The 57671-nt window shown below is 64.1% G+C and carries 49 protein-coding genes and 3 pseudogenes (1 of these 52 running past the window's edge); 14 read left to right on the forward strand and 38 right to left on the reverse strand.

Going from position 1 to position 57671, the window contains the following annotated elements; all coding sequences use genetic code 11:
• Positions 1 to 494: 494 nt before the first annotated feature.
• Together AC629_RS06500 and AC629_RS06505 are read right to left on the reverse strand one after the other, a co-directional pair.
• Positions 495 to 1226: a cytochrome c biogenesis CcdA family protein gene (locus AC629_RS06500; RefSeq protein WP_084803913.1), complete on the reverse strand. Its 732-nt coding sequence runs from the start codon at positions 1224 to 1226 to the stop codon at positions 495 to 497.
• Between the two features lie 205 nt (positions 1227 to 1431).
• A complete protein-coding gene (locus AC629_RS06505) occupies positions 1432 to 1698 on the reverse strand; it encodes a hypothetical protein (RefSeq protein ID WP_074117576.1) in 267 nt (88 codons plus the stop codon).
• A gap of 472 nt (positions 1699 to 2170) precedes the next feature.
• Between AC629_RS06505 and AC629_RS06510 the strand changes: the two genes are divergently transcribed.
• From AC629_RS06510 to AC629_RS06530, 5 genes are all read left to right on the forward strand, one after another.
• Complete coding sequence (locus AC629_RS06510) at positions 2171 to 3220, forward strand: LysR family transcriptional regulator (protein WP_084803914.1); 1050 nt, start codon at positions 2171 to 2173, stop codon at positions 3218 to 3220.
• Positions 3221 to 3246: 26 nt separating this feature from the next.
• Positions 3247 to 3618 (forward strand): helix-turn-helix domain-containing protein, encoded by a 372-nt coding sequence (locus tag AC629_RS06515; protein ID WP_027558475.1) that lies wholly within the window; start codon positions 3247 to 3249, stop codon positions 3616 to 3618.
• A 381-nt stretch (positions 3619 to 3999) separates the two neighbouring features.
• Positions 4000 to 5349, forward strand: a complete 1350-nt coding sequence (locus AC629_RS06520) for a L,D-transpeptidase family protein (RefSeq protein WP_084803915.1) — start codon at positions 4000 to 4002, stop codon at positions 5347 to 5349.
• A gap of 116 nt (positions 5350 to 5465) precedes the next feature.
• On the forward strand, positions 5466 to 6287 hold the full coding sequence (locus tag AC629_RS06525) for an enoyl-CoA hydratase (RefSeq protein ID WP_084803916.1): 822 nt from the start codon (positions 5466 to 5468) through the stop codon (positions 6285 to 6287).
• A gap of 158 nt (positions 6288 to 6445) precedes the next feature.
• Complete coding sequence (locus AC629_RS06530) at positions 6446 to 6727, forward strand: hypothetical protein (protein WP_084803917.1); 282 nt, start codon at positions 6446 to 6448, stop codon at positions 6725 to 6727.
• 43 nt (positions 6728 to 6770) lie between these two features.
• Here AC629_RS06530 and AC629_RS06535 read toward each other — a convergent pair whose 3' ends face one another.
• From AC629_RS06535 to AC629_RS06570, 8 genes are all read right to left on the reverse strand, one after another.
• On the reverse strand, positions 6771 to 7850 hold the full coding sequence (locus tag AC629_RS06535; protein WP_084803918.1) for an isocitrate/isopropylmalate dehydrogenase family protein: 1080 nt from the start codon (positions 7848 to 7850) through the stop codon (positions 6771 to 6773).
• A gap of 125 nt (positions 7851 to 7975) precedes the next feature.
• Positions 7976 to 9043 carry an alcohol dehydrogenase gene (locus AC629_RS06540; protein WP_084804000.1) on the reverse strand — a complete coding sequence of 356 codons (1068 nt, stop codon included), beginning with the start codon at positions 9041 to 9043 and terminating at the stop codon, positions 7976 to 7978.
• Between the two features lie 81 nt (positions 9044 to 9124).
• The gene (locus AC629_RS06545) at positions 9125 to 10105 is read right to left on the reverse strand and encodes an ABC transporter ATP-binding protein (protein WP_084803919.1); all 981 of its coding nucleotides are present in this window, start codon (positions 10103 to 10105) and stop codon (positions 9125 to 9127) included.
• The gene (locus tag AC629_RS06550; RefSeq protein WP_084803920.1) at positions 10102 to 11094 is read right to left on the reverse strand and encodes an ABC transporter ATP-binding protein; all 993 of its coding nucleotides are present in this window, start codon (positions 11092 to 11094) and stop codon (positions 10102 to 10104) included. Before AC629_RS06550 ends, AC629_RS06545 begins: the two co-directional genes overlap by 4 nt.
• Positions 11091 to 11963 (reverse strand): ABC transporter permease, encoded by an 873-nt coding sequence (locus AC629_RS06555; protein WP_084803921.1) that lies wholly within the window; start codon positions 11961 to 11963, stop codon positions 11091 to 11093. The genes AC629_RS06550 and AC629_RS06555 overlap by 4 nt, the downstream gene beginning before the upstream one ends.
• Positions 11950 to 12900: an ABC transporter permease gene (locus tag AC629_RS06560; RefSeq protein ID WP_084803922.1), complete on the reverse strand. Its 951-nt coding sequence runs from the start codon at positions 12898 to 12900 to the stop codon at positions 11950 to 11952. Before AC629_RS06560 ends, AC629_RS06555 begins: the two co-directional genes overlap by 14 nt.
• A gap of 7 nt (positions 12901 to 12907) precedes the next feature.
• Positions 12908 to 14452, reverse strand: coding sequence for an ABC transporter substrate-binding protein (locus AC629_RS06565; protein WP_084803923.1), 1545 nt, complete (start codon positions 14450 to 14452; stop codon positions 12908 to 12910).
• A 132-nt stretch (positions 14453 to 14584) separates the two neighbouring features.
• Complete coding sequence (locus AC629_RS06570) at positions 14585 to 15781, reverse strand: CaiB/BaiF CoA transferase family protein (RefSeq protein WP_084803924.1); 1197 nt, start codon at positions 15779 to 15781, stop codon at positions 14585 to 14587.
• A gap of 202 nt (positions 15782 to 15983) precedes the next feature.
• Between AC629_RS06570 and glgA the strand changes: the two genes are divergently transcribed.
• A complete protein-coding gene (glgA, locus tag AC629_RS06575; protein WP_084803925.1) occupies positions 15984 to 17399 on the forward strand; it encodes a glycogen synthase GlgA in 1416 nt (471 codons plus the stop codon).
• Positions 17400 to 17614: 215 nt separating this feature from the next.
• On the opposite strand, the gene AC629_RS06580 is transcribed toward glgA, so the two are convergent.
• The 12 genes and pseudogenes from AC629_RS06580 to AC629_RS06635 all read right to left on the reverse strand — a co-directional run bounded on the left by AC629_RS06580 (position 17615) and on the right by AC629_RS06635 (position 29331).
• A complete protein-coding gene (locus AC629_RS06580; RefSeq protein WP_084803926.1) occupies positions 17615 to 18565 on the reverse strand; it encodes an oxygenase MpaB family protein in 951 nt (316 codons plus the stop codon).
• An 80-nt stretch (positions 18566 to 18645) separates the two neighbouring features.
• Positions 18646 to 19788, reverse strand: a complete 1143-nt coding sequence (locus tag AC629_RS06585; protein ID WP_084803927.1) for a patatin-like phospholipase family protein — start codon at positions 19786 to 19788, stop codon at positions 18646 to 18648.
• A gap of 134 nt (positions 19789 to 19922) precedes the next feature.
• Positions 19923 to 20090 carry a cbb3-type cytochrome oxidase assembly protein CcoS gene (gene ccoS / locus AC629_RS06590; protein ID WP_084803928.1) on the reverse strand — a complete coding sequence of 56 codons (168 nt, stop codon included), beginning with the start codon at positions 20088 to 20090 and terminating at the stop codon, positions 19923 to 19925.
• Positions 20090 to 22282: a cation-translocating P-type ATPase gene (locus AC629_RS06595; RefSeq protein ID WP_084803929.1), complete on the reverse strand. Its 2193-nt coding sequence runs from the start codon at positions 22280 to 22282 to the stop codon at positions 20090 to 20092. Before AC629_RS06595 ends, ccoS begins: the two co-directional genes overlap by 1 nt.
• 11 nt (positions 22283 to 22293) lie before the next feature.
• Entirely contained in the window at positions 22294 to 22779 is a 486-nt protein-coding gene (locus AC629_RS06600) for a FixH family protein (RefSeq protein WP_084803930.1), read from the reverse strand.
• 15 nt (positions 22780 to 22794) lie between these two features.
• Positions 22795 to 24258 (reverse strand): cytochrome c oxidase accessory protein CcoG, encoded by a 1464-nt coding sequence (ccoG, locus tag AC629_RS06605; RefSeq protein ID WP_084803931.1) that lies wholly within the window; start codon positions 24256 to 24258, stop codon positions 22795 to 22797.
• A gap of 112 nt (positions 24259 to 24370) precedes the next feature.
• Positions 24371 to 25246: a cytochrome-c oxidase, cbb3-type subunit III gene (gene ccoP, locus AC629_RS06610; protein ID WP_084803932.1), complete on the reverse strand. Its 876-nt coding sequence runs from the start codon at positions 25244 to 25246 to the stop codon at positions 24371 to 24373.
• Positions 25247 to 25252: 6 nt separating this feature from the next.
• Positions 25253 to 25417 (reverse strand): CcoQ/FixQ family Cbb3-type cytochrome c oxidase assembly chaperone, encoded by a 165-nt coding sequence (locus AC629_RS06615; protein WP_027558455.1) that lies wholly within the window; start codon positions 25415 to 25417, stop codon positions 25253 to 25255.
• A gap of 13 nt (positions 25418 to 25430) precedes the next feature.
• Positions 25431 to 26165 carry a cytochrome-c oxidase, cbb3-type subunit II gene (gene ccoO / locus AC629_RS06620; RefSeq protein ID WP_084803933.1) on the reverse strand — a complete coding sequence of 245 codons (735 nt, stop codon included), beginning with the start codon at positions 26163 to 26165 and terminating at the stop codon, positions 25431 to 25433.
• 11 nt (positions 26166 to 26176) lie between these two features.
• Positions 26177 to 27825 (reverse strand): annotated as a pseudogene (ccoN, locus tag AC629_RS06625) (cytochrome-c oxidase, cbb3-type subunit I).
• A 208-nt stretch (positions 27826 to 28033) separates the two neighbouring features.
• On the reverse strand, positions 28034 to 28459 hold the full coding sequence (locus tag AC629_RS06630) for a CBS domain-containing protein (protein ID WP_084803934.1): 426 nt from the start codon (positions 28457 to 28459) through the stop codon (positions 28034 to 28036).
• 37 nt (positions 28460 to 28496) lie between these two features.
• A pseudogene (locus AC629_RS06635) lies at positions 28497 to 29331 on the reverse strand (universal stress protein).
• Between the two features lie 206 nt (positions 29332 to 29537).
• Between AC629_RS06635 and fixL the strand changes: the two are divergent.
• From fixL to AC629_RS06655, 4 genes are all read left to right on the forward strand, one after another.
• On the forward strand, positions 29538 to 31055 hold the full coding sequence (gene fixL / locus AC629_RS06640) for a sensor protein FixL (protein WP_084803935.1): 1518 nt from the start codon (positions 29538 to 29540) through the stop codon (positions 31053 to 31055).
• Positions 31056 to 31058: 3 nt separating this feature from the next.
• Positions 31059 to 31676 (forward strand): response regulator FixJ, encoded by a 618-nt coding sequence (gene fixJ, locus AC629_RS06645; RefSeq protein WP_084803936.1) that lies wholly within the window; start codon positions 31059 to 31061, stop codon positions 31674 to 31676.
• 60 nt (positions 31677 to 31736) lie between these two features.
• Positions 31737 to 32153: a response regulator gene (locus AC629_RS06650; protein WP_084803937.1), complete on the forward strand. Its 417-nt coding sequence runs from the start codon at positions 31737 to 31739 to the stop codon at positions 32151 to 32153.
• A gap of 108 nt (positions 32154 to 32261) precedes the next feature.
• Complete coding sequence (locus AC629_RS06655) at positions 32262 to 32960, forward strand: helix-turn-helix domain-containing protein (protein WP_084804001.1); 699 nt, start codon at positions 32262 to 32264, stop codon at positions 32958 to 32960.
• A 37-nt stretch (positions 32961 to 32997) separates the two neighbouring features.
• Here AC629_RS06655 and AC629_RS06660 read toward each other — a convergent pair whose 3' ends face one another.
• Genes AC629_RS06660 through AC629_RS06675 form a run of 4 tightly spaced genes read right to left on the reverse strand, consistent with a single transcriptional unit; the run spans position 32998 to position 38905 of the window.
• Positions 32998 to 34311, reverse strand: coding sequence for an MFS transporter (locus AC629_RS06660; protein WP_084803938.1), 1314 nt, complete (start codon positions 34309 to 34311; stop codon positions 32998 to 33000).
• Between the two features lie 23 nt (positions 34312 to 34334).
• On the reverse strand, positions 34335 to 34856 hold the full coding sequence (locus AC629_RS06665; protein WP_084803939.1) for a PRC-barrel domain-containing protein: 522 nt from the start codon (positions 34854 to 34856) through the stop codon (positions 34335 to 34337).
• 22 nt (positions 34857 to 34878) lie between these two features.
• Complete coding sequence (locus AC629_RS06670) at positions 34879 to 37083, reverse strand: amylo-alpha-1,6-glucosidase (RefSeq protein WP_084803940.1); 2205 nt, start codon at positions 37081 to 37083, stop codon at positions 34879 to 34881.
• A gap of 58 nt (positions 37084 to 37141) precedes the next feature.
• Complete coding sequence (locus AC629_RS06675) at positions 37142 to 38905, reverse strand: ABC transporter ATP-binding protein (protein WP_084803941.1); 1764 nt, start codon at positions 38903 to 38905, stop codon at positions 37142 to 37144.
• Between the two features lie 277 nt (positions 38906 to 39182).
• On the opposite strand from AC629_RS06675, the gene AC629_RS06680 reads away from it, so the two are divergent.
• Positions 39183 to 40253 carry a glycosyltransferase family 4 protein gene (locus AC629_RS06680; RefSeq protein ID WP_084803942.1) on the forward strand — a complete coding sequence of 357 codons (1071 nt, stop codon included), beginning with the start codon at positions 39183 to 39185 and terminating at the stop codon, positions 40251 to 40253.
• Between the two features lie 150 nt (positions 40254 to 40403).
• On the opposite strand, the gene AC629_RS06685 is transcribed toward AC629_RS06680, so the two are convergent.
• Positions 40404 to 42332 carry an alkyl/aryl-sulfatase gene (locus AC629_RS06685; RefSeq protein ID WP_084803943.1) on the reverse strand — a complete coding sequence of 643 codons (1929 nt, stop codon included), beginning with the start codon at positions 42330 to 42332 and terminating at the stop codon, positions 40404 to 40406.
• 47 nt (positions 42333 to 42379) lie between these two features.
• Positions 42380 to 44200, reverse strand: a complete 1821-nt coding sequence (locus AC629_RS06690; RefSeq protein ID WP_084803944.1) for a flavin-containing monooxygenase — start codon at positions 44198 to 44200, stop codon at positions 42380 to 42382.
• A gap of 155 nt (positions 44201 to 44355) precedes the next feature.
• On the opposite strand from AC629_RS06690, the gene AC629_RS49745 reads away from it, so the two are divergent.
• On the forward strand, positions 44356 to 44490 hold the full coding sequence (locus AC629_RS49745) for a hypothetical protein (RefSeq protein ID WP_283845776.1): 135 nt from the start codon (positions 44356 to 44358) through the stop codon (positions 44488 to 44490).
• Positions 44491 to 44736: 246 nt separating this feature from the next.
• Here the strand turns inward: AC629_RS49745 and AC629_RS50095 are convergent, their stop codons facing one another.
• The 4 genes and pseudogenes from AC629_RS50095 to AC629_RS06705 all read right to left on the reverse strand — a co-directional run bounded on the left by AC629_RS50095 (position 44737) and on the right by AC629_RS06705 (position 48853).
• Entirely contained in the window at positions 44737 to 46020 is a 1284-nt protein-coding gene (locus tag AC629_RS50095; protein WP_349531092.1) for a TRAP transporter large permease, read from the reverse strand.
• Positions 46021 to 46257: 237 nt separating this feature from the next.
• Positions 46258 to 46629 (reverse strand): annotated as a pseudogene (locus AC629_RS50100) (TRAP transporter small permease); the annotation flags it as partial.
• A gap of 238 nt (positions 46630 to 46867) precedes the next feature.
• On the reverse strand, positions 46868 to 47893 hold the full coding sequence (locus AC629_RS06700; protein ID WP_084803946.1) for a DctP family TRAP transporter solute-binding subunit: 1026 nt from the start codon (positions 47891 to 47893) through the stop codon (positions 46868 to 46870).
• Between the two features lie 189 nt (positions 47894 to 48082).
• On the reverse strand, positions 48083 to 48853 hold the full coding sequence (locus AC629_RS06705) for a methyltransferase domain-containing protein (protein ID WP_084803947.1): 771 nt from the start codon (positions 48851 to 48853) through the stop codon (positions 48083 to 48085).
• 140 nt (positions 48854 to 48993) lie between these two features.
• On the opposite strand from AC629_RS06705, the gene AC629_RS06710 reads away from it, so the two are divergent.
• Positions 48994 to 49737: an SDR family NAD(P)-dependent oxidoreductase gene (locus AC629_RS06710; RefSeq protein ID WP_084803948.1), complete on the forward strand. Its 744-nt coding sequence runs from the start codon at positions 48994 to 48996 to the stop codon at positions 49735 to 49737.
• A 485-nt stretch (positions 49738 to 50222) separates the two neighbouring features.
• Here AC629_RS06710 and AC629_RS06715 read toward each other — a convergent pair whose 3' ends face one another.
• The 6 genes from AC629_RS06715 to AC629_RS06740 are packed head-to-tail and all read right to left on the reverse strand — an operon-like array spanning position 50223 to position 56677.
• Complete coding sequence (locus AC629_RS06715) at positions 50223 to 51428, reverse strand: ABC transporter substrate-binding protein (protein ID WP_074117609.1); 1206 nt, start codon at positions 51426 to 51428, stop codon at positions 50223 to 50225.
• A gap of 27 nt (positions 51429 to 51455) precedes the next feature.
• Complete coding sequence (locus tag AC629_RS06720) at positions 51456 to 53165, reverse strand: AMP-binding protein (RefSeq protein WP_084803949.1); 1710 nt, start codon at positions 53163 to 53165, stop codon at positions 51456 to 51458.
• Positions 53149 to 53901, reverse strand: coding sequence for an ABC transporter ATP-binding protein (locus AC629_RS06725; RefSeq protein WP_084803950.1), 753 nt, complete (start codon positions 53899 to 53901; stop codon positions 53149 to 53151). Before AC629_RS06725 ends, AC629_RS06720 begins: the two co-directional genes overlap by 17 nt.
• Before the next feature lie 2 nt (positions 53902 to 53903).
• Positions 53904 to 54662, reverse strand: coding sequence for an ABC transporter ATP-binding protein (locus tag AC629_RS06730; protein WP_084803951.1), 759 nt, complete (start codon positions 54660 to 54662; stop codon positions 53904 to 53906).
• A complete protein-coding gene (locus AC629_RS06735) occupies positions 54659 to 55801 on the reverse strand; it encodes a branched-chain amino acid ABC transporter permease (protein WP_084803952.1) in 1143 nt (380 codons plus the stop codon). The genes AC629_RS06730 and AC629_RS06735 overlap by 4 nt, the downstream gene beginning before the upstream one ends.
• 3 nt (positions 55802 to 55804) lie before the next feature.
• The gene (locus tag AC629_RS06740) at positions 55805 to 56677 is read right to left on the reverse strand and encodes a branched-chain amino acid ABC transporter permease (protein WP_074117004.1); all 873 of its coding nucleotides are present in this window, start codon (positions 56675 to 56677) and stop codon (positions 55805 to 55807) included.
• An 811-nt stretch (positions 56678 to 57488) separates the two neighbouring features.
• On the opposite strand from AC629_RS06740, the gene AC629_RS06745 reads away from it, so the two are divergent.
• Positions 57489 to 57671, forward strand: partial view of a hypothetical protein gene (locus AC629_RS06745; RefSeq protein WP_084803953.1) — the 5' portion only. 105 nt of this gene lie beyond the right edge of the window; the window shows 183 of its 288 coding nt (coding positions 1-183); the start codon lies at positions 57489 to 57491; the stop codon falls past the right edge of the window.

A 57671-nucleotide genomic window follows, 5' to 3' on the forward strand; every position in this document is an offset into this window, starting at 1 on the left:
ATCTGCAGATCTTTCGATGGTCCAATGCGATCGGGCGATGCCGTAGCTCGCGCGCAGGTCGACGCACTGAACATTCCGAATTTCCAATTACAGCAATACACGTGCAACTTCGGACTATCTCACCTATAGGTTTAGCATGCGCATCACGCGGTTGCGCCGCCCGATTGGTGCAATCGTTTCCTGTGGTGAACAGTTTGTTTCCAGATATTTCTGTCGACGTCCTTCCAAGGGAACCGCGTTTGCGTTCCCGACGGCCAATGAACGGGAGCCGTACGCACAGACGTCGACGATCTGCCGCGGCTGCACGCGTCTCAATGTGCATTTGAGAAGATCAAAACAAATAGCGACGTAAATTCGCTTCTTGGCCGGCTGCTCTGGCTTCCTACGGCGCTCGTCCAAGGGGACTAACGTCCGCCTGGGGTGGCCGGCGATGATCACCGAACCAGCCGGCTTCCGCTTTACTCCCCGGAAGCCGCCATTACGAGTAGCGTGAACTACCCGATCGTCTGCAACGCCGGGAACGTCTCCAGCAGCCAGATGCTCACATTCGAGACCGCGCCGGTGAGGAAGCCGATGCCGGTGACCACCATCAGGACGCCCATGGCGCGCTCGACATTGACGAGGTGGCCCTTCATGCGCGCGAACAGTTTTGAGAACTGCTCGATCATCAGGGCTGCGATCAGGAAGGGAATGCCGAGGCCCGCGGAGTAGACCGCAAGCAGGCCCGCGCCCTTGGTCACCGTCGCTTCGGCCGCGGCGATCGAGAGGATCGCGGCGAGGATCGGGCCGATGCAGGGGGTCCAGCCGAAGGCGAAGGCGAGCCCCATCACATAGGCGCCCCAGAGGCCGACGGGCTTGGGAATCGGCAGCCGGCCTTCGCGCATCAAAAGGCCGATCCGGGTCAGTCCCAGGAAGTGCAGGCCCATGATGATGATGACAATGCCGGCGAGGATCGAGAGCTCGGCCGACCACGCGCGGATCAGCCCGCCGACAAGCGAGGCGCTGGCGCCGAGCGCCACGAACACCGTGGAGAAGCCGAGCACGAACAGCAGCGCCGACATCATGACCGCACGTTTGGAGGCCGCGGCCGGCTCCTCGCTCTCGACATGCTCGATCGTCGCGCCCGTCAGATAGATCAGGTAGGGCGGAACCAGGGGGAGGACGCAGGGGGAGAGGAAGCTGACGAGGCCGGCAATCAGCGCCGCCGGGATCGAAACATTTTGCATGATGCAGTCGAAGCCATCTCGGGCGCCGGTAGGCGCGCGGGGATTGCGCGCGGCCCGGAGCCGAACCGGCTCTGGTGTACCCGATGCCTGAGAATGCGCAACAGAGGCGCACAAAACCAAGGCTCCTCCCGATGCCGTCTGCGATCACAGATGCGGCATCGGGACGCGCACAAATCTCGCCAAAAAGCGAGGCTCGGCGGCGCGGCTACTTCACCACGCGGAGCAGCGGACGCCGGGGCTGGTCCTGCGTCTGCTTGGAGGGGGACTGCGGTTCGCTCACAGCGCGCCGCAGCATTTCGTCGCACAATGCCTTGAGATCGGCATCGTCAATCCCTTTGAGTTTCATCCGCACGTCGAGGATGACGATGGACAGCAGTTCGGCCGACTCACGGTTGTTGATCTCGTTGAGGACCTTGCGGCACCCCTCGAGCGTCTCAAGCACCGACTGCAATTGTTCGTCTGAATGCGACACCGGCGTTCTTTCCGTTAATTCGGCCTGTGAGACGTATTTGTGGTGATCCCCTCGGCCCCCATGGAGGGCTCAGGATAGCACGAGGCCATTGCGCCTCTGAACATCATTTCAGCGAATTTCTGCGTTGAAATCAGGGTTCCGGCGACAGCACGGCATCGGCTCCGTTCGAAACGGACGGGGTGAGAACGCGTGGCGCGCTGAGATTGATCCGCCCCAAAACGCAGCGCTCGCTCAAGCGCAAGGGCATCGACTGCGGACAGCGCCGACAATCCCGCAGCCATTTTCCGGCTCGCAACGGAACCCACGCGACACCCCTCACCCGGGCGATGGTCTACCCGATTCCCGACTCTGGCGGCATTTAGATACCACCAACGAGACAGCAAGGATCGCGTTCAAAACTCACCGATCCCCAACCCGCCGTGGTTGTGGTTTGCGCCAGATTCTGCCAGTTTAGCGACCCGAAGGGACTTGTATGCACTCCTTGGCGGAAAGGGGCGTTCCACTGGAGGAACGCTCAAAGACAAATATCAGCGGCCTCTCCGATTGGGATGCGGCCCGCATCTTTTTGGAAGTCGTCCGCTGCGGCAGTTTCCGCTCGGCGGCCGAACGCCTGTCCCTGTCGATCAACGCTGTCCGCCGCCGGATCGATGATTTCGAGCGCCAGACCGGCACCACACTGTTCACCCGCGACGTCCACGGCACGCATTTGACCGACGAGGGCGCGCTGGTGGTCTCCGCCGTCGAGCAGATGGAGGCCGCTGCCTTCGACGTTCTGCGCACCAGCGATTCCACGGCCAACGCCCTGTCGGGTGAGGTCCGCGTCGCCGTGACCGAGGGTCTCGGGACGTTCTGGCTCGCCCCGCGCCTGGTCGAATTCCAGCATGCCTATCCAAAGATCCTGGTCGACCTGCATTGCGCGATGCGCTCGGCCGACGTCTCCCGACACGAGGCCGACGTCGCCATCCACCTGTCGCGGCCCTCGGCGCTCGACGTCAAGCTCGTGCGGCTCGGCCGCATGCATCTGATGTTCTGGGCTTCGAAGCAATATGTCGAGAAACATGGCGCGCCGCGGTCCGCGGCCGAATTGATCAAGCACCGCCTCGTGCTGCAATTCGCCGACCAGATCGCCGCCAAGGAAACCTTTGAGAGCTTTTTCCCGGGCGTTCCGGAACGTGACCTTCTGGTCATGAAGACCAACGTCTCAAGCGCCAATTACTGGGCTGTCGCGAACGGCGCCGGGATAGGCGTCTTCCCGAGCTACGCGATTGCGCTTGGCGGGAAGCTAATTCCACTGGAGGTCGAGTTGAACCGACCGCTGGATATCTGGTTGTCCTACCATCCCGGTAGCGGCCGGATTCCACGCGTGCGGCACATGATTGACTGGCTCATCGACGCTTTCAATCCGGCTCGCTTCCCGTGGTTTAAGGAAGAGTTCGTGCATCCGCATGAATTCAAGGACTCGTATATGGGCGAACCCCTGACCCAGCTCTTCGGGGGATTTTCAACCGAAGAACAACGGTGAGAAGTATGAAAGCAGCGGCGAAGAGAATGAAGCAGCGCAGTGCCGGCAAGCCCGACATTGAGCTTGGCAAACGCATCCGTTTGCGGCGTGTCGAGATGAAGATCTCGCAGGCCGAGCTGGGCGAGAAGCTCGGCGTCAGCTTCCAGCAGGTCCAGAAATACGAGAAGGGCGTCAATCGCGTCGGCGCGGCTCGGCTTCAGCAGATCGCCTCCGCCCTCGATGTGCCCGTAACCTTCTTCTATGACGGCGACAACAAGGCGCGCGAAGTCGAGAGCCTGCTCTTTCTCGACTCAGCCTTCAGTCTCCGCCTGCTGCGCGCCTACAGCAAGATCAAGGATCAGACGGTGCAGCGTCAGCTCGTCTCGCTGATGGAATCGATCGCAGCGAACGAAGGCTGAGCCGATCGGCGCTCTGGCCTGTGCGGCCGACGTTCAGTCCACCGCGTCACGGGGGCGCGGCCGGATTGAACGAGAGCTACTGGATCAGATCTGGGCCCGCGCGCTTTCCGCGCGTGTCCTTCGGTTGTTGGGGCGGCTTGGCCGCCCTTTTTTTGGCCATTTGCCCGCGATTTTCGCGAACCCATCCGGCCCTTGTCGCGACCCAATCGAAAGCCTCCGCGCCGGACGCGCGGAGTTTTTGATTCGCCGTGCTTAATGGGACCTCAACCCTGATGTCTTAAATTCCCGCCGATTTGACCGATCGGCGTATCCGGCACGGCGGCCGGGAATTGCCAATGCGGGCGCCCGTCCGGGCCTCGTCCTCATGGGAAAACGGGTCACATGTCCAGGCGTCACGCGATGATCGTTGCCATTGGCCTGTTCGCCAGCGCCTCTGCGCTCGCGCAGAGCGAGACCACGGGCCAGGCCGGCCCCAAGCCGGCGACCGCTGCCGGTACAGTGCCGGCCGCCGCCAATCCGGCACACGCGGCTGCGCCGAAAGCTGCCACGTCGTCGCCGACTTCGACGGCGGAGAGCCGCTCGGCCGCGGCGCTCGCGATGACGCACGAGCCGACCTTTGACGAGGGCTCGGCCCAGCGCATCAAGGACGCCGCGCTCAGCTATTCGGACCTTGCGGTACGCGGCGGTTGGCCGACGATCCCCGCGGATGCCAAATTTGCGCTCGGCGTCCAGGGTGCCAATGACGATCTGCTGCGCAAACGGCTGATCGTCTCCGGCGATCTCGCCGCCGACAAGGCGAGCGGCGCCTTCGACCAGGATCTCGCGGACGCGGTGAAGCGCTTCCAGGCCCGCCACGGGCTGGCGCCGACCGGAATGATGACGCCGCGCACGCTCGCCGCGATGAACGTGCCGGTGCAGAAGCGTATCCGGCAACTGGAGGCTTCGCTGGAGCGGCTCGAGAATATGAATTTCGGCTTTGGCCAGCGCTATGTCGTGGTCAACATTCCCGCTGCCTTTGCCGAAGCGGTCGAGAACGACGTGGTGGTGCGGCGCTATCGCGTCATCGTCGGCAAGACCGAAAAGCCCTCCCCGACGCTGACGGCCCAGATCACCGGCGTCGTGCTCAATCCGACCTGGACGGTGCCGTCCTCGATCGCCAAGACCGAGATCTCCGCGCATATGCGCAAGGACCCGACCTACCTGTCGCGCATGCACATGGAGGTGCTCGACGCCCACGACAATCCGGTCGATCCGCATGCGGTCGACTGGTCGGGCATGCACACGCCGAACTTCACCGTGCGCCAGCAGAACGGCACCTTCAACGCGCTCGGCGCGGTGAAGATCGACATGCCGAACTCCTACTCGGTCTACATGCACGACACCAACCAGCGCAATCTGTTCAGCGACGACTACCGCTTCGATTCCCACGCCTGCTCGCGCGTCGACAACGTGCGCGATCTCGCGGCGTGGCTGTTGAAGGATCAGCCGAAGTGGAGTCGCGCCGCGATCGACGCGGAAATCGCCACCGGCCAGCACCTCGAAGTCGCCATGGCGAAGAAGGTGCCGGTGGCCTGGATCTATCTCACGGCGTGGATGACCAAAGACCAGACCGTCCAGTTCCGCAACGACGTCTATAACCAGGACGAGCAGTTGCTCGAGGCGACCGCCGAAGAGGCGGCGTTCTTCGGCAACGCCGCCAACCATCCGCTGACCGCCCACATGACCCGTTAAGGGGCCGCCATGCAATCACGGCACAGGCGGACGCAAAGCCCCTCGCCTCGCCGCGGTTGACCCCGGCCTCGCCCCCGCCGCACATTGCGCGCTCGCCAACGACAAACGAGCGCGCGATGCCCGACTTCTCCAGCACCACCGAAATCTCATATGCCGAGGGCAAGATCCTCAAGCACGCCGCCGACGGAGTCGGCGTGATCACCTTCAACAATCCCGACAAGCGCAACGCGATGTCGCTGGAGATGTGGGAGGGATTTGGCGAGGCGCTGACGAGCCTGCGCGACGACGAGAAGGTGCGCGTCGTGATCCTGCGCGGCGCCGGCGGCAAGGCGTTCGTCTCGGGCGCCGACATCAGCCAGTTCGAGAAGGTCAGGCACAATGCAGCCGCTTCCGAGGAATATGCCAGGCGCAGCGCTGCCCAACGCGCGCTGCTTGCCGACTACCCAAAGCCGACCATCGCCTGCATCCAGGGCTTTTGTCTCGGCGGCGGCATGCAGGTCGCGATGCTCGCCGATATCCGCATCGCCTCGCATGGCAGTACGTTTGGAATCCCAGCGGCGAAGCTCGGCATCGCCTATGGCTATGACGGCTTGCGGCATCTGGTGTCGTTGGTCGGACCGTCCTGGGCGCGGCTTCTGATGTACACGGGCATGCGCATCGATTCCGCCGAGGCGCTGCGCATTGGGCTGGTCGAGCGCGTGATCCCGGACGATCAGCTCTGGGGCGAGACCATGGCGATTGCCGAGACGATCTCGCAGAATGCCCCGCTGGCGATCAAGGCCGCCAAGATCACCATCGCGCAGGTGTTGAAGGACGAAAGCAAGCGCGACATGGAGGCGATCAAGGCGATCGGCCACGCCTGCATGGACAGTGCGGATTTCCGCGAGGGCCGGCAGGCCTTCATGGAGAAGCGCAAGCCGCAGTTCCAGGGTAAGTAATTCCGTCGTCATTGCGGTGGCTCGCAATGACGACGTGGAGAGATCTCTCCCTGCGTGAACAGGCATTCAGGAAGATTAAATTCCTCAGTCGCCTGCACTGCGATAGCAACCAAATTGATCTGCCGCAGGTTCTCCCGTCATCAAAGAGGGAGATCGCGATGAAACTCAAGTTTGCTGTTCTTGGTCTGGCTGCCTTGGGCAGTGCGGCGCTCGCTTCTGGCCAGGCGCTCGCGGCGATGCCGAATGGCATTCCGCAGGCCGATCGCGTCGCAAGCGGCCCGGCCGCAAACATCGATCAGGTCCGCATGGTCTGTAATGCGTGGGGCCGTTGCTGGTGGCGTCCGAGCTATTACAGCGCCTATGGCTATTACGGCGGCCCGCGTCGCGTCTATGGCCCGCGTCCATGGGGCTGGGGCCATCGTCACTGGCGTCGCTGGTGAAGGACGAAGGGGCCGCGAGGCCCCTTTTACTCCTGGCGTTTGACTAAAGCGCCGCAAGCACCGCTTTCGCGATGTCGGCCGTGCCGTTGCTGCCGCCGAATTCCATCGGCTTGATGCCGCCGGCATAGGCTTGATCCACCGCGCGCTCGATCGTCTCGCCGGCCTCGGCCGCGCTCTCGACGCCGTGCTTGTCGGCCAGCCAGTCCAGCATCATCGCCGCCGACAGGATCATGCCGGTGGGATTGGCCTTGCCCTGTCCCATGATGTCGGGCGCTGTGCCGTGGCAGGGCTGGAACACCGCATACTTGTCGCCGATGTCGGCCGACGGCGCCATCCCCATGCCGCCGATCAGGCCGGCGGTAAGGTCGGAGAGGATGTCGCCGAACATATTCTCCATCACCATGACGTCGAAATCCCAGGGACGCTTGACCAGCATCGCCGAGCAGGCATCGACATACAGGCGATCGGCCTTCACGCCGGGGTGGCGCTTGGCCGCCTCGTCGAACATCTCGCGGAAGAAGGCGAAAGCCTTGAACACGTTCGCCTTGTCAACACAGGTGAGCGCGCCCGGCTTGCCCCGCGACTTGCGCCGCTCGGCAAGACGGAAGGAGAATTCGAACAGCCGCTCGGAGGTCTTGCGCGTGATGACCAGCGTCTCGCGCGCATCCTCATGCGTGACGATGCCCTTGCCCATCGAGGCGAACAGGCCTTCGGTCGACTCGCGGATCACGACAAGGTCGATGCCGCGCGCGTCGGCGCCGACGATCGGGCTGGGCACGCCCGGGATGAGGCGCGCCGGCCGCACGCCGGCATAGAGATCGAAGTGAAAGCGAAGCTCGACCTGCGGCATGATTTCGGTGTTGTCGGGATAACGCACCGACGGCAGACCGCAGGCGCCCAGCAGAATGGCGTCGGCCTCCTCGCACAATTTGATCGTCGAATCCGGCATCGACTTGCCCGTGGCGAGATAATTGTTGGCACCGGCGGGCGCCTCGGTGAAGCGGAAGCTCAAGCCGGATTTCTGTTCGATCTTGCGCAGCACCTCGATCGCAGGCGCCATGACCTCGGGACCGATGCCGTCGCCGGCGAGCACGGCAATGTGGAAGGCGTTGTTTGCAGACATGGGGGGTTCCTACTCTCTCCACCGTCATGCCCGGGCTTGACCCGGGCATCCACGTCTCTGCCATTTCCGTGCCCACGTAGATGGCCGGGACAAGCCCGGCCATGACAAGAAACAAACGGCAGACGTTACGGCGTCAACACCGTCCGCCCGACCACCGCACCCTGCTGCAATTGCACGAGCGCATCGTTGGCCTTGGCGAGCGGCTGACGTGTCACCGGGATCGGCGGCACGTTCTTGGCGCGGACGAGATCGAGCAGCTCCTGCGTCTCGCGCAGGTTTCCGACATAGCTGCCCTGGATCGTCACCGCCTTGATCGGGATCAGCGGCAGGGCCCAGGTCGCGCCGCCGCCGAACAGGCCGACGATGACGAGCTTGCCGCCCTTGGTCAGGCAGTCGAAGCCGAGCTGTGTCGTCGCCGCGTTGCCGACGAGATCAATCACGGCGCGGATCGGTCCGCCCGCTTTCTTGGCGAGCTGCTCAAGTGCATCCGGCGCCTTGGGATCGACGGTCGCGAGCGCGCCGGCCTTCTCCGCGGCCTCGCGCTTCTTGGCGTCGATATCGACCATGATCGCGCCCTTGCCGCCCATCGCCTTGAGCAGCGACAGCGCCATCAGGCCGAGGCCGCCGGCGCCGAACATCACGATCGGCGTGTCGAAATGCTGCTCGACCTTCTTCAGCGCGCTGTAGGTGGTGACACCCGAGCAGGCGTAGGGCGCGGTCGTCGCCGGATCGAGGCCCTTGAGGTTGAGCAGGTAGCGCGGATGCGGCACCAGCATGTGATCGGAATAACCGCCGTCGCAATAGACGCCGAGCGAGCGCGGTGTCAGGCACATGTTCTCGTCACCGGCGAGGCACGTGGCGCACTTGCCGCAGCCAATCCAGGGATAGACGAGGCCGACGTCGCCGAGCTTGAGATCACCTTGGTCGGTCGGCTTCACATCGGGACCGAACGCGAGGACTTCACCCACCGTCTCGTGGCCCATGGTCAGCGGCAGATTGATGCCGCGATCCTTCAGCGACAACGGCTTGCGGCCGTGGCCGAGATCGTAGCCGCCTTCCCAGATGTGGAGGTCGCTGTGGCAGACGCCGGCCGCCTTCACCTTGATCAGCACCTGCGTGCCCGACGGCTGCGGCGTGGTCTCGTCGAACTCCTTCAGCGGCGCCTTGAAATCAGTGACCTTGAAACTCTTCATGGCGTCCTCCCGCATGCTTGTCATTGTCGCGCCACCATGCCACGGCCGGCGAGGCGAGACAAACCCGGGAGCTGTCTTAGTTCAGGCCAGCGGATGGTGGCAAGCCGCGAACTGGCCGGGTGCGACCTCGCGCAACTCCGGTATCTCCGCGCTGCATCGCTGGTCCGCCCGTGGGCAGCGGGTGCGGAAACGGCAACCTGACGGCGGCGCAATCGGCGATGGCGGCTCGCCGGTCGCCACACTCTCGGCAGGACGCATATCCGGATCGGGCACCGGGATCGCCTGCAACAGCAGCGCGGTATAGGGATGCGCGGGTTTCGCGAACAATTGCTCCGATGGCCCGACCTCGCAGAGCCGGCCGAGATACATCACTGCGACGCGGTCGCTGACCGCCTTCACCACCGCAAGATCATGCGCGATGAACAGCAGCGTCAAGCCGAAACGCGCCTTCATCTCCTCCAGCAGGTTGAGGATTTGCGCGCGGATGGAGACGTCGAGCGCCGAGACCGGCTCGTCGCAGACGATGAATTCGGGATTGAGGACGAGCGACCGCGCGATGCAGATGCGCTGGCACTGGCCGCCGGAGAACTCATGCGGCAGGCGGCCCGACACGAGTTCTGGATCGAGCCCGACCGCGCCGAGCACCTCGTGAACGCGCCGCTTGCGCTCGGCGGCATCCTTGACGCCGGCAATGATGAGCGGCTCGGCAACGATGTCGCCGATGCGCCGGCGCGGATTGAGGGAGGCAATCGGGTCCTGGAAGATCAGCTGCACGCGGCGGCGCATCTTGCGCAGCGCCTCGCCTTCCATCGCGGTGAGATCCTCGCCGTCGAACAGCACGCGGCCGGACTTGGCGCGGCGCAATTGCAGCACCGCGCGCCCCAGCGTCGACTTGCCGCAGCCGGATTCGCCGACCAGCCCCAGCGTCTCGCCGCGCGCGACCTCGAGGCTGACGCCGGAGACGGCGTGAACCGTCTTGTTGCCGAGACCATATTCGACGACGAGATTGTCGACGTTCAGGAGCGGCGTGCCGGATGCGGTGCGGGCGGCGATCTGCATCATGCGTCGGTCCTCTCCGACATCTGGATCGGATGGAAGCAGGCATAGAGATGCCCCGGCATCTCGGCGCTCTTCAATTCGGGCTTCGCCTCATGACAACGCCCCGCGGCGTAGCGGCAGCGCGGCGCGAAGGAGCAGCCTTTCAGTGGCCGCGTCGGATCGGGCGGACGGCCGGAGATTGCCGGCAGCGGCGTGTGCGGGGCGGTCTCCAGCTTCGGGATCGCCGCCAGCAGTGCCTCCGTGTAGGGCATGTGCATGCGCTTGAACAGCGCCGGCGTCGGCGCGCGCTCGACCACCCTGCCCGCATACATCACCGCGAGCTCGTCGGCACGGCCGGCGACGACGCCGAGATCGTGCGTGATGATGATCATCGCCATGTGGCGGCGGCGCTGCTCGCGTGCGAGCAGGTCAAGGATCTGCGCCTGGATGGTCACGTCGAGCGCCGTGGTGGGCTCGTCCGCGATCAGCAGCTTCGGCTCGCACGACAGAGCAATCGCGATCGCGATGCGCTGACGCATGCCGCCGGAACATTGGTGCGGATACTGCGCGAGACGTTGCTCCGGCGCCGGAATGCCGACCGCCGCGAGCAGCTCGATGCTGCGCGCCTTCGCCGCGGACGCATCGAGCTCGAGATGCTCCTGGATCGTCTCCATCAACTGTGTGCCGATGGTGAGTACCGGGTTGAGCGAGGTCATCGGATCTTGGAACACGACCGCGAGGTCGCGCCCGCGCAGGCGCCGCAACCGCTCCGCATCGAGCCGCACCAGATCCTGGCCGTCGAACATCACGCGTCCCGTGAGCTTTGCCTTCTTCGGCAGAAGCTGAAGCACCGCCCGCGACAGCATGGTCTTGCCGCAGCCGGATTCGCCGACGATGCCGAGCGTCCGGCCCGCGTCCAGCGACAGGTCGACGTGATCCACGGCGCGTAAGTTGCCGCGCGGGGTCGGCAGCTCGACCGCGACGTCCTCGATGGTCAGAAGCGGCGCGCTCACAGTGCCCCCTGACGCGGGTCGGTGAGCGCCCGCATGGTGTCGCCGACCAGGTTGAAGGCCAGCACGGTCAGGAACAGCGCGGCCGCCGGCAGGAAGGCCAGGCGCGGCGCGACGTCCAGGCTGTCGCGCCCCTCGCCGATCATGCTGCCCCAGCTCGCCATCGGCGGCGGCACGCCGAGACCGAGGAAGGACAGCGCGCCCTCGACCACGATGGTGACGGCAACACCGAGCAGGAAGAAGGCCAGCAGCGGCAGGACCACATTCGGCAGCAGCTCGCGCAGCAGGATGCGCGCATGGCTGGCTCCGAGCGCTTCGGCTGCGATCACAAACTCGCGCCGGGCCAGCGTCAACGTCGCCGCACGCGCCACGCGCATGAAGGCGGGAATGCCGAGCACGCCGAGGATCAAGGTGAGATTGGGAATGGACTGGCCGAGATAGGCGGTCACGGCGAGCGCGAAGATCAGCGGCGGAAAGGCCAGCAGCACATCCATGCTGCCGACCACCAGCGTCTCGAACCGGCCGCGGAAATAGCCGGCGAGCAGACCAAGCGCGCCGCCGATGCCGAGACCGATCATCGGTGCGATCAGCCCCACCGTCAGCGAAACGCGCGCGCCGAAAATCAGGCGGGCGAGCTCGTCGCGGCCGAGCCCGTCGGTTCCGAGCCAGTGCTCCCCAGAGAACGCAGCGCGGCGCTCCAGCATGTCCATGTCGGTCGGGTTCTGCAGCGGCAGCACCGGCGCGAGGATCGCGAGCGCAAGGACGACCGCGAGCCAGGCGCTCGCGCACCAGAACAACAGGCCCAGCTTGCGCTTGCGGCGGACCGGCGCAGACGCCGCCTCGTCCTGAACTGAGAGCTCAAGCGTGGCCATGGCGGATCCTGGGGTCGAGCACGGCGTAGAGCATGTCGACGATGAAATTCACGATGACGAAGCCGCAGGCGACCAGCAACACCACGCCCTGGAGGATGACGAGGTCGCGGGTGTAGATCGCTCCCACCAGCAGCCGGCCGATGCCGGGTAGCGCGAAGATCGATTCCACGATCAGCGTGCCGCCGAGCAGGCGGCCGATATTGATGCCTGTTACCGTCACCAGGGTCAGCGACGAGGGTTTGAGCGCATGCACGAACAGGATGCGCGAAGGCTTGAGGCCCTTGGCCTTGGCGAGCGCGATATAGTCCTCCTGCAAAGTCGCGATCATGTCGGAGCGCAGCACCCGCATGATCCCAGGCCATTCCGCCAGCGCCAGCGTCAGCGCCGGCAGCACGAAGAAGCGCAAGTTGCCGAGCGGCTCTTCGGTGAACGGCACATAGCCGGTCGCGGGCAGCCAGTGCAGCTCGACCGCGAACAGGTAGATCAGGAGGATCGCGGTCAGGAAGGACGGCATCGACAGCATGCCGAAAGCGCTGCCGGTCATGAAGCGGTCGAAGGCGCCACCGGCGCGCGCGGCGCAGGCGATCGCCAGCGGCACGCCGATCAGGAGCCCGATGAACTCGGCGAGCAGCATCAGTTCGATCGAGACCGGAATGCGCTCGGCGACCGCCTGCAGCACCGTCTGCCCGGTGCGGAACGAGCGGCCGAGATCACCCTGCAGGACGTGGCCGAGCCAGCTCAGGTAGCGCCACCACAGTGGCTGGTCGAGCCCCATGTCACGACGCAGCGCCGCGAGATTCTCGGGCGTCGCCTGATCGCCGAGGATGACATAGGCGAGATCGCCCGGCAGCAGCGAAGCGATCAGGAAGGTCAGCAGCGAGACAGCGAGCAGGACCGGAACAACGTACAGGAAGCGGCGCGCAACGAAGGCGACCATGCGCAGGTTATTCCTTCCAGACGCGGGACACGTCGATCATCCCGCTATACATCTTGGGCAGCCCTTTGATGTTCGCGCTCGATACCGCGAAATACGTGTTCTGGAAGGTCCAGAACCAGATCGCTTCCTTGTTGATCACGCGCGTGGCCGCACAATAATCCTCAATGCGCTTGTCGACCTCGGCGGTCACACGCGCGTGCTCGAGGAGCTTGTCCAGCTCCGGGTTCGAGTAATTTGCCAGCGCGACCGGGCTGCCGGTGTGGAAGTTGGCGAACATCTGCGGATCGGGATCGGCGAGGTCGACGATGCGCCATGGGATAAGCTGGAATTGCCGCATGAAGGCACGCGGCGGAATGGTCGCCTGATCGACCTGATCGAGCTCCATGCTGGCACCGACATTCTTCCAGAATTGCTGCAACACCTGGCCAATGATACGGCCGCGCGGCGTGGCCGTGACCACCATCTTGAACTCGACCGGCTTGCCATAGTCCTTGATCAGGGCCTTGGCCTTTGCAACGTCGAGCGGCAACGCGCCGTCATCCTTGCACTTGACCCACGAGCCGTCGCCGTACGGGTTTGTCGCAGGCTTGGCGAGCCCGTTGGTGATCGCCTGTGACATCTTCTTGCGGTCGATCGCCATCACCAGCGCCTGCCGCACCCGGACGTCGTCGAACGGCGGCGTCTTCGTATTGAAGGCGTAGACCTGAGCGCCCGAGCCCGTGTAGCTGTGCACGGTCAGCTTCGGATCCTTCTGAGCCTTCTGAATGTTGTCGGGATCGTATTCGTCGTCCCAGATGAGATCGGCTTCGCCCGACTGCAGGCTTGCGAAGCGCGACTGCGCGTCGGGCAGCGGCTTCAGGATGATGCGATCGAGATAGATCTTGTCCTTGTCCCAATAATCAGGGTTCTTCTCCAGGATCATGCGATCGCCGGCGGTCCATGACTTGAGAATATAGGGCCCGGTGCCGACGGGGTTCCGGTTGTAGTCGTCGCCTTTGGTCTTCCAGGCGGTCGGCGAATGCACTGCGGCGTTCTGGTTGGGATAGGACACCAGCGTCGGATAATTCACAGAGGGATCGTTGAGATTGTAGACGACCGTCAGCTCGTCGGGCGCCTGAACGTTATTGACGGCAGCGATGTAGAATGCGCACCGGCACTTGTTGCCGGGATCCTTCTGCCGGTCGAAATTGGCCTTGTACGCCTCGGCGTTGAACGGCGTCCCATCGTGGAACTTGACGCCGGGGCGCAGTTTGAACGTCCAGGTCTTGAAGTCGTCCGAATGCGTCCAGGACATTGCAAGCTTGGGCTGCGCCACACCCTTGTCGTCGAGATAGGTCAGCGTGTCGAAGATGGCGGCTGCCGGGGTGAGCGCGGCCGCGTCGTAGACGCCGACCTTGAGCGGATCGAAGCCGGGAACGTCGATCTCCAGCCCCACGGTGATGCTGCCGCCCTGCTTTTGCGCGTGCGCTGTTTGCGCGAGCGGACCGAGAGCAAATGCCGTGACAAGGAAAATAGGCGCAAGTCTGCGCGCTGCTGCTGCCGCGTTCGTCATGGTTCCTCCCGGGATCCCTCGTCCGATGTTTCGGATCGTTGAATGACTCGGAGCGAGATTGGCGACAAATGATCGCCACGGCAAGAGGAACACACGGGAGATCAAATGCCGCATGTGCGCGGCATAGCGCGCTCAGTTCGTCGCGGCCGTTTTGCCTGACGGAATGGACGCATCACTCGCAAGGCCGATCTCGTCGCGCAGCGTATCCGTGTGCTCGCCGAGCACGGCCATGGTCTTGCCGGGGGTGGTGTCGGCGGCCGACATCCGGAACGGCAGGTTGAGGACCTGGAAGGAACCGCCTTCGTCCTCCACAGACGAGAGCGCCTGGCGATGCGCGAGCTGCGGATCGGCGAGCGCCTCGGACACGGTTCGATAGGCCGAGGCCGGCACACCGGCGGCGCCGAGCGCGACGAGACATGCATCGGTCGTGAGCTGCCGTGACCAGGCTTCGACGCCATCCATCATCTCCGCCCAGTTGTCGCGTCGCACACCGTAGGCGGAGAAGCGCGCATCGGCGATCCATTCGGGGCGACCGATCACGCCCATCAATCCCTGAAACGTCTTCTCGCTGGCGACCGTGATCATGACGTAGCCGTTGGCCGTCTCGGTCGGGCCGAACATCGGGCGCGGCGGCGGCTTCACGGCGAATTGCGAGCTCTGCAACTCGATCACCGTCAAAGTCAGCATCGATTCCAGCATCGAGACGTCAATATGCTGGCCCAGCCCGGTCACGGTGCGCTGATAGAGCGCGGACGCGATCGCGCCGAAGCCGTAGGTGCCGGTGACGACGTCGGCATGGTAGATGCCGCAATAATCCGGGCGGTTGCGGCCGGGCTGGTAGGCGAGATGGGCCATGTCGTAGCCGGAGGCCGCGTGGATCACCGGTGCATAGGCCGGCAGCTCGGCCGAGGGACCACTCTGGCCGTAGCCCGAGATCGAGCAATAGATCAGCTTCGGGTTGACCGGACGCAGGCTGTCGTAGTCGAGCCGCAGGCGGTGCATCACGCCGGGGCGGAAGTTCTCGACCAGGATGTCGGCGGTCGCGGCCAGCCGGCGGACCGCCTCCTTGCCGTCCTCGGACTTCAGGTCGAGCACGACGCTCTTCTTGCCGACATTGAGTTGTCCGAACACGGTGCTGCATCCCTTGCGCAGTGGCGGCCGGGTCCGCATCGTCTCGCCACCGTCGGTCTCGATCTTGATGACCTCGGCGCCCATGTCGGCGAGCATCCGCGCACAGTGGGGACCGGCAATAGTGGTCGAGAAATCCAGCACCCGCAGGCCAGCGAAGGCCTTTGTCGTCGTCCCCTCATGCTTGTCTGCTAGCTGCATGCTTGCTGCGTCCTTGCCTGTCCTCGGATCCCTTAGGGACGTCGATGTTCCCTCTTGTTGGTGCGTCGACCCTAGATGGCGGCGGCTGACTAGGAAAGTCTTTACCGAACGGACACGACTCGCGGAGGGGCTTGAGAATTCCAAGGGCAACTGGACCCGTTCTTGCATAGCAGCAAGCGGGATCGGAAGAGGGCAACCGTTCTTGAGGGTCTTGTTCGTCACAACCGAGATGGACGATTTCGTCCGCGTTGGCGGGCTCGGCGCCGTTTCCGCTGCGCTTCCCAGAGCCCTTCGCCCTCTCGCCGATATCCGGATCATGCTGCCCGGCTATCGCGACATCATCGAACAACTCATGCATGTTCAGATCGTTGGCCGTTGCCCGGCGTTGGCGGAGATGCCGGCCTGCTCGCTCGGGCGGGCCGCGACCAAGGACGGCCTGCCGGTCTATGTGTTGTTGTGCTCACAGCTCTACGACCGGCCCGGCAATCCCTATGGCGACGAGTCCGGACGCGACTGGCCCGATAACGACATCCGTTTCGCGCGCTTTGCCTCGGCAGCCGCTGAGCTTGCCGCGGGCAAGCTGGACAAGAATTGGGCAGCGGACCTGGTCCATGCCAATGACTGGCAGGCCTCGCTCGTGCCGGCTTACCTCGCCTGGCGCGGCGCCAGGCTGCCGTCGATCCTGACAATCCACAACCTCGCCTATCAGGGCCTCTTCCCAAAGGACTCGTTGCGGCGGATCGGCGTACCGGAGAGCTCCTTCCATATCGACGGCGTCGAGTTCTACGACCAGCTCTCCTTCCTCAAGGCCGGGCTGGTCTACGCCTCGCACCTCACCACCGTCAGCGGCACCTATGCGCGGGAGATCACCACAGCCGAATTCGGCTGCGGCCTGGAAGGTCTGTTGCGCCTGCGCTCCGACGCGTCCGAGCTCACCGGCATCCTCAACGGCATCGATGAGAGCTGGGATCCGCGCTCCTGCGCGAAGCTTGCCCAGCAATTCGGCGCCGGTGACTGGGTCGGCAAGAAGGCCAATGCGGATTACGTGCGCAAGCAGTTCGGACTTGCGGTGTCGCGCGGCCCGATGTTCGGCATCGTCGCCCGCCTCGTGCACCAGAAGGGCATCGACCTCGTGCTGTCGGCGGCCGACGAGATCATCGAGTCCGGCGGACAGATCGTGGTCACCGGCTCCGGCGAGCCCGCGCTCGAGCAGGCACTGATCGATGCGCATCGCCGCCGCCCCGACGCCATCGGGGTCGCGATCGGCTTCAATGACGCCCAGGCGAGGCGCATCTTCGCCGGCAGCGACTTCACCCTGATGCCGTCGCGCTTCGAGCCGTGCGGCCTCAGCCAGATGTACGCCCAGCGCTTCGGCTCGCTGCCGATCGGCCACCAGACCGGCGGGCTCGCCGAGACCATCACCGACGGCGAAACCGGTTTCCTGTTCTCAAAACCCTCGCACGAATCCTTCCTCGGCGGCGTCCGGCGGGCGTTCTCGACCTTCATGGCGCAGGACCAGCTCGACTCCATGCGCCGCAGCGCCATGGGACGATCGTTCTCCTGGAGCATCTCGGCCGGCAGCTATAGCGCGCTGTACCGCAAGCTCGCGGCGGTGTGAGGGGACGAGACGTTTTCCGTCATTCGATTGAGCAGCGAGCACTTGCCTCTCGCCGTCACCCTGAGGTGCCGGAGCGAAGCGGAGGCCTCGAAGGGCGACGGCCCGGCTGCAACCCGGCCGCTCATCCTTCGAGGCTCGCCGCGCAGTGCAAAGGCACTGCGCAACTCGCACCTCAGGATGACGGGGCTAAAACTTCGCTGCGCCGACTGAGGACCTCACTCCCTCCCCCGTACGTCCATCTGCGGCCGCCCGATCCAGGCCCTGTTGAGGCAGCGGGTCATCCAATCGGGTTGCAGCTCGCCCCGCAGCCGCGCCTGCGCTTCCTGGTAGGGACCGACATAGCGCAGCCTGTGCGGCAATTTTGGATAGACGCGCCTTATCCATTTCAGCGCGGTGTCGGCAGACTTGGTGTCGCGCTCGTCGAGCTCAAAACCGAAGCCCGCGCGCAAGCGCTCCGGCAGCAGGCTGGCGGTAAGCGCGCGGTACCATCGGGGTGGCCGCAACCACGGACGCGCGCCATCAAAAATCTGCGCAGCGACCTCGCGTGCCGCCGCGCTGACAGTCAACGTGTCCGACTGCTCCATCGCCGTGGTGTAGGCCGCAAAGCCGGCCCAGTTCGCCGGCAGGTCGTCCGCCGTCAATCCAAACAAGGCGCCGAACGCCCGGCTCTCGGTCCAATAGCGCTCGCGCTCCTCCGCCGAGAGCGGCGCCAGGACCAGATCGTGCGCCATGAGCGCGGTATCGGCCAGCGTCGCGTGAACCCAGCGCAGCGCCGCGATGTCGTTGGCACAATAGGGCGAGCCTGCCGCGAAGGGTCCGACGGTCTTGGGCATCTGACCTGATATCATGCTATGGCGCCTGTGCAGCTGCCGGGACGACAGCAGCGCCCGGTCGAGCGAGCCGAACACCATGGCAAAGACGATGTCGAAGGTGCGATGGAAGCGGCCGATCGGATCGGCAAGGGTCCGCGAATGCTCGGCGATGGCGGCAGCGACCCAGGGATGCGCCAGTTGAAGCAACAACGCGCGGCCGGCGCCGAGAAAGATGACAGCCTCCCGGTCGATCCGCCAGGTTATCGAGGACGGACCGTATACGCCGGCAACCGGTCCCGCTGCGTTTGCCCGGACCCTGTCGAGGATAGTTTCAAGATCGCTCTCGGACACCACTTGCAGGGCCTTTCGACTGCAGACACCTAGGATCCGCAAGGCCTGTGGCAATTCGATGAAATGAACGACGGCTTGTGGCGCTATTCCGCGGCCATCGGCATCTCGTCCATATGCTCGTGCAGCACCACGCCCGACAGCGGATCGAATTCACCGATCCACGGCGCGCGCGCCAGCACCGACCGGGTATGCGCGTAGCCGGCGTCCCAGCGCCGCATGATGCCCGACGGGCTGAAGTCGATGTCTTTGGTATAGGTCTCGCGATCGAGCCGCGGTGCCAGCAACCGCACCACGTGCATGCGCGTCGAACAGCCATAGCTGATCAAGTCCCTCACCGCGGGATCATCGCGCTCGCTCTCGGGCAACCGTGCCGCAAGCTCGTTGATGACGTGGCGCAGCCGATGGGCCTGCTGCTGGCGCTCGATCTGGCTCGCGATCCGGCTGGAATACTGCACATCCTTGTGCCGGGTCAGGACCTCCCCCATCGTCGTCGGCTCCGCGCCGACGGGATTCCACAGATGCACGGAGAAGATCAGCGAATCCTTGCGCGGATTGTCGTCGAACACGGCTTCCGTCGGCGAGTTCGACAGGATGCCGCCGTCCCAATAGAGCTCCCCATCGATACGCACCGCCGGGAAGGCCGGCGGCAGCGCGCCCGAGGCCATGACGTGCTTCACCGTCAGCTCACCGTCGCGGCTGTCGAAATAGCGCATCTGGCTGGAGCCCACATGTGCCGCACCGACCGTGAGACGCGGCGAGCAGCGATTGGCAAGGCCGAAATCGACGAGCTCGCGCAGCGTGTTCTCCAGCGGCGCAGTCGAATAGTAGCCGGCCCGATCGGCGCCGAGCAGATAGGAATCGCCGGCATGCGCCAGCAGATTGGGCCGGAAGAAGCCGGCGATGCCGTTAGTGACGATCGACCAATAGGCCAGCTTGTCGTCGAAGCCAGGAACACCGGTGCGCAGAGGCCAGGCCGGATTTTGTTCCATCCGCTTCCAGAACTCCTTCAGGCGCGCGAGCCGATTCTCCGCCGCGTTGCCGGCGATCAGACTCGCATTGATGGCCCCGATCGAGGTCCCGATGACCCAGTCCGGCTCGATGCCCGCCTCGTGCAGGGCCTGGTAGACGCCCGCCTGATAGGAGCCGAGCGCACCGCCGCCTTGCAGCACCAGCACGATTTGTCCAGGCAGGTCCTTGGATCTGCACTCCCCGGCATTTCCCTGCATGCTCGTCGCACTCCTGCTCCAGAGAGCTTGCCTGTCTCTTCTTCGCAAAATCCTCCAACATTGTTACGCCCGGCGACCGTCAGCCGTCCAGCAACCGTCGTCCGGAAGGGGGTGACCGCGGAGCCGGCGGAGCGTTAACGCTTGGCCGGAGCTTCCTGGGGCGGGTCATCATCGGCGATGGCACGCCAGGCCGCGCCTTCGAGGTCGTCGTACTGGCCGCTTCGGAGCGACCAGAGGAAGGCCACTAGGCCGGCTAAACCGAGCATCAGTGCCAGCGGAACCAGGATGACCAGGATCTCCATCACACGATCTCCCGCGAGGCGCTGCGCGCGCGCAGCGAATTCAGCATGACCAGGATCGACGATCCGCTCATGGCAGCCGCAGCGATCAGGGGCGTCACGACGCCGCTGATCGCGACCGGCACGGCGAGGACATTATAGCCGATCGCAAGCCAGAGGTTTTGCCGCATCATGTGCAGCGCCTTGCGCGCGGAGTCGATGGCGGCCACGACCGGCGCCAGCGGCCGGCCGAGGAAGACGAGATCGGCAGTGGCCTGGCTGAGATGGGCGGCCGAGATCGGCGACATCGAGACATGGGCCGCCGCCAGCGATGGCGCATCGTTCATGCCGTCGCCGACCATCAGCACTTTTGCGCCGCGCCGCTTCAACTCCTCGATCCGCGCGATCTTGTCGGCCGGCGTCACGCCGGCGCGCCATTCGGCGATGCCCAGCGCATGGGCCGCGGCTGTCACCGCGGGCTCCCGGTCGCCCGAGAGGATCTCCATGCCGATGTTGCGCGCCTGCAGCGCCGCGATCACGGCCTGGGCATCCGGGCGCAGGCCCTGCCGCACCGAGAGGATGAATTTGTCGCTGCCCTTGCTGAAGGCCACGATGGAGGCCTCGGGATCGAAACCGGTCGTGTCAGCGACCAGCGCCTCGGCGCCGCAGAAGGACGCACGACCAAGACGGATTTCAACGCCATCGACCGTCGCGCGCACGCCCTGCCCGGCCTCCTCGACCGCGCCGACAACAGGCGATCCGGCGCCGGCGGCCTGCGCGACCGCCGCAGCCACCGGATGATGGCTCGACAGCGCGAGCCGGCCGGCGAGCTCGAAGACATCGGTGGGAATGTCGGCCGCGTTCATCACTTCGAGATCGGGCAGTGTCAGCGTGCCGGTCTTGTCGAAGATGACATGGTCGGCTTCGGCCAGCCGCTCGATCGCATCGCCGGAATTGAGCAGCACGCCCGCCCTGAACATTGCGCCCGAGGCCACGGTCTGCACGGTCGGGATCGCAAGGCCGAGCGCGCAGGGACAGGTGATGATCAGCACGGCAACGCCGGTGACGATCGCATCATGCCAACCCGCGCCGGCGATGACCCAACCGATGATGGTGAGCAGCGCGGTCGCATGCACGACCGGCGCGTAGAGCCGCGAGGCGCGGTCGGCGAGCCGCATGTAGCGCGAGCGCGCCTGCAACGCGTTGTCGAGCAGCCGCGTGATCTCCGCGAGCAGCGTCGCCTCCGACGCCGCCGAGACCCGCACCCGCAGCGTGCCCGAGATGTTCATCGATCCGGCATAGACCGGCGTGCCGTGCTCGGCCGTGACATAGAGCGTCTCGCCGGTGATCAGGCTCTGGTCGATCTCGGAGCGTCCCTCGATCACGGTGCCGTCGACCGCGCAGCGCTCGCCGGGCCGCAGCAACACGATGTCGCCGGGATGGATCGCCGCCACCGGCACCTGCGAGATCTCGTCAGGCCCGACGAACTTCGCCGCCGTCTCCGCCTTCAGCGCCGCGAGATTGCCCGCGACAGCGCGGGTCCGCCGCCGCATGTTCTGGTCGAGGAAGCGACCCACCAGCAGAAAGGTGAGCAGCATGATCGCGGCGTCGAAATAGGCGTGCTCGGCGTGATGGATGGTCTCGACCACGGACATGCCGAGCGCGAGGATCACACCGATCGAGATCGGGACGTCCATGTTGGTGGTCTTGGCCGACAGCGCGCGCCAGGCCGAGCGGAAAAAAGGCTGGCCGGCATAGGCCGCCGCCGGCAACGCGATCAGCGCCGACAGCCAGTGGAAGAAGTCGCGCTGCTCGGGCAGCATGTCCGAGACGTTGCCCGACCACACCGGGATCGACAGCATCATCACGTTCATGGTGGCGAACGCGGCGACGCCGAGGCAGCGAAGCAGGAAGCGCGATTCGGCGACCTCGGTCTCTTCCGCGCTCTCGGTCTCGAAAGGGTAGGCTTTGTAGCCGAGCTCCTCGAGCCGATCGATGAAGCGGGCCGGGTCGAGCGTGCCCTGCTTCCACTCCAGCGCGACGCGGCGATCGGTGAGGTTCACGCGCGCCAGCGTGACGTCGGGAATGGCGGACAGGCCGCGTTCGATCTTGGCCATGCAGCCGGCGCAGTGAACGCCCTCGACCGCGAGATCGATATGCTGGACGCCCTCGCCCGCGGTCCGGACGTAATGCGAAAAGTCCCGCGTGACCTGCATGACGAAATCCCTCAGTTCAGGATCACGCGGTTGCGCGACAGGAAGACGCGCGTCCCGCGCGCTTCGCCCTCGATCACCAGATCCCACTGGCCTGGCGCAACAGTCGCGGCGTTGCCGCGATAGATGCCGATGCCGGCTTCAGTGAGCTCAACCGCGAGATCGGCGCGCTTGTCGGTCGGCCGCTCCAGGCGTCCGCCGAACTTCAAGCCCGTCACCGGCCGGCCGGCCGCGTCGCGCGCCTCGACCTGAAGCGCGGCACCGCCGTCGGCCCGGCGTTCGATATGGGCGTTGACCTGCCATTGGCGCGCGGCCTGGTCGTGCGCCGCCGATATCTCGCGGTCATAGGTGAGACCTGCGGCGTAGGGGCTATCGACGTCGGTGCCGGGCAACGTCGCGATCGCGAGCTTCATCATGGTCACGTTGACGCCGATGACGACGCCGAAGAAGGCGACCAGCATCAGGAAGACCTTGGTTCCGGTCAGTGGCTTGGATGCCATGGCAGTCTCCTGGTCTTACGGCGAGACGAAATTGTCGGTCGTGGAAGCGGCCTCGCCGAGCCCGATATCGGTGACGCGGAAGCGGACCGGGATCGACTTCTCCGGATTGCTCTGGGCCGGCGCGGTGACGAGCAGGCGCAGCTCGCTGGTCGAGTCGCGCGGGATCACGATCATCGGCCGGTCGGGCGTCACCGAATCGACGCCGACGACATGGATCGTCGCGTTGACCGGGCCGTCCGCGTCGATCGCGATGACGCGATCATAGCCGCTCTTGTTCAGCAGCCGGACCGTGTAGGCGTTGCGGATCGAGCCGTCGCTCAGCCTGACCGCGACCGGGTTGCGGTCGTGCAGCACGTTGACGTCGAGCAGGCTGCGCGTCGCCAGCGTGTACAGCATGATGCCGCCGACAGCCGCGATGATGGCGCTATAGACAATGGTGCGGGGCCGCACGATCCGGTAGACCGGCGCCTTGCCTTCCTGGCGGCGCTGGATGTTGATGTCGTTGTCATAGCCGATCAGTCGGGTCGGCCGGCCGATCTTCGTCATGACGTTGTCGCAGGCGTCGATACAGAGCCCGCACTGGATGCATTCGAGTTGCGGCCCGTTGCGGATGTCGATGCCGGTCGGACAGACCGCGACGCACTGGTAGCAATCGACGCAGTCGCCGACATGCTCGCCGAGCGCGCGCAGCTCGGCCGCCTTCTTGACTGACGTACGCTTCTCGCCGCGATCGTAACGGTAGGTGACGTTGAGCGCCCACTCGTCGGTGAGCGCCGCCTGGATGCGCGGCCAAGGGCACATATAGGTGCAGACCTGCTCGCGCATGTAGCCGGCGAGCACATAGGTCGTCGCGGTGAGGATGCCGATCCAGATATAGGCGACCATCGGCGCCTGGAAGGTCAGGAGCTCCTTCACCAGCGTCGGGGCATCACTGAAATAGAGTACCCAGGCGCCGCCGGTCCACCACGCGATCATGAGCCAGATCGAGTGCTTGAGCGCGATCTCGAAGACGCGCCGCGGCGTCAAACCGGATGACTTGTCTTTCTTCATCCGCTCGCGGCGGTCGCCTTCGACGAATCGCTCGACCGCATAGAACAGGTCGGTCCACACCGTCTGCGGGCAAAGATAGCCGCACCAGATGCGGCCGCCGACGGAGTTCATCAGGAACAGCGCCACGGCAGCCACGATCAACAGGCCGGTGAAGTAGTAGACCTCCTGCGGCCACAGCTCGATGAAGAAGAAGTAGAAGCGGCTGTTGGGGAGATCGATCAGCACAGCCTGGCTGGGGGCGCCGAGGCCGCGATTCCAGCGCACGAACGGCAGGAAGTAGTAGACGCCGAGACAGAACGCCATCAGGCCCCATTTGATCCGGCGGAAGGTGCCGGAGGTGCTCTGGGGATAGACCTTCTTGCGGGCCGCGTAGAGCGGCCCGTAGTCGTCGTCCGATGTGAGTTCGTTCGGGTTCACGGTCTTGTTCATCGCTTGGAATTTCTCGACAAGGTGCGATTAAACGTTAGACCCGACGCCGCCGCGTCAGTTGATCCAGCTCAAGCGGGGGCACTATTGTTCGCCCCCGCTTGTCTCCAGTCGGCTATTTTCCACCGCCCAGCGAGTGGACGTAGACCGCCATCGCCTTGATGGTGGCGGGGTCGAGCCGCCCTTCCCAGGCCGGCATCACGCCCGCGCGGCCCTGGCTGATGGTCTCGATCAGGGTCGCCTCGTCAGAGCCATAGAGCCAGATCTTGTCGGTCAGGTTCGGCGCGCCCATCTCCTGGTTGCCCTTGCCGCCGTCGCCGTGGCAGGCGACGCAGTTCTCGGTGAAGATCTTCTCGCCCTTGGCCGCATCGTAGCCGTTGCGGGTCGGAAGACCCGACAGCGACCGCACGTAATTGGCCACCGTGACGATCTCGTCCGGCTTCAGGACACCGTCCTTGCCGAAGGCGAGCATCTGGCCCTCATGCGTCTTGGCGTGGCCGGAGCGCGCGCCGAACTGGATGGTCTGCATGATCTGTTCGAGCGTGCCGCCCCACAGCCAGTCGTCGTCGTTCAGGTTCGGGAAGCCCTTCGCGCCGGCACCGCCGCTGCCGTGACACGGCGCGCAATTGTCGCCGAACACAGTCCTGCCCTTGGCACGGGCGAGCGCCAGCAGCGCCGGATCCTTTTCGATATCGGCGAGCGGCGCCGCCGCCAACGCCGCCATCTTCTCGCCGCGGAGCGTCTCGAGATTGGAGAGCTCCACCGCGAGGCTGGCGCGCGTCGAGTAGCCGAGCAGCCCGGTCGTATGGCTCGAGATCAGCGGCCAGGCCGGATAGACGATCCAGTAGCCGATCGACCAGATGATGGTGAGGTAGAAGCTGATCACCCACCAGCGCGGCAGCGGCGTGTTGAGCTCCTTGATGCCGTCCCACTCATGTCCGGTCGTGGACTTGCCGGAGACGGAATCGATGTCGCTATGATGATCGGTCATGATCTCTTACTCCTCCCGCAACGGCAGGCGCGCCGCTTCGTCGAAAGCGGCCTTGTTGCGAGGCCAAAATGCGTAGGCGATGATCGCGAGAAAGATCGCGACGAACACCGGCGTCCAGATCGTGGTCACGAGACCGGACGCGAGATTGTCGAGTGTGAGGATGGCTTTCATCGTTCATGCCTTCTCAGCGAAGATTGGCTTTCTCGTTGTAGATCTTGAAGTCGACCAGCGTGCCGAGCATCTGCAGGTAGGCGATCAGCGCGTCCATCTCGGTCGGCGTGCCGGCCTTGCCGTCGAAATTGCGCACCGCCGCCTTGGCATAGCGCTTGCTGAAGGCATCGGCGCCGGGATTGTCCGGATCGGCCTGGGCCTTCAGGTCGGCGGCCGCGTTCGCGATCTGGTCGTCGGTGTAGGGCACGCCGACAGCCCTCTGCGTGCGCATATGGTCGGCGATCGTGTCCGGATCGACTTCATTGTGGGCCAGGAACGAATAGCCCGGCATGACCGACTGCGGCACGATCGCGCGCGGGTTGGTCAGATGGGTGACGTGCCATTCGTCGGAATATTTGGCACCGACGCGGGCAAGGTCGGGTCCGGTGCGCTTCGAGCCCCACTGGAACGGGTGGTCGTACATGCTCTCGGCGGCGAGCGAGAAGTGGCCGTAGCGCTCGACCTCGTCGCGCAAGGGACGGATCATCTGCGAATGGCAGAGATAGCAGCCCTCGCGGACGTAGATATTGCGGCCTGCGAGCTCCAGCGGCGTGTACGGCCTGACGCCGTCGACCGCCTCGATCGTGCTCTTGAGGTAGAACAGCGGCGTGATCTCGACGAGACCGCCGATCGAGATCACCAGCAGGATGCCGACGATCAGGATGATCGAGTTCTTTTCGAAGATTTGGTGGCGTGTCCAGAACGACATGGTGGAGCTCCTCATTCCGCCGGCTGAAGAGCGACGGGCATCTGGACTTCCGCCTCGCCGACGCGAACGGTCATCCAGAGATTGTAGGCCATGATCAGTGAGCCGATCAGGAACAGCGCGCCGCCGGCGGCACGGATGATGTAGAAGGGATGCATCGCCTCGACGGTCTCGATGAAGGAATATTCGAGGAAGCCGAGCGAGGTGTAGGCACGCCACATCAGGCCCTGGAGGATGCCGGACACCCACATCGCCGAGATGTAGAGAACGATGCCGAGCGTGGCGATCCAGAAGTGCCAGTTGACGAGCTTGAGGCTGTAGAGGCCCTTCCGATTCCAGGCCCACGGCACCATGCAGTAGAGCGCGCCGAAGGACACGAAGCCGACCCAGCCGAGCGCGCCGGAATGCACGTGGCCGATGGTCCAGTCGGTGTAGTGGCTGAGCGAGTTGACCACCTTGATCGACATCATCGGGCCTTCGAAGGTCGACATGCCGTAGAAGGCGACGGAGACGACGAGCATGCGCAGCACGGGGTCGGTGCGCAGCTTGTCCCAGGCACCCGACAGCGTCATCAGGCCGTTGATCATGCCGCCCCAGGAGGGCATCCACAGCATGATCGAGAAGGTCATGCCGAGCGTCTGCGTCCAGTCCGGCAGCGCCGTGTAGTGCAGATGATGCGGGCCGGCCCAGATGTAGAGGAAGATGAGCGCCCAGAAGTGGATGATCGAGAGCCGGTAGGAATAGATCGGCGCTCGGCGCGCTTCGGGATGAAGTAGTACATGATGGCGAGGAAGCCGGCGGTCAGGAAGAAGCCGACCGCGTTATGGCCGTACCACCACTGGAACATGGCGTCCTGGATGCCGCCCCAGGCGATGTAGGACTTCGAGCCGAACACCGAGACGGGCAGCGCCGGGTTGTTGCCAAGGTGCAGGACAGCAATCGTCACGATGAAGGCGAGATAGAACCAGTTCGCGACGAAGATATGCGGTTCCTTGCGCTTGATGATGGTGGCGAGGAAGACGAGGAGGTAAGCGACCCAGACGATGGTCAGCCAGAGGTCGGCGTACCATTCGGGCTCGGCATATTCCTTGGACTGGGTGACGCCGAGTAGATAGCCGGTGCCGGCCACAAGGATGAAGAAGTTGTAGCCGACCACGACGAACCAGGGCGCGAGATCGCCGGCAAGGCGCACGCGGCACGACTTCTGCACCACATAGAAGGACGAGGCGATCAGCACATTGCCGCCGAAGGCGAAGATCACCGCGGAGGTGTGCAACGGACGCAGGCGGCCGAAGCTGGTCCATTGTAGATCGAGGTTCAGCGCGGGCCAGGCCAGCTGCGAGGCGATAATGAGACCAACGAGGAATCCGGCAATGCCCCAGAACATCGCCATGAAGGAGGAGAACTTGATCGGACCCATATTGTAGTTGGGGCGCCCGTTGATCTCCGCCGGCGCCAGCTCCGGCGGGCGATCGAAGTAGCGGTTGACGATGCAGAACACCGCAACGAGGCTCGCCAACGCGCTGAGCCCGGCATGGAAGGCGAAGGGCCCGTCGAGCGCCTTGGCCGCGGCGATTACGCAGAGGAAGGCGGTGACTGCGAACACGACAGCCAAGCCGCTTTCACCGATGGTCATGGATTTTGAGTTGGAGGGCTGGCTCATGCGGATTCTCTCTGAAAGAACACGGGGCCAGAAACCACATTCACCCTCGCGGGGAATTGATTGAAATCAAGACAGATGGGTTTCTGTTAATGCAAGCCGGCCATGAGACAGAAAAATAAAATACTTGCGTGGCCCATTGCACGACGCAAATGGCCGCCACCTCCGTGAAATCACGGAGGTGGAAATCCCGTCTGCCAGAGATATCCCGTTAGTCGCGCGCGGTCGCCTTGAGCGCCGCGATGACGTCCTCGCGGGCGATGATTCCGACCAGCTTCTGCGCACCGTCGAGCACGATGATGCTCCTGATACGGTGCTCGACCATGATCTGGAGCACCCGCGTCAGCCGCGTGTCGGGGCTGACATAGATGAACTCGGGCGTCATGACGTCACGGATTTTGCGGCTCATCAGGTCGTGATAGCGCGGCAACATCTGGCTCGGCGTGAAGGCGAAGCACTTCAGGATGTCGAATTTGGTGACGATGCCGACGACCTGCCCGTCGTCCTCGACCGGATAGCTGTTGAAATCGTCGCGCTCGAACATCTCGCTGAGCTCGAGCACGTCGTGGTCAGGCTTCACCGTCCTGACGTTGCGCGTCATGTAGCCGTCGACGGTCTGCTCAAGAAATCTGTACACGGCGCGTCCTCCTCGCTTCGCTTTTGGCCGGTGGCAGTCAGTGCGACAGCAGCACGCAGCGGGCGGATTGAGTGACCAGATACTGGGTGACACCTCCGAGGATCAACCCGCGAAACCTCGAATGCCCATAGGCCCCCGCAACGATCAGGCCGGCCCCGACGTCGCTTGCGATTTTGTCCAATTGCGCGGCGGCGGATTCGTTCCGCATGGGCTTCGCGACGCGCGCAGTTGCAGTCACACCGTGGCGGGCGAGCCAGGCGGCAACGTCGGAGACACCAGCCATCACAGCCGAAGTGTCGTCATCCCGCTCCGGGATCTCGACGATAGTGACCTCCCTCGCCTTGCGCAGCATCGGCAGCGCGTCCGCCACCGCGCGCCGCGATTCCGGCGTGTCCTTCCACGCCACCAGCACGCTGCGCAGATCGAGCCAGTTGACCCGGTCGGGGACGACCAGAAGCGGGCGGCCCGTCTGCATCACCAGATCTTTGGGGCTTGCGAGCGCAAAAGCGTCGGAGAAGGCCGGGCTGTGCCCACCGCTGACAACGATATCGGCGCAGCGCACCTGCGCCAGCACGAATCGCGCCGGAAAATCCACGGCGCTACGCCACTCCGCCCGTCCGCCGAATGTCTTCGTGGCGGCGCGGAATTGCGCCTCCAGATCGGCAAGCCGCCGCTTGACCGAAGCTTCGCCCTGATCGATCAGACCCTGGGCCTCGGCGCCATCGGTGAAATAGAGCGGGGGGCGCGAACTGTGCCGCGGCGACCCCGACGATGGCCGCCTCGAATCGTTCGGCGAGTCCGCCTGCGACCTGAAGGCGCGAATCGTTGGGCTGATCGAGCGCCAGGCTGACCATCACGGTCGCATATGACATCGGGATTCTCCGGGGCATTGAACTGGCGCCAAATCTAGCCTCGCCGACAGGGGGCAGGATGAGGTAGATCAAATCGCCAGGCGGCCTACGGCGGGAAATCCACCAATAGAATCAGACATCCGAACTTGCCTCCGGCGGAGCCTTGGGCGAAATTACCGCCACGGTGGCGGCAAATCGGCCGGCCGCGAGAAGATTGGAGCTGCTGTTTGTCGCCGACCCGCGTAACGCATCCGCAAGACGATGGTCGCGGCGAGCACTTCCGGGTCCGGATCGAGGGGTTCGGGGTCGGCACCTGGGATCTCGACCTTACGACACGGGAGCTGGAGTGGTCGGAAACCGCCAGGATGCTGCTCGGCATCGCGCGAGACCGACCGGCGAGTTATGAACTCTTCCTGTCACGCCTGGAACTCAAGGATCGCGAGCGCGTCGAGGACGCGATCCGGCAGGTCGCGAAGCATGGCGGCGGCTTCGACGTCTCTTTCAGGATTTCCGGCCGTTCCGACCGGGGCAAATGGATCAGGGCCCGCGCCGGCCTGATCCGCGACGAGTCCGGCGCCGCCCGTCATCTCAGCGGCATCTTGCTCGATATCGACGAGGAGAAGCAGGTCGAGGAGGCGCTGCGCACGCGCGAGACCCATCTCCGCTCCATCCTCCAGACCATTCCCGATGCCATGATCGTCATCGACGGCCAGGGCATCATGCAGCTCTTCAGTACGGCCGCGGAGCGCCTGTTCGGCTGGTCGGAGCAGGAGGCGATCGGCCAGAACGTCAGCATCCTGATGCCGGAGCCCGACCGCACCCGCCACGACAGCTACATCGCGCGCTATCGCACGACGCACGATCCGCACATCATCGGCATCGGCCGCATCGTGACCGGCAAGCGCCGCGACGGGACCACCTTTCCGATGCACCTGTCGATCGGCGAGATGCAGTCCGGCGGCGAGCCCTATTTCACCGGCTTTGTCCGCGACCTCACCGAGCACCAGCAGACCCAGGCCCGGCTCCAGGAGCTGCAGTCCGAGCTCGTCCACGTCTCGCGCCTGACCGCGATGGGCGAAATGGCCTCCGCGCTCGCCCACGAAATCAACCAGCCGCTGGCGGCGATCAGCAATTACATGAAGGGATCGCGGCGGTTACTCGCCGGCAGCGCCGATCCGAACACGCCGAAGATCGAAAGCGCGCTCGATCGCGCCGCGGAGCAGGCCTTGCGGGCCGGCCAGATCATCCGGCGCCTGCGCGACTTCGTCTCCCGCGGCGAGTCCGAGAAGCGGGTCGAGAGCCTGTCGAAGCTGATCGAGGAAGCCGGCGCGCTCGGACTTGCCGGCGCGCGCGAGCAGAACGTGCAGCTCCGCTTCAGCCTCGATCCGGACGCCGATCTCGTCCTCGCCGACCGGGTGCAGATCCAGCAGGTGCTCGTCAATCTGTTCCGCAACGCGCTGGAAGCAATGGCGCAGTCGCCGCGGCGCGAGCTCGTCGTCGCCAACAGACGCGTTGGCGATGACATGATCGAGGTGGAGGTGTCCGATACCGGCTCCGGCTTCCAGGACGACGTCATTCCAAATCTCTTTCAAACCTTCTTCACCACCAAGGAATCCGGCATGGGCGTGGGACTGTCCATTAGCCGCTCGATCATCGAAGCTCACGGCGGCCGCATGTGGGCCGAGAGCAACGCATCGGGCGGGGCGACATTCCGCCTCACCTTGCCGGCAGCCGACGAGAGCTGATCCATGACGACCAAGGGACATGTCTACGTCATCGACGACGACGCAGCGATGCGGGACTCGCTGAACTTCCTGCTGGACTCCTCCGGCTTCGGCGTCACGCTGTTCGATAACGCGCAAGCCTTCCTCAACGCCCTGCCCGATCTCGCCTTTGGCTGCGTCGTCTCCGACGTGCGCATGCCGGGCCTCGACGGGATCGAGCTTTTGAAGCGCATGAAGGCGCAGCACAGCCCGTTCCCGATCCTGATCATGACCGGTCACGGCGACGTGCCACTCGCGGTCGAGGCGATGAAGCTGGGCGCGGTCGACTTCCTGGAAAAACCGTTCGACGACGACCGCCTCACCGGTATGATCGAAACGGCAATCCGCCAGGCCGAGCCGGCCGCCAAGAGCGAGGCCATCGCGCAGGATGTCGCCGCCCGGGTTGCGTCCTTAAGCCCCAGGGAGCGCCAGGTCATGGAGGGGCTGATCGCGGGCCTGTCCAACAAGCTGATCGCCCGCGAATACGACATCAGCCCGCGCACCATCGAGGTCTACCGGGCCAATGTCATGACCAAGATGCAGGCTAACAGCCTGTCGGAGCTGGTCCGGATGGCGATGCGCGCCGGCATGCTGAATGATTGAGGCAAATCGAATTGAGGCAAGTCAAGATCGCCCCTTTTCGGCTGTGCTAGCCAAGGCTACATGATCGAGATTGGCTCGCACCCCCAGCGACTCCAAATGGCGCCATCGGCAAAGCCCACCGTCTATGTGGTCGATGACGATGCCGCCGTGCTGGGCTCCCTGCAATTCCTGCTGGAAACCGACGGCTTCGCCGTGCGGACTTTCAGGAATGCGACGGCCCTGCTCAATGCCAGCGGAACGCCGGGCGCGGACTGTTATGTGATCGACTACAAGATGCCCGACATCAACGGCATCGAGCTGGCCGGCCGGCTGCGGCAGTCCGACGAGGGCACGCCCGTGATCCTGATCACTGGCTATCCGGACGGGAATATCTCGGCCCGGGCCGCGGCCGCGGGCGTCAAAGACGTGATTTTGAAGCCGCTTCTCGACGAGAACCTGGTCAAGCGCATCCGCCACGCCATCCAGGACCGGCGCTGAAACTGACCTACGGGGTTCTACGTAGGTAGACCTCCTTAAGATATCGCGCGAATTTTCGAAGCACCCGATACCGCGTACCAAAGCGCCATCACAACGGAGATGGCGCAGATGCTGACCCAGACGCTCAACACCCAGGCGATCAACACCCAAATCGGTGGCAAGATTGCCCCTGCCCATCCCGTTTCCGACCAGTTCGGCGCCATCACCGGCCATGCCGGCCTCATCGCCACGGAGTTCTCCTACCGCAAGGACGAGGAGATCTACGGCGAGGACGAGCCGGCCGAATATGTTTACCAGGTTGTTGCCGGCGCGGTGCGCAGCTACAAGCTTCTCTCCGACGGCCGCCGCCAGATTGGCGCCTTCCATCTTCCCGGCGACCTGTTCGGCCTCGAATCCGGCCCGACCCACCGCCTCGCCGCTGAAGCCATCATCGACACCACCGTGCGCCTCGTGAAGCGCGCGAGCCTGGAGAAGGCCGCCGGCACCGACGTGCAGGTCGCCCGCAAGCTCTGGGCCATGACCGCTTCCGAGCTGCGCCATGCCGAGGACCACATGCTGCTGCTGGGCCGCAAGACCGCGATGGAGCGTGTTGCGACCTTCCTCCTGGAAATGGACCGCCGCCTCGCCGTCGCCGGCATGATGGCGCTGCCGATGTGCCGCCGTGACATCGGCGACTATCTCGGCCTCACCCTCGAGACCGTGTCGCGCGCGCTGTCGCAGCTTCACGCCCAGGGCATTCTCGGCTTCTCCGGTGCCCGCCAGATCGTGCTGCGCAACCGCCAGCGCCTGCACAATCTCGACGCCTGATTTCTTCCTCCCCACCCACTTGGCCGGCTGGCTTCGCTCAGCCGGCCATTTCTTTTGTTGGGATCATTCCCGCGCGCCGGGTCTCCGGCATCACCAGCAGAATCAGCAGGAGCCCGGTCGCGGCGATGCCGGACAGGCCGACGAACGCGGTGGCATTGCCGAACTTGTCGCTGACATAGCCACCAAGCGCGGTGCTGAGCGATGCGCCGATGCCGGTCGCGGTGCCGACAATGCCCTGCGCAAGATTGAAGTGGCCGCTGCCGAAGGCGACGTCGGCGACGATCAGCGGAATCATCACCGCAAACACCGCGGCGGTGATGCCGTCAAACACCTGCACCATCACCAGCACATAGGGATCGCGTACGGTCGCGAACAGCAGGCCGCGAATCGTCAGCGCGCCGAACCCGACCAGAAGCAGCGGCCGCCGGCCCCAGATTTGCGCCCTGCGGCCGACTGTCGGTGACAACAGCGCCACGATCGCCTGCGGGACGATGATGCAGGCGGCGACGAGCACCGTCGCCCACTGGCTCGACCGCGCCGTCACCGCGCTCGCCATGAGCGGCATCATCGAAGCGTTCGCCAGTTGCAGCAGCAGCACGCTGAGCGCGAAGACGATGAGCGGCCGCTGCCTGATAAGGTGCCAGATATTGGTGTCGCCGGGAACCGGCGCTTCGCGCGGCATCTCGCCGTGACAGCGCGCGATGTCGACCTCCTCCTCGCGGATGCGCGACAGCGCGATCAGGGTGGGGATCGCGAGCAGGAAGGTGACGAGGAACACCGAACGGCTCGACAGGAGATAGCCGGCCGTTCCCATCACCGCCGCCGCGACGCCGTTGCCGAGCGAGGCGAAGCGGGCGTTGCGGCCGAGCCGCTCGCCGATTTTGAACGGACCGACGAGACCGAGGCTGATCGCCGCGATCGCCGGCCCCAGCACGCAGCTCGCCGCGGCATGCAAGGTGGCGGCTGTGACCACCACGGGGAAGATCGGCATCGCCGCATAGGCCAGCGCACAGCAGCCGATCGTCACGATCGCAAGCGCGGCCACCAGCCGCTCCGATTTTGCGGCATCGATGATGGCACCGCCCGGCATCTGCCCGATCAGGGCAACGATGCCGCCGATCGACAGCACGAGGCCGATCTCGACCTGGGTCCATTTCTGCGTCGTCAGATAGACGGCGATGAAGGGACCGAACCCGGTCTGCACATCGGCGAGGAAAAAGATGAACCAGTCGAGGCCACGCAGGCTCTGGCGCGACGGCGCCGGAATGCCCGCAGGTGATCGCACGGCAAGATTGCCCTGTTCAGCGCGATCATCGCGATCAGCATGCTTCGGCTTCCTCGACAACAGCACAGGCGGTCAGCCCTCCCTGTACCTCACTGGATCGCTTGCAGCGGCTGAAGGCTGCCGGACGCGCCGAGCACGACCATCGGCGTGTCCTCCTTGTATTCCGGTGCGGCCGCGACCTGGGCCTTGGTCAATTCCAGCGTGATGCTCCCCTTCTTGCTGGTGATCTTGCCGAAGCGCAGGGCGTTCCAGTCCACCACGATCTTGCGGCTGCCGACACCGAGGAAGCCGCCGAAATCGATCACGGCGGCGCGCACATGGCCGGTTCGGTCGACGATGATGTCGACGATGCGGCCCATGTCCTCGTCCGCGGCGCTGCGCACGTCGCGGCCGAGCACGCCATGGGCGTCGTTCGCGCCGATGATGGTGACCGACGGCGGCGGCGCGGCGTCCTTCGGCGTGACGGGCACGGTCGAGGCCGGCGGCGGTGCCGTCGCCGGCGCATTAGCTTCACTGGGAGCCGCGGGTTGCTCCTCCGCGGCACGTGATACGGCGACCGTCAATCCCGCGACGATTGCCGCACTCAGGACCAACCATCTGGCGGTACGCATGCACCCTCCTCGCGGCGCGCCGCTAGCGCGCCAGCACAATCGAAACCTGGATCTGGCCGCGCGTGCGCAGCACCTCCAGCGCAACGTCGTCACCATGGCGACTGATGCGCAGATCGACACTGGAATCGCAAAGGCACAGATCGTGCAGGATCACCTCGTTCAGGAACGCCGGCAGATGCGGATTGCGCAGCCGGATCTCGCGGCGCGCGACGTCGAACTCGATGCCCAGCGCCGCCTCCAGCAGCGTGAACGGCGTTGCGCTGGCCCAGGCCTGCGGCGCGCAGGCGACTGGATATAGAGTCGGGCCGCGCCGCTTCTCGCGCCGGAAGCCGCAGAACAATTCAGGCAGCCGGCGCAGGTCCATGTAGGTTGCAGCGTCGAACAATCCCTTGAAGACATGCGCCACCGCATGCTTGAGGCCATAGCGCGCGAGCCCCAGCGTGATCAGCGCGTTGTCGTGCGGCCAGATCGACCCGTCATGATAGGACATCGGGTTGTAGCGCGCCTCGCCCTGCGCGACCGTGCGAATGCCCCAGCCCGAGAAGAAATGCGGCTGCATGAGGTCGGCAGCGACCAAGCGCGCGCGATCTTCGCGGATCATGCCGCTGAACAGGACCTGCCCTGCATTCGAGGTTCGTACCTTGCAGGGCCGCTTCTTGCCGTCGAGCGCCAGCGCATAGGTGCCGAGCTCCTCGCACCAGAACGCCTTCTCGAAACGCTCGGCCAGCGCCCTGGCTTCGGCCTCGAGCTTTTTCGCGCGGTCGGCCTTGCCGAGCCGCAGCGCGCAATGCGCGGCAAGCTGCTTGGCCGCGTAGACGTAACCCTGGACCTCCGCGAGCGCGATATTGCCTTCCGCGAGCTGGCCGTCGGCATGGAAGATGGCGTCGTAAGAGTCCTTCCAGCCCTGATTGACCAGCCCCTTCTCGGTCGCGCGCTGGTATTCGACGAACCCGTCCTTGTCAGGATCGCCAGGACCATCAATCCAGCTCAGCCCTGCCTCGATCGCGGGCCACAGCTCGACCAGCGTCTTCTCGTCGCCGGTGCGCTCGAAATAGCTCCCGGCGAGCAGGACGAACAGCGCGGTGGAATCGACGCTGCCGTAATATTGCGCGAACGGCACCTCGCGCAACGCCGCCATCTCGCCGCCGCGCATCTCGTGCAGGATCTTGCCGGGCGCGGCATCGGCGAGCGGATCGACAGCCTTCGCCTGGAAATGCGCGAGCCGCCGCAAGACGCCCTTGGCGACGCGCGGATCGACCCACAGCATCTGGAGCGCGGTGATCAGGCCATCGCGGCCGAACGTCGTCGAGTACCAGGGAATGCCGGCATAGGGATAACGCCCCTGCGGCGTCTCCGTCATCAGCATGTTGAGGTCTGCCATGGCCTGGCACAGCACCTCGTTGAAGATGTTGTTCGACGTCTCGATGCTGGCGGCGCCGATCGTGGACTGGCGCATCTCGCGGCGATGGGCCAGCAGGCCTCTGAAAAACCGCGCCGGCTTTTCCGCTATGGGCCGGTTGCAGGACACGGCCACGAACAGCGACTTTGCCTCGTGCGGACCCAGCTCGAGCTGCCAGGTCGCGGCGTTCACCGAGAGCCGGGTCGGACGCGGATCGAAATGCAGGCCGGTGGTGCGCTCGACATCATCAAGGCCGCGATATTCATACAGGACGTCGGTCGGGCCAATCAGCCGGCTCGTGCCGGTCCCGCGGCGCGCGCGTCGCTCGCCGCGGACTTCGAACAGGTCGGCGAAATCATTGCCAAACAGAAGCGTCAACTCGAAGCTGGCGCGCTGCTCGCCATGATTCTGTACGCCGATGCGCTGGTACGCCGTACCGCGCCACAGGAAGATCGTGCGCACGATGTGCAGCAGATCCCTTTGCAGCACAATGCGCCCATGGCGATAGATGTCGGGATTGGTGAGATCGACCGTCAGTCCCGAATTATCGTCCCGCAGGTTCGAGCCGAGCAGCAGTGGCTGGAGATCGTCGAGCACAAGCTCCAGCCGCGCCAGATAGCGCGTATCGTGATGAAACAAGCCATCCGGCCCGCCGGCCGAGGCGCCGATGTCGCCATGGCTGTCGAGGACGATGAAGGTGTCGTCGTGCTTGAGCGAGCGCCTCGGCCGCGCCGCAGGGCCTGTCATTGGAATGTAGAACGCCTGCTCGGCGACGGCCTCCACCGTCTGCGATACGGAAACCATCTTGGTTATGGCTTCGGCTGCCATCAGCTGCTCCCCTGCGGCTTGTTTCGAAACGCGACCAGCGCAAACGCAACGGATGGATTTACGCGGCGACCTTCGCGAGCCGGCTCATCTCCTGCGTGACAAGCTCACGGTAGGGACCGTGGCCCTGCATCAGTCGGTCGGGCGCACCGTCCTCGATGATCTTGCCATTCTTCAGCACCACCACACGATCGAAATTGCGTAGCGTCGCGAGCCGATGCGCAATCGCGACCACGGTGCGGCCGCGCATAAGTCGCGACAGCGCCTCGCGGATCGCTTCCTCGGATTCGCTGTCGAGCGCCGCGGTTGCCTCGTCCAGCAGCAGGATCGGCGCGTCCTTCAGGAAGGCGCGCGCGATCGCGATGCGCTGGCGCTGGCCGCCCGACATCTTGACACCGCGGTCACCAACCATGGTGTCGAGGCCGTCGGGCAGGCTTTCAACGAAGTCGCAGCGCGCCGCGATCGCCGCGCGCAGCACCTCGTCGTCGGTCGCATTCGGCCGGCCGTAGCGGATGTTCTCGCGGATGGAGCGATGGAACAATGAGATATCCTGCGGCACGACGGAGATCGCCTCGCGCAGGCTCTGCTGCGTCACCATGGAAATGTCCTGGCCGTCGACAGTGATGCTGCCCTCGTCCACATCATAGAAGCGCTGGAGCAGCGTGAACAGCGTCGACTTGCCGCCGCCGGACTGGCCGACCAGGCCGACGCGCTGGCCGGGCTGCAGCCGCAAGCTGAATCGCTCGAAGATCTTCGCGCCGCCGGGATAGCCGAAGGTGACGTTGTTATACGCGATCGCGGCACCGCTCTTGACGAGGGCCTCGGCCTCGGGGTGATCGCGCAATTCGTGCGGCACCAGCAGCGTGGCTAGCGCCTCGGTCAACCGCGCGACATGCTGTGTGACGTCGACCAGCGCAACGGCCAGATCGCGCGTTGCATTGAGGATGGAGAGGCCGAGCGTACAGACCAGCACGACATCGCCCGTGGTCGCCTCGCCCTGCTGCCAGAGCGTGATCGCCCAGGCCATTAGCGCCACCGTTAACACGACGGTGACGCCGGCATGCGTCAGCCGCAGCTTTTCCAGATAGCGCAGGCTGCGGCCGCGCGCGGTGAGCTCGCGATTGACGGTTGCGTCGAACCGCTCATGCTCGTGGCCGATGCCGCAGAAGGCACGGACCAGCGGCATGTTGCTGATGACATCGATCATCTCGCCATCCACCACGGCGGCCTTGTCCGCGAAGTCATCATGCAGCGGCTTGCCGGCGGCGGCCAGATGGAACATCGCGATGACCATCCCGCCGGCGATCACGATCAAGCCGAGCGCCATATAAGGGCTCACGGTTCCAATCAGCATGATTGCCGCAATTGTGGCGATGCATGGCGGCAACACGTTCCAGACGAACATGTTCTCGACGGTGAACACCGCGTTCGAGGTCGCCGTGATGCGGCTCGTCAACATGCCCGGCATCCGGTCAGAGAAGTAGCTCGGCGCGTGGCCGGTCAAATGCCGAAAAATATCACGACGCAAATCGCCGGTGACGCGCACGAAGGTGAAGCTTGCTGTCCAACTCGCGATCCGCCAGAGAAAGTTGTCCGCTGCAATCAGCGACATGAGCAGAATGAATGCCAGCCATACGCTGCCACCATGCGATGTTCCGGCTGACAAACTGTCGACAAGAGATTTGACGCCGTACTGCGTGCCCACGGAACAGGCAACGGCTGCAACGACAGCGCTTAGGATCACCAGGTGCGACGCTAAACGTCGCCTAAGATAGCGCAAGACAAAGGCAAATGGCCTGCGCGCGTATCCAGAAAGCTGATCCATGTGACTGCGACCCCGTCGTGAGATTTTCAATTTTGTTGCTGATCGACTGAACATCGACCAGTTCGCCTCGGTTCCCGGGCAATTCCATCACGACATGCGGATGCGGACGATATGAGTTGAGGTGATGGCATCATCGCGACACAGCGCCCGGATGTGTCCAATAAGTAACGTTTGTTAAGAGGAACTTCGCAACTGCGGGAACGTTCCCTTAGCTGGCATTGCCGGTGCCGTGCACGCTGGGGGTTCCAACGTTCATGATCGCAGAGGAGAAGATGAGATGCGCATTGCGCAGGTAGCTCCGTTGACAGAGGCTGTTCCACCCAAGTTGTATGGCGGCACCGAGCGGGTGGTGCATTGGTTGACGGAAGAGCTGGTTGCCCTTGGACACGACGTGACGCTGTTCGCCAGCGGCGACTCGAAGACGTCGGCGAAGCTGGACGCACTCTGGCCGCGGGCGCTTCGCCTCGACGGTTCCGTACGCGATCCCAATGCGCTGCACATGGTGCTCCTGGAGCGCGTGCGGCAGAAATGTGACGACGAAGAGTTCGACTTCCTCCATTTCCATCTCGATTACTATCCGTGGTCATTGTTCCACCGGCAGCCGACACCGTTCGTGACCACGCTGCATGGCCGGCTCGACCTGCCGGAGCATCAGCCGGTGTTCAATACCTTCACCAAGATGCCGGTGATTTCGATTTCGAGCGCACAGCGGCGGCCGGTGCCGCAAGCGAAGTGGGTGACGACGATTCACCACGGCCTGCCGGAGAACCTGCTGACGCCGAAGCCCGCGAAGCAGGAATATCTCGCCGTGCTCGGCCGCATCGCGCCCGAGAAAGGCGTCGATCGCGCCATCAAGATCGCGACCCATTGCGGCATCCCGTTGAAGATCGCGGCCAAGGTCGATCGCGCCGACCAGGATTATTATGACGAATTGATCCGGCCCATGATCGAAAAAAATCCGCTGGTGGATTTCATCGGGGAGATCAGCGATCACGAGAAATCGGACTTCTTGAGCGGCGCGCTCGGGCTCTTGTTGCCGATCGACTGGCCGGAGCCATTCGGCCTGGTGATGATCGAAGCCATGGCCTGCGGAACGCCGGTGATCGCGTTCAATCGCGGCTCGGTGCCGGAGATCATCGACGAGGGCCTCACCGGCTTTGTGGTCGAGGACATCCTCAGCGCGGCCGGGGTCGTCAACCGTCTTGCGCAACTGGACCGGACGGCCATCCGCAAGCAGTTCGAGAAGCGCTTCACGGCGCGGCGGATGGCGCTGGATTATCTCGCGGCCTATCGTGCGCTGACCGAGGCACAGGCGCCGCGGATCAAGCTGGTGAGCAGCGCGGAGTAGGCTTACGGCAATCTCGTGTCCCGGACGCGCTGCAACGCCCTTGGCGTTGCGACGCAGAGCCGGGACCCACCGGACTCCACGGAAACATGGGCCCCGGCTCAGCAGCGCACCGCTGGAGAAGCGCTGCGCTGCGTCCGGGGCACGAGCAGCTTACGTCACCACCGCCCGCTTCGGCTCGACGATCTCGAACATGCGCGGGAATTCATCCATCATGCCCATCAGCTCGGCGAGCCGAAGCGGATTGCCGGCGAGCTTGATCTTGCCGGCCGCCACTGCCTCCGGGAAGCTCGTCAGTTTCGCGATCACCTCATCCAGCGTCGCGCGCGCGAGCGTGAAGCTTGCATCCGCCCCTTCCGCCTGCACGCCCTCGGTGTAGGTGAGCGCACAATTCTCCAGGTTGAGCACGAAGGTCTCGCTCGTGTCGGAGAAGCTCCAGTTCAGCACGATGTGCTTACCCTCGGCCTTCGGGCCGTTGAGGCGGATGCCGAGCACGTCCCAGAGCTGCTCGGTGCGCAGCACCGCCAGCGTTTCGCGCGGCATCGACGCACGCGCCGGCGCCTTGGGCATGCCCTGCCGCAACTCCTGCGCTCCGAACAGATAGGCGTTGCGCCAGGTCGAGCTCTCGGCGGCATAGCCTAGCTGTTCCAGGGTATCAGCCAGCAATGCACGCGCCGCCTGGTTATCCGGCTCGGCGAAGACGAGATGGCCGAGCGCCTGCGCGACGAAGCGAAACTCGCCTTTGTCAAAGTCCGTCCGCGCCCGCGCCAGAATGGCATCGGCGCCACCCATGTACTCGACATACTTCTTGCCGGAAGCCACCGGCGGTAGCGGATCGAGATTGACCGGATTGGCGTCGTACCAGCCGAGATACTTCTGATAGATCGCCTTCACATTGTGTCTGATGTGACCGTAATAGCCGCGGCCATGCCAAGCGCCTTCGAGGCTCCTCGGCAACTGGATCGTCTCGGCGATCTCGGCCGCGGTGAGGCCGTGGTTCATCAGGCGGATCGTTTGGTCATGGGCGAACTTGTAGAGATCACGCTGCTGCCGGATCATCGTGCCGATGCGCTTGCGCCCCCACACCGGCCAGTGATGCTGGCCGCACATCGCCTCCGCCTTGCCGTCCCAGAGCCGCAAGGCCTCGCCCAGGTACTTTGACCAGGCCAGCGCGTCGCGCACATCGGCGCCACGGAACGGCAGCAGGTTGTGGAAATTGTGCGTGCAGTTCTCGGCAAGGTTCAGCAGCTTGTAGCGCGGGATAAAGAAATGCATCTCCGCCGGCGCTTCGCTGTTCGGCGCCATCTGGAATTCGAACTCGACGCCGTCGATTACGCGCTTGTCACCGGTCGCCATGATCAGGTCGGTCGGTCGCAGCAGCGCGACCGAGCCCGCCGCCATCGATTTGCCGAGGCCGCAATCGACATGCCCGCGCACGCCCTTGGCGAGGAAGGGGCCGAACTGGTACTGCGCCCGGCGCAGCATCGCAGGTCCTGCGATGATGTTCTCGGAGACGGCGTGCTCCATGAACAGGTTCGGCGCGATGATCGGCACGCGGCCGGTGGCGAGCGCATCCTCCTCCAGCACGCCCCGCGCACCGCCCCAATGATCGGTGTGGGTGTGGGTGAAGATCACGGCCGCAACAGGGCGCTGTCCGCGATGCCTGTAGTAGAGATCCAGCGCGGCCCGCGCCCCCTCGATCGAGGTCAGGGTGTCGACGACGATGACGCCGCTGTCACCCTCGATCAGCGTCATGTTGGCGATATCGAGCCCACGCACCTGATAGACGCCGGGCACGACCTCGAACAGGCCGTGCTGCATGTTGAGCCGCGACTGCCGCCACAGGCTCGGGTTGACGGTCGGCGGCGCCGGTTCCGCCGACAAAAAGCCGTAAGGCTCAAGGCTCCAGACCGTGCGCCCTCCCGGATTAGTGATCCTTGCGTTCTCGATCGTACCTAGAAAGCCGCGCGCAGCGTCGTCGAAATCACTGGTATCGGAGAACGGCAGCGCGTTCAGTACCGCCTTGTTCTGGGCGATGACGGAGGCGGATGCGTCCTTCGGCGTTTCTGCGGTCCCGGTCATATTCTTCCCTCCCTGACGTCAAACGACGTTCTTGTTCTTGGATACACTCAGCGGAACGCCAGCCCTTCGAACTGGCCACTGCTGCGCCATTCATCGATATATCTGAAATAGGCATTGGGGCCGGCGGGATAGCCGACGTTGAGCCGGGCCTGTGGACCAGGCTCACGTCCCTCGTTGTTGTAATAGCCGGGTGTGCAATCGGGGGATCCGATCATGCGGCCGACGCCGGTGAGCAGCAGATCAATCCAGCGATCTTCGGCTTCCTTCGTCACCTCGACCTCTCTAAAGCCGCTCTTGCGCGCGTGATTGACCGTCAACGCGATGGTGCGGGCAGAATCGGTCAGATTGTGCGGGACGTTGGAGATCAGGTTGGCGCCCTGGGCCGGCTGCACAAAGAATGCGTTGGGAAATCCGTGGACGTGGACGCCGTGCTTGCTGCGCATGCCCTCCGCCCAATAGTCCGACAGTTTTAGGCCACCCCGTCCCGTCAGGTCGAAGCCGGCGCGGCGCTTGTACTCGGTGCCGACCTCGAAGCCGGAGGCATAGATGATGCAGTCGAGCTGATATTCCTTGCCCGCCACGACTACCCCGTTCTCGGTGATCTCCTCGACGCCCTTGCCGTTGGTGTCGATGAGATGCGCGCCAGGCTTGTTGAATGCCTGAAGGTAGGAATCGTGGAAGCACGGCCGCTTGCAGAGCTGTCGATACCAGGCTTTCAGCTTCGCCGCGGTGTCGCGGTCATTCACGATGGCATCGACCCGCGCGCGGATCTCCTCCATCTTATCGAAGTCGGCATCCTCGAACGCGGCGAGCATGTTCTGCGGCGTCCGTTGCTCGCGGGGCAGCTCGATGATCTTGGCGCGAATGCGCCGGTTAAGGTCGGTCCAACCGTCCTGGACCAGGTCGATTTCGGCAGTGCCACCGGCCTGGTTGGCGGTGAAATTCTCTAGCCAGCGCTGCTGCCAGCCTGTCGTCGCGATCCCGGAAAACCAGTCGGGATCAATCGGCGCGTTGCCACGCACGTCGACCGACGAGGGCGTGCGCTGGAAGACGTAAAGCTCCTTGCAGGCCTGCGCGAGATGCGGCACGCACTGAACGGAAGTTGCGCCCGTGCCGACAATGCCGACGCGTTTGTCTGCAAGCTTGTGCATCGGGCTGCCTGTGGGATCGCCGCCCGTGTAATCGTAGTCCCAGCGGCTGGTGTGGAACGAGTGCCCCTTGAACGACTCGATGCCGGGGATACCCGGCAGCTTGGGCACGTGCAGCGGTCCCGTTCCCATGCCGACGAACTGGGCCGTAAAGTCGTCGCCACGGTTGGTCCTGATCTGCCAGCGGGAATTGGCCTCGTCCCAATCGATGCTCACGACCTCCGTGTGAAGCAGCGCATTGTCGTAGAGACCGAACTGCCTGCCGATTCGCTGGCAGTGCGCGAGGATTTCCGGCGCGTGCGCATACTTCTCCGATGGCATGTGGCCGGTCTCTTCGAGCAACGGCATGTACACCATGGACGCCGTGTCGCACTGCGCACCCGGATAGCGATTCCAGTACCAGGTGCCACCGAAATCTCCGCCCTTCTCAATCACGCGAACATCTTCGATACCGGCTTCCTTGAGCCGCGCCGCGGTCGCGAGCCCCGCAAAGCCGCCGCCGACAAAGGCAAAGGTGACGTGATCGGTCTTCGGCGCGCGCGGCGTGACGAGCGTATAGGGATCGTCCAGATAATGAGCGAGCTGCCCCTTGATCTGGATGTACTGGTCGTTGCCATCGGGCCGCAGGCGCTTGTCGCGCTCCTCACGGTACTTGTTGCGCAGCCACGCCTTGTCGATCGGAGCAGCCTGCGGGACCCGGGATTGATCCGCCATCGTCATAGGGGAAAGGCCTTTCTGGACGTCTGTCGCGCCCTTCGTTGTCGCTGTTGGCCGCATCTAACCGCATCTTAACCCGGGTTCCAACCGGTCCGTTGTGTCCGTCGCGGCACGAAGTGCCATCCGTCCATAAAAATATGCCGAGCCAGGAGGAAGGCATGGGCTGGAAGAAGCTCGCGGTCACTGACAATCTGGGCGTGCCGATGGTGCCCGGCGAACTCGCGAGGATGATGAAGAGCGGCTACGACAAGCTGGCGGCGATTGTGAAGACGAGCGGCATGGCCGGCCAATGACTTGGCCTTGCGCGACGAGCCCTTCGGTAACGGGCTGGCCCGACGGCGTGGCCACACCCGGCGTACGCAGCTCGCGGGCAAAAACATAGCCGTCGCGCCTTTCCTTGGCCCGGTAAAGTGCCGCATCCGGACAGGAGATCCTTGCCGGCCGCGAGCCCCTGCAGCCGCGCGGCGACAGCATCTGAACGGGCGGCTTGACCACGCGTTAGGCAAACGTGCAGCGCACAGGCGCGCGCATCCCAATCACTAATGCATCCCCAGCACCCTTGGCAGCCACAGCGTCAGGTCGGGCCAATAGGTCACGATGACGAGGAAGCCGAGCATGGTGAGCAGCCACGGCATCACGGCTCCCGCCAGATCGGTGATCCGCATTCGCGCTATCATGGACGCGACATAGAGGTTCAAGCCGACAGGTGGATGGCAGAGGCCGACCTCCATGTTGACGTCCATCACGATGCCGAAATGCACGAGGTCGATGCCGAGCTTCTTGGCCGCGGGCGCCAGGATCGGCGCCATGATCAAGATGATCGAGTTCGGCTCCATGAAGTTGCCGGCGAGCAGCAGCAGCACGTTCACGAGGAGCAGGAAGCCGACCCAGCCGAGATTCTGCGCCGCGATCCAGTCGGCGAGCGTCGCCGGCAGGTTCTCGTTGGAGAGCACGAAGGAGAACAGCACTGCGTTGGTGACGATGTAGAGCAGCATCGCGCTGGTGTTGGCGGCGCGCAGCAGCACCCGCGGCACGTCCGCAAACTTGATCGCCTTGTAGACGAACACAGCGATGATGAAGGAGTAGACCGCGGCCATCGCGGCCGCCTCGGTGGCGGTGAACAGGCCGCTGTAGATGCCGCCGATGATGATGACGACCAGCATCAATCCCCAGATGCTCTCGCGGAAGGTCCGGACGGTCTCGCCCCAGCTCGCCTTCGGCAGTCGCGGATAGTCGCGTTTACGTGCGAGCCACCAGGTGACGATGCAGAGCATCGTCGTCAGCAGGATGCCGGGCACGAGGCCTGCGACGAATAGCGCCCCGATCGAGGTATTGGTCGAGACCGCGTAAACGATCTTCGGGATCGAGGGCAGCATCAGGATGCCGAGCGAGCCCGCAACCGTGATGATGCCGGCGCCGAAGCGCATCGGATAGCCGTGGCGGACCATTTCGGGCAGCACGATGGCGCCGATCGCGGCGACGGTCGCAACGCTCGAGCCGCAGACCAGCGCGAACATCGCGCAGGCGACGATGCCGGCAAGGCCGAGGCCGCCATGCCAGTGGCCGATCAGCGACGTCGCGAAATTGATCATGCGCCGCGCGACGCCGCCGTGAGTGAGGAAATTGCCGGCGAGGATGAAGAACGGGATCGCCATGATCTCGAAGCCCTCGATGCCCGTGAAGAGCTTCATCGAGACCGCTTCGATCGGCACCGTGGTCAGCGTGAACAGGAACGTCATCACGGTGAGGCCGAGCGCGATCGAGACCGGGATGCCGGTCAGCATCAGCGCGATCAGCAGCGCGAACACCGTCGCCGCGCGCATCCAGTGCGGCAGCACGATGAAGCCGGTCTTCTCGGCAAGGCAGAGCATGAAGATCAGGATCGGCGCCATGATCAGGATCACGCCGAGCGGCGAGACCTTTTGCACGGCGGCCTTGGTTGCGGCGCCGGCGGGCTGGGGATGCAGCGCGGGCGAGCTGTCGGCCTCCACGCCCTCGACATGGGCCTCGTCGTGATGCGGCAGCTCGCCGGTCCAGTAATAGGACCACGAGACCTGGAGGAAGCGGAAGCACATCAGGCCGGAGCCGAGCGGGATCGCCAGATAGACGAACCACATCGGCGCTTCCAAATCGTTGGACTGCTGCCCCGTGTGGAACATCTCGCGCACGAAGGACGCGCCGAAGGCGGCAATCATGCCGGTGAATAGCGCGCCGCACAGCAGCGAAAACAGGATCACGTGCTTGCGCGAATGTTCAGGCAGGCGGTTGACGAGCAGGTCGACGCCGACATGGATGCCGGTGCGCACGCCATAAGCCGCGCCGAACTTCGCCATCCAGATGAACATGTAGATGCAGAGTTCCTGCGCCCATGAAAGGTCGAGCTCGGACAGGAAGGTGAACACCGCCATCGACAGCGTCGCGAGCCAGGTCATCCCGTGCGCGGCCGCCCATCTCGAGAGGGCGATCGACTCTCCCGCGCCATAGCGGTGCACCACGGCGATGAAGATCAGGCCGGTTGCAGCCGCAATGAGCGTTGCGATCAACCACTCTTCGAGATGATTGAGCGCCTGGTTGAGCACGCGAAGCAAATCAAAGTCCCCCCTATCGATGCGAAACGGCCGGGAGTGCACACACTCCCGACCGTTCGTATTTGTTCTCCCGGAAAACGCGTCAGTTCATCTTGACGTCGAGTTCCTTGGCGACGAGATCGAGCACCTCCTGCCCGACTCGGCTCTTTGCCCATTTATAAGTCGGCTGCATCGCTTCCTGCCAGGCCTTGCGATCGGCGTCGCTGAGGTAATGCAGCGTGGTCCTGCCCGTCTTCTTGATCTCGGCGAGCGCGTCGTCGTTCTCCTGGCGCGCGATCGAGTTGGTGTACTCGGTCGCATCCGCCATCGCCTTCTCGAGCTGGGTGCGGATATCCGGCGGCAGGCCCGACCAGAATTTCGAGTTGACGATAACAGCATATTGCAGATGCGCGTGATAGGACACGGTGATGTCCTTCTGCACCTCGTAGAACTTCTGCGTCAGATAGTTGGACGCGGTGTTCTCGCAGCCGTCGACCACGCCGGTCTGCAGCGCCTGGTAGACTTCAGAGAACGCCATGATCTGCGGGATCGAGCCGAGAAGGCGGAAATACTGGTCGGCGATCTTCGATCCGGAGATGCGGAATTTCAGGCCCTTGAAATCCTCCGGCTTGATCAGCGGGCGGTTCGCGGAGACCATGTGGAAGCCGTTGTCCCAATAGGCCAGCCCGGTGATGCCCTTGGGTTCGAGCTTCTGGAACAGCCACTTGCCGATCTTACCCTTCATCGCGTTGGAATAGGTCTCTTCGTCCTTGAACAGCCAGGGCAGATCGAGCGCCTCGAACTCCTTCACGCCGAGCGGGGCGAATTTCGCGGTCGAGGGCGCGAGCATCTGCACCGAACCGAGCTGAAGCGCCTCGATCTCCTCCTTGTCCTTGTAGAGCGAGGAGTTCGGATAGACTTCGATCTGGACCTTGCCGTTGGTGTACTTCTCGGCGAGTTCCTTGAACTTCAGTGCGCCCTTCCCCTTCGGGGTGTCGTTGGCGACGACGTGGCTGAACTTGATGACGATCGGGCTCTGGGCCTGGGCAACGGCGGGGGCCAAGACAAGGGCCAAGACAGGAATCAAGCTGAGCGCGGCCACGGCGACCGCGAGAAGCAGTTTGCGCATGCAGTACCTCCCCAACAACCTCGAAAACCGGTCTTTTTGTTTTACGGTTTCAGTAGTGGCAGCAATCCGCACCCCGAACAACTAGACCTAAGCCCAATTTGCCGCAGCCAAGCTATCTTGATGGCTTGTAGATGCATTCCGGCACCCGGTCCTGGGAGCGAGCGTTCATATCGCATTGCGGCAGTGCAATCAGGCCTTGCGCCGGGCGACCATGAAGAGCCGCCGGAACGGGAACAGCGTCTGCCCCGCAGCATTCTTCGGATAGGCTTTTGCCACCCGCTCGCCGTAGGCCGCTTCAAAAGCGGCCTTCTCGTCGCCCTGCAGGATGTCGAGATAGCGCGTCAGCCAGGTCCCCTTGGTCCATTCCTTCACGGGGTTCTCGCCTTCGAGCACCTGGAGATATTCGGTCTCCCAGATGTCGATGTTCTGGGAAAGCGGGGCAAGCAGATCGTGATAGAACGCCGGTCCCTCCACCGGCGGCGGGGTGACGAGATGCTCGACCTTGGACCGCCACGGACCGTTCAGCGCGATCTCGGCAATCAGCACATGCGAAGGCGCGGTAAAGTTGCGCGGCATCTGCACTGCAAGCATGCCGCCGGGCGTCACCCTCTCCATGACCGACGGAAACAGTGTCGCGTGATTGGGCAGCCAGTGCAGTGCGGCATTGGAATAGACCACATCATATTGCTTCGCCGGGCGCCATTGGCCGAGGTCCTCATGTGACCATTCCACGTCGGGCGCCGCCTTCCGCCCCGCAGCAACCATCTCTGACGAGCCCTCGACGCCGGTCACGGTCGCATCCGGCCAACGCTCCTTGATCAGCTTCGTGACATTGCCGGCGCCGGCGCCGAGATCAGCGATCGCGCGCGGGCCAAAATCCGGAATCCGCATCAACAGGTCGACGGCCGGCCGGAGCCGGTGGCCGGAGAATTTCAGATATTGCTGCGGATCCCATACCATCGCCCAACGCCTTTTCTTTTTTCGTGTTTCCTTCGCGGTGCCTCTTCGTTACCACTGCTCCTCCGGGTCGGGCAAATCGCCGCACCCGGGACAGGGCTGGAAACGAACCGCAATCAAAAGAAACAAGAGAGCGTGTGACCATGGACCTCGGGCTCAAATCGAAAACCGCTGTTGTCACGGGGGCGAGCATCGGCATCGGCCGCGCCATCGCCAAGGGTCTTGCGGCCGAAGGCGTGCGCGTCGTCGGCGTGGCGCGGCGCACCGACCTGCTCGCCGAGCTGGTGAAGGAGGTCGGTGGCGGGCTGATCACGCCGCTCGAGCAGGACGTGATGGCCAAGGACGCAGCCGAGAGGATCGCGGCCTTTGCGCTGAAGGAGCTCGGCCATGTCGACATTCTCATCAACAACGCCGGCGGCAGCCGCCCGCTGCCGGTCGATGCGCCCGACAGCAAATGGGACGAGGCGATCGCGCTGAATTTCACCAGCTACCGCCGCATCGCGCATGCGCTGCTGCCGCAGATGATCGCGCGCAAATGGGGTCGCATCGTCAACATCACCGGCAAGTCCGAGCCCGAAGGGCTGAACGCCGCGTTCGCCGCCAAGGCCGCCGTGCACGCCTGGGCCAAGGGCCTGTCGCGCGAGATCGGCGAGCACGGCATCACCATCAATTGCATCCCGCCCGGCCGCATCATGAGCGAGCAGATCCGCCGCAACTATCCGCCGGATTATCGCGAGCGTTTTGCGGAAGAGGAAATTCCGGTCGGCTATTGGGGCGAGCCGGAGGACCTCGCGGCGCTCGCCGTGTTCCTGTCCTCGCCCGTGGCGCGGTACATCACGGGCACGGTGATCCCGGTGGACGGCGGGCTGCGGCGGTATCAGTTCTAAGGCGTCGTGGGGCTACGCGTAGAGGCGGGCGCGGCGTAGTAATAGCGAAGGCGCGGTTGGTGGCCGCGCCTTTTTATTTCCCGCACATCTCTCATGTCCCGGACGCGATGCAGCACGAAGTGCTGCTCCGCAGAGCCGGGACCCAGTCATGCCGCCAAGGAATTCAGCTCATGCCCATGCAACCAGCGTCGAAGCTCGCGACTTAAATTGTATATTTGAATGGCGTCGCCAAGCGTTTCTGGGTCCCGGCTCTGCGGCGCGTCACTTCGTGCCGCACCGCGTCCGGGACACGAGCCTTAGTTTGCAGCTCGATTTAGTCTTCGTACTCCGTAGGATGGGTAGAGCGCAGCGAAACCCATCGACAGCATACCGTGAAACGTGATGGGTTTCGCAAGTGCTCTACCCATCCTACGGCCTAGGCATGGCCCTTAGGATCCGATCGACGATGCCTGACGTCTTCAGGCACCGTCGTGGTCATCAGCAGTCTATTTTTCGGTCTTGTAGGACTGGTTCTTTGCGATCGTCACCCAGCGGCCGTTCTTGATCTGGCCGATGGTCGCCGCGGAGACGCCGAGATGGTTGTCCTTGGAGAAGGACACCGGCGCGCCGCCGAAGATGTCTTCGAAGACCTTGCCCGACTCCATCGCGGCGATCAGCGATTCCGTGGTCAGGTTCTTGCCGGCAAGGCCGGCGTAGAACGCAAACGCCATGGCGCCGTCATATCCCGAGGTCGACTGCAAATTGGGATCGACGCCGAACATCTTGCGATAGGCTTCAATGAATTCCTTCACCTTGCCCGTCGCGGTGTCCGGATAGAAAATCTCGGTCTGGCCGACGCCATAGATGCCTTCGGCCGCATCCTTGCCGAGCTCGTGCAGGTCAGGCACGTAGCTCGGTGACGATACCACGAAGGTCGGCGCCCAGCCGAGCTTCTTGGCAGCCGTGACGATGCCGACGGACTCACGGACAACGGACCCCAGCGCCACAAGATCGCAGCCATCGGCCTTCATGCGCGCGACCTGCGAGTTGAAGTCGGTCGCACCGCGCTTGAACGACACGCGCGTGGCCTCCGGCATCTTCAGGTCCTTGAGCTGGTCGGAATAGGCGTCGGTAAAGTTCTTCCCCATCTCGTCGTCCTGATAGACGATGCAGGGCTTCTTGATGCCGTTGTGCTCGATCACGTATTTGATGCCGAGGCGCATCGTGTCGTAGTACGGGCTGAAGATGTTGAACTTCAGCCTGTCCTCGGGCTTGGCCGGATCCATCTTGAAGGTGAACTCGGCAGCCGTGATCGGGAACAGGTGCGTCAGGCCGGCGCCCTGCACCAGCGGCATCGGAGCCAGCGTGGTCGCGGAGCCCATCGCCGATACGATCGAGAAGGCCTTGTCGAGCTCGATCAGCTTTTGCGTCTGCAGCACGGCCTTCTTCGGATCGTAGCTGTCGTCCTCCAGAATCAGCTTGATCTTGCGGCCGTTGATGCCGCCGGCGGCGTTGATCTGCTCGACCGCGAGCTTCATGCCTGACGAGGCGGGAACGCCCCACGACTTGATCGGCCCGGAGAGGTCCATGTGCGTGCCGATCACGATCTCCGTGTCGGTGACGCCTTGCGTCTTGAACTGTGCGAGCGCGGGCTGCGCCGCCAGTCCCGTGAGCGCGACGATCGCGGCTGACAAAAGAAAACGTGACGTCATGACAGGTAATCCTCCCTGAGGCTCTGGTTATGCGCTCTCTGAAATGGCGCTTTCTTCAAAGGAACGGTTTTCGGGATGCAGCAGCCGGCGCCGCAGCACGAGCATGGCGCTAATTTCAGGATCACCGGGACCGAGCGAGCGCTCGATCAGGATGAAGTCGTCGATCCTTACGGGCGCACGCGTGTTGGTCTCCGCAATCACCCGGCCGATCAGTGCGCGGATGTCCTGCGAGCGGCAAAGGCTGAGGAAGTGCGTGAACGGGATGCTGTTGTCCTGCGCAAACTTGATCACGGGATCGGGGTCCATCAGGACCGCGGCAATCACCTGCCCCCGGGCGTCGCGATGCAGGAAGGCATCGGCGACGTAGGGCGATTTCACGAGATCGGCTTCGCTCTTAAGCGATCCGGCGCCGCCGTCACGGTCGAGCAGATCCGCGACACGGCCGGCGGGATGCGCCTCTCCGGCTGCGTCGGCATGGACGACATCGCCGCTATGCCACCAGCCGTCTCGAATTGCGTTCGAAGTCTCGCCGGCATAACCGACGAACAGCGTATCAGACCGCAGCCGGATTTCGCCGGACGCAAGCGTCTCCAGCTTCACGCCATCGAGCGCTCTGAACGCGCCGCGGTGGGCGGCGAGAGTCACGGCCCCGCCGGACTCGGCATGACCATAGGCATCGGTGAGCGGCCGCCGGATCGCCGCGAACCAGGCCCCGACATCGGAGCGCGCCGGCGCTCCGGTGGTGATGCACAGGCGCGCCCGCGACAGACCGATGCGGTTGCGGACCGGCGCCAGTATCAGGGCATCCAGAAGCGGATTCGGCCCGTCGTCTCCGGGCTTCAAGGCCATCCCGATCATGCGGCGCTGAAAGGCGGTCGCCTCAGCTGCGGCGAGTTCGACGCCGGACTTCAGCTTCGCCCACAGGCGCGGCGGCGCCTGCACGACGGTCGGCTGCAACTCCCTGAGATCGCTGAGCGCGGTCTCGCGGCTTTCAGGGAAATTGAGGATGCACCCCGCCAGCAGCGAGGCGTAAACGCCGACCACCCGCTCCATCACATGATGCAGCGGCGTCAACGACAGGCGCTCGTCGTTCGGGCTCAATTGAAGCTCGCGGGCGGTGCGCGCGGCCTGCCGGCCGAGCGCGGCTTGCGTGAGCAAGGCGCCGCGCGCCGGCGCCGTGACGCCCGACGTCATCACGATCGCGGCGATCGCAGCGTCGGCAGGTGCAGCAAGAGGCTCGGCGCCTGCGCCACGGGCCTGCAGCTCCGCCAGGGTCATCACGTGATCCACGCGCGCGCCGTCGTCCCATTGCTCGTGCATGACGACGATCAGCCGCAACTTCGGGCAGCGATCGCGGATGCCGAGCGCCCGATGCAGATGCGCATCGCCGGCGACGAAGAGAACGGTGACCTCGAAGAGATTGACCAGACGCGCCAGCTCGTCGCCATCGGCATCGGCGTCGAGACCGGTCGAGACCCCGCCGGCAGCCATGATGCCGAGATCGGCGAGCACCCAATCCGCGCAGGTGTCGCCGCAGATGGCCGCGACGTCCTTGTCCTGCAGGCCGACGGCGCGCAAGCCGCGCGCGATCGCAGCGATGCGTGTCGCGGTCTCCGTTCCGCTGAGCGGCTGCCAGAGCCCGTAGCGCTTCGAGCGCATCACCGTCGCGCCACCATGCGCCGCGAGGGCGGCGGTAAGACGTGCCGAGAGTGCCTCGGTTTCAGCGCCGCCCGCCATGACCACCTTCACTGTGCATACCAAGATAGAATTCCCGGACCTGATCGGACTGCAGCAGGTTTGCGCAGGTATCGTGCATCACCACGCGGCCGACCTCGAGCACATAGCCGTAGTGCGCCGTCTCCAGCGCCATCTTCGCGTTCTGCTCGACCAGCAGGATCGAGACGCCCTCCTCCGCGTTGAGGCGGCGGATGATCGTAAAGATCTCCTTCACCAGGAGCGGCGAGAGCCCGAGGGACGGCTCGTCGAGCAGCAGCACCTTCGGACGGCTCATCAGGGCCCGGCTGATCGCCAGCATCTGCTGCTGGCCGCCGGAGAGCTGGCCTGCGATCTGGTTCTGCCGTTCGCGCAGCACCGGAAAATAGTCGAACACCTTTTCCAGATCGCTGGCGACGGCCTTGCTGTCGTTGCGGATGTAGGCGCCCATCCGCAGATTGTCGCGGACGGAGAGAAACGGAAACACCTCGCGCCCTTCCGGTACATGGCTGATGCCGAGCCGAACGACCTTGTCGGGCTCCATCGAGCGGATTTTCCGTCCCTCGAACTCGACAGTGCCCTTCACTGGATCGAGCACACCGGAAATGGTCTTGAGAATGCTGGTCTTGCCGGCACCGTTGGCGCCGAGCACGGTGACGATCTGCCCCTGCATCAGGTCGAGGCTGATGCCGCGGATCGCGGTGATCGGGCCGTAGGTGCTCTCGACATTGGCGAGACGGAGGATCGGTTGCGCGCCCATCGTCATGCCCCGAGATAGGCTGCGATGACGTCGGGATGGCCCTGAACCTCGGCGGCAGTTCCGAGCGCCATCATCTTCCCGTAGTTCAGCGCAAGCACGCGGTCGGAGACGCGGCTGACCAGCGACATGTCGTGCTCGACCATCAGGACCGTGACACGCAGACGACGGTTGATCTCCAGGATCCACTCCGCCATCGCATTGGTTTCGTCGACGTTGAGGCCGGACGAGGGTTCATCGAGCAGCAGCAGCGTCGGTCCGACGCAAAGCGCGCGCGCGACCTCGATCACCTTGCGGACACCGTAGGGAAGATTGCCGATCGTGGTGTCGCGGTATCTTTGCAGCCGCAGCACGTCCATGACCTCCTCGGCCGCGCGCCGATGCGCGACCTCCTCCTCGCGGACCTTCTTGGTGCGCAGGATGTCCTGCCAGGCGCGCGTGGTCGAATGCCGGTGGCGGCCGACCAGAAGGTTCTGCAGGGTGGACGCGCTCTCGAACAATTCGATGTTCTGGAACGTGCGCGCGATGCCGCGCCCGGCAATCTGCTGGGCCGAGAGCCGCGTGACGTCCTCGTCGCGGAAGATGATCTGGCCCGCGCTCGGCGTGTAGAGCCGGCTGATGAGATTGAATAGCGTGGTCTTGCCCGCACCGTTCGGCCCGATGATGGTGAAGACCTCGCCCTCGTTGATGCCGAACGAGACATTGTCCACGGCCGTAAGGCCGCCGAACTTCACCGTCAGGTTCTTGACGTCGAAGAAGGTCATCGTCGCTCGGATTTCAGGAACATGCGGGGTGGACGGGCGCTGCGTTGGCGCGCCAGCGGGAACTGCTTGGAATAGGCTTTCACGCGCTGCCAGCGGCCGTCGAGGCCCAGCGGCTCATAAATGATGAAGACGATGATGATAATGCCGAAGATCAGCGACTTCAGGCCCGGCGCGTTGACCACGCGCGACACACCGGCCTGAACGGCCTGGGTCACGGTATCAGGCAGGTACAGGCCGTGCGTCACCACGTCGGCCCACAGCGGCAGCTTGTCCTTGAGGATGATGAGCAGCGGATCGGCCATGATCATGAAGATTGCGCCGAACACGGCGCCCCTCAGGCTCACAAGTCCGCCGATGATGATGATCATGACGAAATCGATCGAGACCGACAGGCTGAACATCTCGGGCGAGATAAACGACATCTTGTGCGCATAGAGCGAACCCGCGATTCCGGTAATGCCTGCGGACAGCGCGAAGGCGGTGGTCTTGTAGCGGGCGGTGTCGATGCCCATGCTGCGCGCGGCGGTCTCGGAGTTCCGGATCGCCATGAAGGAGCGCCCGGTCGAGGACCGGATGATGTTGATGGCGGCGAGCACCACCAGCACGGTGACGAGCAGGCAGAGGTAATAGAAGCCTTCCGTGCCGAGCTTCAACCCGAACAAGGACGGCGGCGGAAGCATCAGGCCTTCGTTGCCATTGGTGACACTCTCCCACCGCGCGATGATCTCCTCGACGATGAAGGCAAAAGCGAGCGTCGCGATGGCGAGATAGATCCCGTGCAGGCGCAGCGCCGGCAGGCCGACGAGGTAGCCGGCGATCCCGGTGAAGACACCGGCGAGCGGGAGATAGAGCACCAGCGGAAGACCATGCTTCTGGGCAACGGCGGTGAAATAGGCGCCGATCGCGAGGAATGCGGCGTGACCGATCGAGACCTGTCCGGCCTGGCCGGACAGGATGTTCAGCGCCACGCCGACGATGGCGTAGATCATGATGAAGACCAGCTGGCTCAGATAATAGGATTCCAGCAGGTAAGGCGCGGCGATCAGGCCCGCGATCAGGACGGCGTACCAGAAGACTGCAGCCTTTGACGGAAACAGCGGATCGCTATCGCCGTAATCGGTGCGGACATGATGGGCCATGCCTTACACCTTCTTGACGGCGTTGAGGCCAAACAGGCCCTGTGGCTTCCACAGCAGCACCGCGAGCAGGACGACATAGGCCGCGACGTCCTTGAAACCTTCCGGCAGATAGAAGCCGGACAGCGACTCGACGATGCCGATCGTGATGCCGCCGGCCACCGCGCCGGGGATCGAGCCGAAGCCGCCGAGGACGGCCGCCGGAAACGCCTTGATGCCGAGAAAGCCGAGATTGGCGTGGATCAGCGTGATCGGCGCCAGCAGGATCCCGGCGGCGCACGCGACCATGGCGGAGAGGCTCCAGATCAGCGAGAACATCCGCTTGACCGGAATGCCCATGTAGTAGGCCGCGAGCATGTTCTGCGAGGTTGCCTGCATCGCAATGCCGACCCGCGTAAAGCGGAAGAACGCGTAGAGCGCCGCGCAAAGCAGTATCGTCGCGACGATGATCGAGAGCGCGTCCCATGCAATAACCAGCGCGCCGATCTTGAACACGCCGTCGGTGAAGGGGGTCTCGATCCGTAAGTCGTCGGTGCCCCAGATGATGCCGACGAGCGCGCGAATGACGAGCCCGAGGCCGATCGTCGCCATCACGATCGAGAATTGCGGATAGCCGAGGATGGGGCGGAGCACGAGCCGCTCCATGATCGCGCCGAGGATCGCCATTGCGATCACGCACAACAGGAACGATAGCCAGTAGTTCAGCCCGAGCGTCGTGATGAAGGTGACCGACATGAAGGCGCCGAGCATCATGATCTCGCCCTGCGCAAAGTTCACCACCTCGGTCGCCTTGTAGATCAAGACGAACCCGAGAGCGATCAGCCCATAGACGCACCCGAGGGCGACGCCGCTAATCAATTGCTGCGTGAAGTCCAGCATTTCCGTCCCAGCGGCGCGCTGCGCCTGATGTTTTTTTGGATAAGAGAGTGGTCGATGGTGTTAGTCAAGCAGCTAATTAATTCGACGCTGCGACCATCGAATGAGACGTAAGACCGCGCTCAATCGTCTCGTCTAGCGCCTTGCCACAAGACTTGCGGACAGCGGCTGCTCGCGTGCGACTGCTGCGAACTTCGAGCTTCGCTATCAGTACCGGCCTCCAACACAAACAACTATGGGTGGTTGGCCTCGCTTCGCCGCAGCGCGATCGCGCTGTCTCAGTCGTAATGCGTATCGGGAGATTCCGGGCGGCACATCGTGGCGCGGTTTCTTGCTCGCCCATCGCTGTCAGATGCGTCATGACTCGGAAAGAAATTCGCACCTGGGACGCCCAGACCCAGGTCGAACATTGGATAGATGCAATCGGCGAGTCAGAAGAACCGTACGGCAGTCCTGGGAGTCCAAGATGCTGCATTGGTCAACATTGCTGTCCACTGTCACTCGGCAACCACAACCATCGACAAATTCGAGTCATCCCACGTCGTGCCACGATTGCGGCAAAATTTCCTAAGACAAAATTCCCAGAGAGTTATGCCAGTTGTACAAGCTTTGATTGAGCGACCCGCCTACGAGCTTGGATTGAGGGAAGCGGTTTTTTTTGACGCAGCGCCGTCTAGAACGATTAAGGTGTGGCGCCGCTTAGGGCATTTGCACTTTCGAACCAATTGGCGTGCCCAACTTGTCACCGTGTCATCTTGGCTGACTCCCGGAGCAGTCCGCTACCGGGACCTTCCAAACTCAGGGAGGAAAATCGATGAAGGTCCTTATCGCGACGCTGGTGCTGCTTGTTTCAAGCCCGGTCGCCGCTCAAGAGTGCAAATCGTGCTCCGAGGCTGACGCCTGCATACAGACGTACGCTAAGGCAGTGTCGACAGCCCAAAGGGCCACGAAAGTGGCAATCCGGGATTGGCAGCAAAATCTGGATAAAAAGGCTTCT

The organism is Bradyrhizobium sp. NAS80.1, assembly GCF_001908205.1.
Classification (GTDB): Bacteria; Pseudomonadota; Alphaproteobacteria; order Rhizobiales; family Xanthobacteraceae; genus Bradyrhizobium.

Bases quoted from the DNA above. Each gene is read 5' to 3' on its own strand.
- AC629_RS06600 (WP_084803930.1), bottom strand. From the start codon at position 22,779: ATGGCATCCAAGCCACTGACCGGAACCAAGGTCTTCCTGATGCTGGTC.
- AC629_RS06730 (WP_084803951.1), bottom strand. From the start codon at position 54,662: ATGACCTTCTTCGACGTCAAGAACCTGACGGTGAAGTTCGGCGGCCTT.
- AC629_RS06530 (WP_084803917.1), top strand. From the start codon at position 6,446: ATGAAACTCAAGTTTGCTGTTCTTGGTCTGGCTGCCTTGGGCAGTGCG.
- ccoO (WP_084803933.1), bottom strand. From the start codon at position 26,165: ATGTCGTTCTGGACACGCCACCAAATCTTCGAAAAGAACTCGATCATC.
- AC629_RS06515 (WP_027558475.1), top strand. From the start codon at position 3,247: ATGAAGCAGCGCAGTGCCGGCAAGCCCGACATTGAGCTTGGCAAACGC.
- AC629_RS06500 (WP_084803913.1), bottom strand. From the start codon at position 1,226: ATGCAAAATGTTTCGATCCCGGCGGCGCTGATTGCCGGCCTCGTCAGC.
- ccoG (WP_084803931.1), bottom strand. From the start codon at position 24,258: ATGAACAAGACCGTGAACCCGAACGAACTCACATCGGACGACGACTAC.
- AC629_RS06655 (WP_084804001.1), top strand. From the start codon at position 32,262: ATGCTGACCCAGACGCTCAACACCCAGGCGATCAACACCCAAATCGGT.
- AC629_RS06670 (WP_084803940.1), bottom strand. From the start codon at position 37,083: ATGGCAGCCGAAGCCATAACCAAGATGGTTTCCGTATCGCAGACGGTG.
- AC629_RS06665 (WP_084803939.1), bottom strand. From the start codon at position 34,856: ATGCGTACCGCCAGATGGTTGGTCCTGAGTGCGGCAATCGTCGCGGGA.
- AC629_RS50095 (WP_349531092.1), bottom strand. From the start codon at position 46,020: ATGCGCGCGGCGACGGTGTTCGCGCTGCTGATCGCGCTGATGCTGACC.
- AC629_RS06545 (WP_084803919.1), bottom strand. From the start codon at position 10,105: ATGATGCAGATCGCCGCCCGCACCGCATCCGGCACGCCGCTCCTGAAC.
- AC629_RS06680 (WP_084803942.1), top strand. From the start codon at position 39,183: ATGCGCATTGCGCAGGTAGCTCCGTTGACAGAGGCTGTTCCACCCAAG.
- AC629_RS06535 (WP_084803918.1), bottom strand. From the start codon at position 7,850: ATGTCTGCAAACAACGCCTTCCACATTGCCGTGCTCGCCGGCGACGGC.
- AC629_RS06720 (WP_084803949.1), bottom strand. From the start codon at position 53,165: ATGGCGGGCGGCGCTGAAACCGAGGCACTCTCGGCACGTCTTACCGCC.
- AC629_RS06700 (WP_084803946.1), bottom strand. From the start codon at position 47,893: ATGCGCAAACTGCTTCTCGCGGTCGCCGTGGCCGCGCTCAGCTTGATT.
- fixJ (WP_084803936.1), top strand. From the start codon at position 31,059: ATGACGACCAAGGGACATGTCTACGTCATCGACGACGACGCAGCGATG.
- AC629_RS06715 (WP_074117609.1), bottom strand. From the start codon at position 51,428: ATGACGTCACGTTTTCTTTTGTCAGCCGCGATCGTCGCGCTCACGGGA.
- AC629_RS06560 (WP_084803922.1), bottom strand. From the start codon at position 12,900: ATGGTCGCCTTCGTTGCGCGCCGCTTCCTGTACGTTGTTCCGGTCCTG.
- AC629_RS06520 (WP_084803915.1), top strand. From the start codon at position 4,000: ATGTCCAGGCGTCACGCGATGATCGTTGCCATTGGCCTGTTCGCCAGC.
- AC629_RS06690 (WP_084803944.1), bottom strand. From the start codon at position 44,200: ATGACGATGGCGGATCAATCCCGGGTCCCGCAGGCTGCTCCGATCGAC.
- AC629_RS06510 (WP_084803914.1), top strand. From the start codon at position 2,171: ATGCACTCCTTGGCGGAAAGGGGCGTTCCACTGGAGGAACGCTCAAAG.
- AC629_RS06565 (WP_084803923.1), bottom strand. From the start codon at position 14,452: ATGACGAACGCGGCAGCAGCAGCGCGCAGACTTGCGCCTATTTTCCTT.
- ccoS (WP_084803928.1), bottom strand. From the start codon at position 20,090: ATGGAGATCCTGGTCATCCTGGTTCCGCTGGCACTGATGCTCGGTTTA.
- AC629_RS06710 (WP_084803948.1), top strand. From the start codon at position 48,994: ATGGACCTCGGGCTCAAATCGAAAACCGCTGTTGTCACGGGGGCGAGC.
- AC629_RS06675 (WP_084803941.1), bottom strand. From the start codon at position 38,905: ATGGATCAGCTTTCTGGATACGCGCGCAGGCCATTTGCCTTTGTCTTG.
- AC629_RS06735 (WP_084803952.1), bottom strand. From the start codon at position 55,801: ATGGCCCATCATGTCCGCACCGATTACGGCGATAGCGATCCGCTGTTT.
- AC629_RS06740 (WP_074117004.1), bottom strand. From the start codon at position 56,677: ATGCTGGACTTCACGCAGCAATTGATTAGCGGCGTCGCCCTCGGGTGC.
- AC629_RS06525 (WP_084803916.1), top strand. From the start codon at position 5,466: ATGCCCGACTTCTCCAGCACCACCGAAATCTCATATGCCGAGGGCAAG.
- AC629_RS06615 (WP_027558455.1), bottom strand. From the start codon at position 25,417: ATGAAAGCCATCCTCACACTCGACAATCTCGCGTCCGGTCTCGTGACC.
- AC629_RS06570 (WP_084803924.1), bottom strand. From the start codon at position 15,781: ATGCAGCTAGCAGACAAGCATGAGGGGACGACGACAAAGGCCTTCGCT.
- AC629_RS06595 (WP_084803929.1), bottom strand. From the start codon at position 22,282: ATGCAGGTCACGCGGGACTTTTCGCATTACGTCCGGACCGCGGGCGAG.
- AC629_RS06555 (WP_084803921.1), bottom strand. From the start codon at position 11,963: ATGGCCACGCTTGAGCTCTCAGTTCAGGACGAGGCGGCGTCTGCGCCG.
- AC629_RS49745 (WP_283845776.1), top strand. From the start codon at position 44,356: ATGGGCTGGAAGAAGCTCGCGGTCACTGACAATCTGGGCGTGCCGATG.
- AC629_RS06725 (WP_084803950.1), bottom strand. From the start codon at position 53,901: ATGGGCGCGCAACCGATCCTCCGTCTCGCCAATGTCGAGAGCACCTAC.
- AC629_RS06650 (WP_084803937.1), top strand. From the start codon at position 31,737: ATGATCGAGATTGGCTCGCACCCCCAGCGACTCCAAATGGCGCCATCG.
- AC629_RS06705 (WP_084803947.1), bottom strand. From the start codon at position 48,853: ATGGTATGGGATCCGCAGCAATATCTGAAATTCTCCGGCCACCGGCTC.
- AC629_RS06585 (WP_084803927.1), bottom strand. From the start codon at position 19,788: ATGCAGGGAAATGCCGGGGAGTGCAGATCCAAGGACCTGCCTGGACAA.
- AC629_RS06685 (WP_084803943.1), bottom strand. From the start codon at position 42,332: ATGACCGGGACCGCAGAAACGCCGAAGGACGCATCCGCCTCCGTCATC.
- AC629_RS06540 (WP_084804000.1), bottom strand. From the start codon at position 9,043: ATGAAGAGTTTCAAGGTCACTGATTTCAAGGCGCCGCTGAAGGAGTTC.
- ccoP (WP_084803932.1), bottom strand. From the start codon at position 25,246: ATGACCGATCATCATAGCGACATCGATTCCGTCTCCGGCAAGTCCACG.